General features: G+C 64.7%; 47 protein-coding genes, 2 tRNA genes, 3 rRNA genes and 2 pseudogenes (1 of these 54 only partly in view). 37 read left to right on the top strand and 17 right to left on the bottom strand.

Going from position 1 to position 56427, the window contains the following annotated elements; translation table 11 throughout:
• The first annotated feature begins 1526 nt into the window (after positions 1–1526).
• Together ACPTTC_RS39105 and ACPTTC_RS39100 are read left to right on the top strand one after the other, a co-directional pair.
• The gene (locus tag ACPTTC_RS39105) at positions 1527–1673 is read left to right on the top strand and encodes a hypothetical protein (RefSeq protein WP_423396552.1); all 147 of its coding nucleotides are present in this window, start codon (positions 1527–1529) and stop codon (positions 1671–1673) included.
• 929 nt (positions 1674–2602) lie between these two features.
• Complete coding sequence (locus tag ACPTTC_RS39100; RefSeq protein ID WP_175957345.1) at positions 2603–2911, top strand: DUF4148 domain-containing protein; 309 nt, start codon at positions 2603–2605, stop codon at positions 2909–2911.
• A gap of 180 nt (positions 2912–3091) precedes the next feature.
• Here the strand turns inward: ACPTTC_RS39100 and gcvA are convergent, their stop codons facing one another.
• Entirely contained in the window at positions 3092–3997 is a 906-nt protein-coding gene (gene gcvA / locus ACPTTC_RS39095; protein ID WP_423396551.1) for a transcriptional regulator GcvA, read from the bottom strand.
• A gap of 139 nt (positions 3998–4136) precedes the next feature.
• Here gcvA and ACPTTC_RS39090 point away from each other — a divergent pair, with 139 nt between their 5' ends.
• From ACPTTC_RS39090 to ACPTTC_RS39080, 3 genes are all read left to right on the top strand, one after another.
• Positions 4137–5435: an adenylosuccinate synthase gene (locus tag ACPTTC_RS39090; RefSeq protein WP_423396550.1), complete on the top strand. Its 1299-nt coding sequence runs from the start codon at positions 4137–4139 to the stop codon at positions 5433–5435.
• 297 nt (positions 5436–5732) lie between these two features.
• On the top strand, positions 5733–6674 hold the full coding sequence (locus ACPTTC_RS39085) for a LysR family transcriptional regulator (RefSeq protein WP_226201157.1): 942 nt from the start codon (positions 5733–5735) through the stop codon (positions 6672–6674).
• Positions 6675–6939: 265 nt separating this feature from the next.
• Positions 6940–7911, top strand: coding sequence for an aliphatic sulfonate ABC transporter substrate-binding protein (locus tag ACPTTC_RS39080; protein WP_423396549.1), 972 nt, complete (start codon positions 6940–6942; stop codon positions 7909–7911).
• Between the two features lie 12 nt (positions 7912–7923).
• Here ACPTTC_RS39080 and ACPTTC_RS39075 read toward each other — a convergent pair whose 3' ends face one another.
• Together ACPTTC_RS39075 and ACPTTC_RS39070 are read right to left on the bottom strand one after the other, a co-directional pair.
• On the bottom strand, positions 7924–8061 hold the full coding sequence (locus ACPTTC_RS39075; protein WP_423396548.1) for a hypothetical protein: 138 nt from the start codon (positions 8059–8061) through the stop codon (positions 7924–7926).
• Positions 8062–8238: 177 nt separating this feature from the next.
• The gene (locus ACPTTC_RS39070; protein ID WP_175957333.1) at positions 8239–8952 is read right to left on the bottom strand and encodes a dienelactone hydrolase family protein; all 714 of its coding nucleotides are present in this window, start codon (positions 8950–8952) and stop codon (positions 8239–8241) included.
• Here ACPTTC_RS39070 and ACPTTC_RS39065 point away from each other — a divergent pair.
• On the top strand, positions 8951–9214 hold the full coding sequence (locus ACPTTC_RS39065; RefSeq protein ID WP_423396547.1) for a hypothetical protein: 264 nt from the start codon (positions 8951–8953) through the stop codon (positions 9212–9214). The genes ACPTTC_RS39070 and ACPTTC_RS39065 overlap by 2 nt on opposite strands.
• Positions 9215–9274: 60 nt before the next feature.
• Here ACPTTC_RS39065 and ACPTTC_RS39060 read toward each other — a convergent pair whose 3' ends face one another.
• Positions 9275–9586 (bottom strand): DUF4148 domain-containing protein, encoded by a 312-nt coding sequence (locus tag ACPTTC_RS39060; RefSeq protein WP_226201162.1) that lies wholly within the window; start codon positions 9584–9586, stop codon positions 9275–9277.
• Between ACPTTC_RS39060 and ACPTTC_RS39055 the strand changes: the two genes are divergently transcribed.
• Positions 9573–9836 carry a hypothetical protein gene (locus tag ACPTTC_RS39055; RefSeq protein WP_423396546.1) on the top strand — a complete coding sequence of 88 codons (264 nt, stop codon included), beginning with the start codon at positions 9573–9575 and terminating at the stop codon, positions 9834–9836. The two genes, ACPTTC_RS39060 and ACPTTC_RS39055, sit on opposite strands and share 14 nt — an antisense overlap.
• A 69-nt stretch (positions 9837–9905) precedes the next feature.
• Here the strand turns inward: ACPTTC_RS39055 and ACPTTC_RS39050 are convergent.
• A pseudogene (locus tag ACPTTC_RS39050) lies at positions 9906–10178 on the bottom strand (helix-turn-helix domain-containing protein); the annotation flags it as partial.
• Here ACPTTC_RS39050 and ACPTTC_RS39045 point away from each other — a divergent pair.
• From ACPTTC_RS39045 to ACPTTC_RS39030, 4 genes are all read left to right on the top strand, one after another.
• Positions 10147–10740 carry an HD domain-containing protein gene (locus tag ACPTTC_RS39045; protein WP_423396545.1) on the top strand — a complete coding sequence of 198 codons (594 nt, stop codon included), beginning with the start codon at positions 10147–10149 and terminating at the stop codon, positions 10738–10740. The pseudogene ACPTTC_RS39050 and the gene ACPTTC_RS39045 overlap by 32 nt on opposite strands.
• Positions 10741–10932: 192 nt before the next feature.
• Positions 10933–11460, top strand: a complete 528-nt coding sequence (locus tag ACPTTC_RS39040; protein ID WP_423396544.1) for a catalase — start codon at positions 10933–10935, stop codon at positions 11458–11460.
• A gap of 251 nt (positions 11461–11711) precedes the next feature.
• Positions 11712–12167 carry a type II RES/Xre toxin-antitoxin system antitoxin gene (parS, locus tag ACPTTC_RS39035; protein ID WP_041492387.1) on the top strand — a complete coding sequence of 152 codons (456 nt, stop codon included), beginning with the start codon at positions 11712–11714 and terminating at the stop codon, positions 12165–12167.
• Positions 12164–12643 (top strand): RES family NAD+ phosphorylase, encoded by a 480-nt coding sequence (locus tag ACPTTC_RS39030; protein WP_423396543.1) that lies wholly within the window; start codon positions 12164–12166, stop codon positions 12641–12643. The genes parS and ACPTTC_RS39030 overlap by 4 nt, the downstream gene beginning before the upstream one ends.
• Positions 12644–12677: 34 nt before the next feature.
• Here the strand turns inward: ACPTTC_RS39030 and ACPTTC_RS39025 are convergent, their stop codons facing one another.
• The 3 genes and pseudogenes from ACPTTC_RS39025 to ACPTTC_RS39015 all read right to left on the bottom strand — a co-directional run bounded on the left by ACPTTC_RS39025 (position 12678) and on the right by ACPTTC_RS39015 (position 16276).
• Positions 12678–13616 (bottom strand): tyrosine-type recombinase/integrase, encoded by a 939-nt coding sequence (locus ACPTTC_RS39025; protein WP_423396542.1) that lies wholly within the window; start codon positions 13614–13616, stop codon positions 12678–12680.
• A 121-nt stretch (positions 13617–13737) separates the two neighbouring features.
• Positions 13738–15093: pseudogene (locus tag ACPTTC_RS39020) on the bottom strand (uracil-xanthine permease family protein).
• Positions 15094–15151: 58 nt separating this feature from the next.
• Positions 15152–16276, bottom strand: coding sequence for an aryl-sulfate sulfotransferase (locus ACPTTC_RS39015; RefSeq protein WP_423396541.1), 1125 nt, complete (start codon positions 16274–16276; stop codon positions 15152–15154).
• A 102-nt stretch (positions 16277–16378) separates the two neighbouring features.
• Here ACPTTC_RS39015 and ACPTTC_RS39010 point away from each other — a divergent pair, with 102 nt between their 5' ends.
• From ACPTTC_RS39010 to ACPTTC_RS38960, 11 genes are all read left to right on the top strand, one after another.
• A complete protein-coding gene (locus ACPTTC_RS39010) occupies positions 16379–17335 on the top strand; it encodes a LysR family transcriptional regulator (protein WP_423396540.1) in 957 nt (318 codons plus the stop codon).
• Positions 17336–17566: 231 nt separating this feature from the next.
• Positions 17567–19552 (top strand): gamma-glutamyltransferase family protein, encoded by a 1986-nt coding sequence (locus ACPTTC_RS39005; protein WP_226201169.1) that lies wholly within the window; start codon positions 17567–17569, stop codon positions 19550–19552.
• Between the two features lie 103 nt (positions 19553–19655).
• Positions 19656–20000, top strand: a complete 345-nt coding sequence (locus ACPTTC_RS39000) for a hypothetical protein (protein ID WP_423396539.1) — start codon at positions 19656–19658, stop codon at positions 19998–20000.
• A 292-nt stretch (positions 20001–20292) separates the two neighbouring features.
• Complete coding sequence (locus ACPTTC_RS38995) at positions 20293–20835, top strand: hypothetical protein (RefSeq protein WP_423396538.1); 543 nt, start codon at positions 20293–20295, stop codon at positions 20833–20835.
• A gap of 375 nt (positions 20836–21210) precedes the next feature.
• Positions 21211–21981 (top strand): hypothetical protein, encoded by a 771-nt coding sequence (locus tag ACPTTC_RS38990; protein ID WP_423396537.1) that lies wholly within the window; start codon positions 21211–21213, stop codon positions 21979–21981.
• A 124-nt stretch (positions 21982–22105) separates the two neighbouring features.
• Positions 22106–22714, top strand: coding sequence for a hypothetical protein (locus ACPTTC_RS38985; RefSeq protein WP_423396536.1), 609 nt, complete (start codon positions 22106–22108; stop codon positions 22712–22714).
• Positions 22715–22792: 78 nt separating this feature from the next.
• On the top strand, positions 22793–23335 hold the full coding sequence (locus ACPTTC_RS38980) for a CbrC family protein (RefSeq protein WP_423396535.1): 543 nt from the start codon (positions 22793–22795) through the stop codon (positions 23333–23335).
• A 64-nt stretch (positions 23336–23399) separates the two neighbouring features.
• Positions 23400–24650, top strand: coding sequence for a metallophosphoesterase family protein (locus ACPTTC_RS38975; RefSeq protein WP_423396534.1), 1251 nt, complete (start codon positions 23400–23402; stop codon positions 24648–24650).
• Between the two features lie 3 nt (positions 24651–24653).
• Complete coding sequence (locus ACPTTC_RS38970; protein ID WP_423396533.1) at positions 24654–28124, top strand: AAA family ATPase; 3471 nt, start codon at positions 24654–24656, stop codon at positions 28122–28124.
• 112 nt (positions 28125–28236) lie between these two features.
• Positions 28237–28761, top strand: a complete 525-nt coding sequence (locus ACPTTC_RS38965; RefSeq protein WP_423396532.1) for an HD domain-containing protein — start codon at positions 28237–28239, stop codon at positions 28759–28761.
• Positions 28762–28770: 9 nt separating this feature from the next.
• On the top strand, positions 28771–29457 hold the full coding sequence (locus ACPTTC_RS38960; protein ID WP_423396531.1) for a DUF429 domain-containing protein: 687 nt from the start codon (positions 28771–28773) through the stop codon (positions 29455–29457).
• A gap of 153 nt (positions 29458–29610) precedes the next feature.
• Here ACPTTC_RS38960 and ACPTTC_RS38955 read toward each other — a convergent pair whose 3' ends face one another.
• Positions 29611–30048 carry an ATPase gene (locus ACPTTC_RS38955; RefSeq protein ID WP_423396591.1) on the bottom strand — a complete coding sequence of 146 codons (438 nt, stop codon included), beginning with the start codon at positions 30046–30048 and terminating at the stop codon, positions 29611–29613.
• A gap of 643 nt (positions 30049–30691) precedes the next feature.
• Between ACPTTC_RS38955 and ACPTTC_RS38950 the strand changes: the two genes are divergently transcribed.
• The 5 genes from ACPTTC_RS38950 (at position 30692) to rrf (ending at position 35985) form a co-directional block, all read left to right on the top strand.
• Positions 30692–32224 (top strand): 16S ribosomal RNA (locus tag ACPTTC_RS38950).
• A 63-nt stretch (positions 32225–32287) separates the two neighbouring features.
• A tRNA-Ile gene (locus tag ACPTTC_RS38945) sits at positions 32288–32364 on the top strand.
• A 90-nt stretch (positions 32365–32454) separates the two neighbouring features.
• Positions 32455–32530, top strand: a tRNA-Ala gene (locus tag ACPTTC_RS38940).
• A gap of 280 nt (positions 32531–32810) precedes the next feature.
• A 23S ribosomal RNA gene (locus tag ACPTTC_RS38935) occupies positions 32811–35692 on the top strand.
• A gap of 180 nt (positions 35693–35872) precedes the next feature.
• A 5S ribosomal RNA gene (gene rrf / locus ACPTTC_RS38930) occupies positions 35873–35985 on the top strand.
• The 16S, 23S and 5S rRNA genes sit together here with 2 tRNA genes alongside, the layout of an rRNA operon.
• Positions 35986–36477: 492 nt before the next feature.
• Here the strand turns inward: rrf and ACPTTC_RS38925 are convergent.
• From ACPTTC_RS38925 to ACPTTC_RS38910, 4 genes are all read right to left on the bottom strand, one after another.
• Entirely contained in the window at positions 36478–37194 is a 717-nt protein-coding gene (locus ACPTTC_RS38925) for an O-methyltransferase (protein ID WP_423396530.1), read from the bottom strand.
• Positions 37195–37299: 105 nt separating this feature from the next.
• Positions 37300–37596: a 4Fe-4S dicluster domain-containing protein gene (locus ACPTTC_RS38920; RefSeq protein WP_423396529.1), complete on the bottom strand. Its 297-nt coding sequence runs from the start codon at positions 37594–37596 to the stop codon at positions 37300–37302.
• A 2-nt stretch (positions 37597–37598) separates the two neighbouring features.
• Positions 37599–37907: a hypothetical protein gene (locus ACPTTC_RS38915; RefSeq protein ID WP_423396528.1), complete on the bottom strand. Its 309-nt coding sequence runs from the start codon at positions 37905–37907 to the stop codon at positions 37599–37601.
• A gap of 12 nt (positions 37908–37919) precedes the next feature.
• Positions 37920–38504, bottom strand: a complete 585-nt coding sequence (locus ACPTTC_RS38910; RefSeq protein ID WP_423396527.1) for an RNA polymerase sigma factor — start codon at positions 38502–38504, stop codon at positions 37920–37922.
• A gap of 531 nt (positions 38505–39035) precedes the next feature.
• Here ACPTTC_RS38910 and ACPTTC_RS38905 point away from each other — a divergent pair.
• Positions 39036–40865 (top strand): methyl-accepting chemotaxis protein, encoded by a 1830-nt coding sequence (locus ACPTTC_RS38905; RefSeq protein ID WP_423396526.1) that lies wholly within the window; start codon positions 39036–39038, stop codon positions 40863–40865.
• 51 nt (positions 40866–40916) lie between these two features.
• On the opposite strand, the gene ACPTTC_RS38900 is transcribed toward ACPTTC_RS38905, so the two are convergent.
• The 3 genes from ACPTTC_RS38900 to ACPTTC_RS38890 all read right to left on the bottom strand — a co-directional run bounded on the left by ACPTTC_RS38900 (position 40917) and on the right by ACPTTC_RS38890 (position 43163).
• Positions 40917–41381 (bottom strand): GNAT family N-acetyltransferase, encoded by a 465-nt coding sequence (locus ACPTTC_RS38900; RefSeq protein ID WP_423396525.1) that lies wholly within the window; start codon positions 41379–41381, stop codon positions 40917–40919.
• Positions 41382–41490: 109 nt separating this feature from the next.
• Entirely contained in the window at positions 41491–41862 is a 372-nt protein-coding gene (locus ACPTTC_RS38895) for a nuclear transport factor 2 family protein (protein WP_423396590.1), read from the bottom strand.
• A gap of 290 nt (positions 41863–42152) precedes the next feature.
• Positions 42153–43163 (bottom strand): AraC family transcriptional regulator, encoded by a 1011-nt coding sequence (locus tag ACPTTC_RS38890; protein WP_423396524.1) that lies wholly within the window; start codon positions 43161–43163, stop codon positions 42153–42155.
• A gap of 144 nt (positions 43164–43307) precedes the next feature.
• Between ACPTTC_RS38890 and ACPTTC_RS38885 the strand changes: the two genes are divergently transcribed.
• The 3 genes from ACPTTC_RS38885 to ACPTTC_RS38875 are packed head-to-tail and all read left to right on the top strand — an operon-like array spanning position 43308 to position 46974.
• The gene (locus ACPTTC_RS38885; RefSeq protein ID WP_423396523.1) at positions 43308–44975 is read left to right on the top strand and encodes an acyl-CoA synthetase; all 1668 of its coding nucleotides are present in this window, start codon (positions 43308–43310) and stop codon (positions 44973–44975) included.
• Between the two features lie 22 nt (positions 44976–44997).
• Positions 44998–45765: a 3-hydroxyacyl-CoA dehydrogenase gene (locus ACPTTC_RS38880; protein WP_423396522.1), complete on the top strand. Its 768-nt coding sequence runs from the start codon at positions 44998–45000 to the stop codon at positions 45763–45765.
• Between the two features lie 18 nt (positions 45766–45783).
• Positions 45784–46974, top strand: coding sequence for an acetyl-CoA C-acetyltransferase (locus ACPTTC_RS38875; protein ID WP_226199572.1), 1191 nt, complete (start codon positions 45784–45786; stop codon positions 46972–46974).
• Positions 46975–47074: 100 nt separating this feature from the next.
• Here the strand turns inward: ACPTTC_RS38875 and ACPTTC_RS38870 are convergent, their stop codons facing one another.
• The gene (locus ACPTTC_RS38870) at positions 47075–47767 is read right to left on the bottom strand and encodes a TetR/AcrR family transcriptional regulator (RefSeq protein ID WP_175958337.1); all 693 of its coding nucleotides are present in this window, start codon (positions 47765–47767) and stop codon (positions 47075–47077) included.
• Between the two features lie 355 nt (positions 47768–48122).
• Between ACPTTC_RS38870 and ACPTTC_RS38865 the strand changes: the two genes are divergently transcribed.
• From ACPTTC_RS38865 to ACPTTC_RS38840, 6 genes are all read left to right on the top strand, one after another.
• Positions 48123–49403: a Zn-dependent hydrolase gene (locus ACPTTC_RS38865; protein ID WP_423396521.1), complete on the top strand. Its 1281-nt coding sequence runs from the start codon at positions 48123–48125 to the stop codon at positions 49401–49403.
• A gap of 127 nt (positions 49404–49530) precedes the next feature.
• Positions 49531–50868, top strand: a complete 1338-nt coding sequence (locus ACPTTC_RS38860; protein ID WP_423396520.1) for an NAD(P)-dependent oxidoreductase — start codon at positions 49531–49533, stop codon at positions 50866–50868.
• Positions 50869–50932: 64 nt separating this feature from the next.
• Entirely contained in the window at positions 50933–52246 is a 1314-nt protein-coding gene (preA, locus tag ACPTTC_RS38855; protein ID WP_423396519.1) for an NAD-dependent dihydropyrimidine dehydrogenase subunit PreA, read from the top strand.
• 102 nt (positions 52247–52348) lie between these two features.
• Positions 52349–53857, top strand: a complete 1509-nt coding sequence (locus ACPTTC_RS38850; protein WP_226199583.1) for an NCS1 family nucleobase:cation symporter-1 — start codon at positions 52349–52351, stop codon at positions 53855–53857.
• 65 nt (positions 53858–53922) lie between these two features.
• Positions 53923–55380: a dihydropyrimidinase gene (gene hydA / locus ACPTTC_RS38845; protein WP_423396518.1), complete on the top strand. Its 1458-nt coding sequence runs from the start codon at positions 53923–53925 to the stop codon at positions 55378–55380.
• A gap of 410 nt (positions 55381–55790) precedes the next feature.
• On the top strand, positions 55791–56427 hold the 5' portion of the coding sequence (locus ACPTTC_RS38840; protein WP_423396517.1) for a nucleoside-specific channel-forming protein Tsx. The gene runs 323 nt beyond the window's last position; 637 of the gene's 960 nt are visible here — the first part of the coding sequence; it begins with the start codon at positions 55791–55793; its stop codon lies beyond the right edge, outside the window.

Raw genomic sequence — 56427 nt, 5'->3', positions numbered from 1 at the left:
CGTAATGTCCGGATAAGGTGACCTTGGTGAGAGAGGACTTTATACCTTTTCACGTCGACGAGCAACGCCCTTGTTCCGGCTTTACTTGCACTATCGCTCATAACTTTATGATACGAAAAGAAAATTTACGATCAGACGATCTGTGCGGAGCCCCATATCCAGCAACCTTTCGTCAAAAATGCTTCCCACAAGCCGCTACCTTTCATGCCTGGACACGGAAACCCGGCATGAGATTTGCCCCGGCCAAGGTAACCATCCATGGGAAGCAAACGTGCGGATTCGAGATCGGTTCGCGAATTCGTGATGCTCTGCAGCACAGACCTGTTTTGTTCCCATAACTTGCTACCTTTGCCGATTCCCACAGGAGGGTACCTATCGACCCGCTTCGGTAGCGTTGACTGTGGTGATTTTGGCCTTGAAGGCAGACATCGCTACCATAAACGGCAACCTGTTGGTTTCCCCATAAAAGGTTACCTGTTGGTGCCATCGATCCTGTCCATGGGAACCAGCCATAGGGAATCGTGGTGGCACGCAACCGAGCTGACCCAAATGCTACCCATAACCAGCTACCTTTAAGGCGCCCCATAACCGGCTACCCGAGAAAAAACACTGTGCGACCCGGCGTCCACGGATCAAAAAAAGCGCCCCATAAAAGGCTACCTGCGGGCATTCCCATAGACGACTACCCAACGCGTTTCCGGGCCGATTTCCCATAACCGGGTACGCTTGCCCCATATCCACAACCCTGATTCCCCACAACGCGGTACCCCAAACCCCAAATCCACAGACCTCAACCCCCAGCCCCTTACACCTGTGCTCCCATAAATGGGTACCGAACACCCGTCAAACCCTTGTCAGATATGGCTGTGAGCCGTCTAAAAGTAGTTAAAGAAGTAAACGTGGTTAACAAAAGATGTAAACACACGTGCGCTTCCGCAGAAAGACGAACCCCATAAACCGCTACCAATGGGTAGCCGTCTGTGGTGTCCCAGACAACTCAAACCGTCGATTCAAGCCTGAAAACAATGACTTGGCTCCTCGATCGACACTGGCTCGAGGCCCGACAAGGCTTCCAGAAGAGGTGAGCACACACTCACATCGACTGAAACGTAGAAACCTATGGGAGAAAAACGGGAAGAAAGTGCCGTTTCCAGGCACAGGTTCCCATTTATGGGACCCAAAACCCGGCGCCGTAACCTCGCCAGCACCTGTTACCAACCGGCAAAGCAGATCAGCGTTCCGGAAACACGAATCTCTGTGGTTTCGTTCACAGCAGCTTGAAATCATCCGGGACGGCAGGCGAAGGGATTTTTGCACTCACGCTTCCCTGTCCATGGACAAGTTTTTCCGATTGCCCGCCCACGCATCTCGTCAAATTTAGCCTGTGGCCTGTACACAGAGGAAATCGACGCCATTCGATTTGCTGCCTCCGTGGTCTTCCAACTTTCTACCTTTGGAGCGACCAACCCAAGTTCAATGCTGTGCGTCCGTGTCACAAGGAGAGGCCCGGGAACGGCTTCCCGTAGATGGACCCGGTGGTCGTACTGGCGGCACGCATCGCCGGCGCTTGGGTCGATCCGGTGCACGCCGTGAACCAACGTGAAGATGCGGGCGACCGCGAAGCTCACCGCAATCGAATTCGAACGATGATCCCGAACATTCTCACCTTCTGACAGCTCCGGATCCCGAAAAAGCTCACCGACCAGACGAGGCCAAGGGAATCGGCATGCTGTGCGGGGAGCGACACTCGCCTGGATTCCGGAGACCCAAACCGCGGAATGAAAAACCTGTGATCCCCGCACGTTGCGAGATGCGTTCCTGAGCGGAATCGGACGGTTCACAAGCATTGCCACGACATCACGACCCAACGTGCCAAGATCGCCAGACGAGCGTGGCGACCTCGGTGCTGTACCGTCGGCGTAGCCGTGAAGTGATTCCCACCGAATTCTTCACCGCACGCAACGTGTCCACACCTTTCGTCATACGGGCCACAGGACCGCGCGGCGACGAGTGATACCGGCTCGGGTAACGCATGGCATCACAGCGCGGCGATTGGTTGCCGGAGCGACTGCTGGGCGCTGTGGCGATTCGATCGCGCATGCCCTGATTACCGGAAAACCGAATCGTGGTCGTTTATGGGAGGAACCGTCGCTTGAACCGCGGCGACTGGCAACGCGGTAGACAGTTCGACTGCTGATGCTGTGATCGTGATTGATCTGATAACGGTCACATCAAGCGTGAGCGTGCCGGCGGCACCGTTTATGAAACAGTCACGGGTAACGCGCATCACACTGCACCGCGCGGACATGGCCCATCCTCGGCACTGAAGCACGGGTGCACCGACCGTTTCCCGTCTCCGCCACCGCGCGCTCAGCACGCGTGCCGACACGCACGACACAGTTCATCCTGCCTGTGACAGTCAAGCGGCCCCCCACGTTTTCTCCCATACGTGTATCCCAATTGCGCTTGCACGTTGACGCCACATTTTTCGCGGCGCGGTTATGATGCACTGGTCCCGAACGCGGCATGACAACCGACCGGGTCAGGGGCGGTATCTCGATGGTCTTTCAATCCGTGATAAACCAGATAAGAGAGTTCAGCGATGCGAATCCAGATCAGAAAACTCACGCTGGCTGCTACTGCAGCCGCGTTCCTGTTCGGCTCGGCAGTTCCCGCGTTTGCGCAGACCGACGCCAGCGCGCCCGCGGCACAGGACGCGAAGGCAGCGAAGAGCCAGGCACGCAAGGCGGCCAGGGCCCAACGCAGGGCGGAGCACAAGGCTGCACGTGCGAAGAACACCGCCGAGCTGAAGAAACTCGAAGATGCCGGTTACAAGCCGGCGGCCAACGATCCTAACTATCCGCAGAACCTGCAGAACGCGGAGAAGAAAGCTGCCGGCGCTGGTCAGTAAGCGTCGGCCGGCGGCAAGCCACGGTTCGATCCGCGGCTTGCCGCGTGCGTCGTGATCTCACGGCGCACATCGAAAACCACATTCCCGGTATCGACGAGGGAAAACGCAATCGATACGCTTGCGTCATTTGATTCGCATTCCTGCGTGTCTTGGCGCACGCCCTCCCGCACACTGACCCAGTCAGTTCCCCCCGCCGGGCGCAGCCGCATTTCCCGTCATCTTCAGCCAGTCCTTGAACGCCCGCACCGCTTCGTCGTTCGCGCGTGCCGAAGCCACGTATGTGAAGTAGCGCCACGGCGGCAGCGCCGGTTCGCTGAACGGCTGCACGAGCCGACCTTCGGCGATGTCGTCCGCGACGAGCGCGATCGGCCCCATCGCGACGCCGAGCCCGTCGAGCGCCCCTTGCAGCGTCAGGTAGAAATGCTCGAGCGTGAGCGAGTGGCGCGGCACGAGATTCGGCTGTCCGGCTGCCGCGAGCCATTCGGGCCACATGCCGGGATAGGTGGCCGCGTGCAGCAACGTGAAGCCGGCGAGATCGGCCGGCGCATGCAACGGCCGCCCCTCCAGCAGCTTCGGCGCACACACCGGCAGCCGGATTTCCGACAGGAATTCCTCTGCAACGTATCCGTCGATGGCCTGCGGGCCGCCGCGAACGATCAGGTCGACCCTGTCGCGCAGCTTGTCGATCGGCTCGTTCGACGTCGACAGCCGCACCTCGATAGCCGGATGGGCGACCTGGAACGACGACAGCTTCGGCACCAGCCAGCGCAACGAAAACGTCGCGGGGGCGCTCACGCGCAGCACGCGTGGCTGCGCATGCCCGAAATGCTGCGCGGTGGCGAGCGCGATCCGGTCGAACGACGCCCCGACCTCGGCGAGATACGCACGGCCCGAATCGGTCAGCTCGACCCGCCGGTTGTGGCGTTCGAACAGCGGCCGCCCGAGCCATGTCTCCAGTTGCTGCACGTGACGGCTGATCGCGCCGTGCGTCACGCACAGTTCGTCGGCGGCCAGCGTGAAGCTGCCGAGGCGCGCGGCGGCTTCGAACGCACGCAGCGAATTCAGCGGAGGGAGTCGTCGGGCCATTGCATGGTTCGTGTGATATTTGCTCACACGAGGATTCAGGTTTTATCGTTTGATCGGGTGCTCAAGCTCCGCCAATATGGCATACAAACGGCCGGTTCGGCCGAACGATTGTCTGAATTTCTCACATGGAGTACGAAGCATGCCGAACGTGGTGGTCGTGGGCGCCCAATGGGGCGACGAAGGCAAGGGGCGCGTCGTGGACTGGCTGGCGGCACAGGCCGATCTCGTTGCACGCTACAACGGCGGCCACAACGCGGGTCATACGCTGGTCGTCGGCGGCAAGACGTACAAGCTCGCGCTGCTGCCGAGCGGCGTCGTGCGCGGCAAGCGCGGCGTGATCGGCAACGGCGTGGCGCTCGATCCGGAAGCGCTGCTCGCGGAAATCGGGCGGGTGGCCGAGCTCGGGCTGTCGGTGACGCCGGACAACCTGTCGATCGCCGAGAACGCGACGCTGGTGCTGCCGATACACCGCGCGATCGACCAGGCTCAGGAGCGTCTGCGTCGCGAGCCGATCGGCACCACGCTGCGCGGGATCGGGCCGGCCTACGAGGACAAGGTCGGGCGTCGCGGGCTGCGCGTCGGCGATCTCGCGGAACCGGGCCAGCTCGCCGCCAAACTGGATGTGCTCGTCGACCATCACAACGCGTGGTTCCGCGGTTTGGGGCTCGACGAGTATTCTCGCGACACGATGCTGGCGACGCTGGTCGACCTCGCGCCGCGGATCCTGCCGTTCGTGCGCCCCGTCTGGGCCGATCTCAACGACGCGACCGACCGCGGCGAGCGCATCCTGTTCGAAGGGTCTCAAGCCGTGATGCTGGACATCGACTGGGGCACGTACCCGTTCGTGACGTCGTCCGGTACCGTTGCATCGGCGGCGGCGGCCGGTACGGGGCTCGGTGCGTCGAAGCTCGGCCACGTGCTGGGCGTCACCAAGGCGTATGCGACCCGGGTCGGCGGCGGCCCGTTCCTCACCGAGCTGTCCGACGCGACCGGCGAAACGCTGCGTGCGCGCGGGCAGGAGTTCGGCGTGAATACCGGCCGGCCGCGCCGCTGCGGATGGCTCGATGCCGCGCAGTTGCGTCAGGCCGTCAGGATCTCGGGTATCGATTCGCTGGCGCTCACCAAGCTCGACGTGCTCGATGGTTTCGCGTCGATCGCGCTGTGCGTCGGCTACGAACTCGACGGCGTGCGGGTCGATCATCTGCCCGCGAGCCTCGATGCACAGTCGCGCGCGAAGCCCGTGTACGAGCGGTTCGACGGCTGGCGCGGCACCGTGAAAGGGGTACGTGAACGTGCGGCGCTGCCGCGCGCCGCACAGGATTTCATTGCGCGCATCGAAGCGGTCGCGGGCGCACCGGTATCGATGATCACGACCGGTGCGGAGCGCAACGACACGATCGTGTTGCGTAATCCGTTCGATGCCGCAGCCACGGCCTGAGGCGTCATACATGCGGTGAATCGCGGGGCGGCACCGTGGTCGTCGGGCAGTTTTTGCCGATTCGGTGCCGCTCGTGTGCCGGCGCGACCGGTCGCGTATCCGCTCGGGCCGTACATCGCACACGGCGGCTCGGCAATACGATTCGGCGTCCGGATCACGCCGCGTACGGCGAACTGGACACGTCTGCACTGCTGCTGTACTGTTCCGCACAATTCGCGCCAGACCGGCCTGCGCCGGAGCCTCCGGCACCATGGCCGCACGGTGGCGCGACGTGATCTCAATCCCGGGGACAGGTCGATGGACACGTTACAGATGATGCGCATTTTCGTCCGGGTTGCGGAGGAGGGCAGCTTCACGAGCGCGGCCCAGCGCCTGGACATCACGACGGCCTACGCATCGCGGTCGGTCGCGCAGCTCGAAACGCATCTGCGCACGCGCCTGCTCAACCGCAGCACACGCCGCATCGCGCTGACCGACGCCGGGCAGCGCTATCTCGACCGCTGCCAGCGTATCCTCGGTTATATCGAAGAAGCGGAATCCGAGGCGGCCGATGCACAGGCAAAGCCGTCCGGACGGCTGCATGTCCATGCGACGACGAGCTTCGGCCAGGCCTACGTGGTGCCCGCGGTCGTGCGATACCGGCAGCGCTATCCATCGGTCGCGGTCGAGCTGACGCTGTCGCAGCACGTGCCCGACATCATCGACGAAGGCTACGACGTGTCGCTGCAGTTGAGCGCGACGGAGTTGCCCGATTCAGGGCTCGTGTCGCAGCGGCTCGGCGAGGTGCACAGCGTGCTGTGCGCGTCGCCCGCGTATCTGAAGGAGCGCGGTACGCCGCGCACGGTGCGCGAGCTCGACGGTCATGCGTGCCTGCAGATCGTCACGCCGGTATTTCCGCGCGATCGCTGGCATCTCCACGGCCCTGACGGCCCCGAGACGTTCGACCTGCCGTCGCCGGATTTCCAGGTGAACATCGCCGACGCGCTCGGCGCCGCATTGCGCGCCGGCCTCGGCATCGGTTCGCTGCCGATGTCGTCGGCGCTGCCCGCGCTGGCGAGCGGCGCACTGGTGCGTGTGCTGCCCGACTACCGGTTGCAGAAGCTGACGGTCTACACACTGTACGCATCGCGCCAGTATCTCGATGCGAAGATCCGCACATTCGTTGATTTCCTGCGCGAATGCGTGCCCGAAATGCTGGCCACCGACGAGGCTGCGCTGCACGCTTCCTGCAAGTCCTGAGGTTGTACCGTCGGCGTGTGAGCACGAGGCGGTGCGTCAATCAAACAAGTAATACGCAGTCCTCTATTTGGCGGAGATATCGGCCATCCTCACGACCGATCCGGGCAATGACGCCCGGATAACGGCCCTGCCCTTATGAAAGCGCTTGCTTTAGATATCGAACATCGTTGGTTCGGTGCGTGGTGCCAACCCCCTAGAATCGGTTCGACCGGCTTCGTCGCATGCGTGCGCAAAGCTGCATCCTCTTCATCGAACCCGATACGACATGGCAGACCAACACTCCACAACCCGCCGCAGGTTCCTGCATGCCGGCCTGGCGATCGCGGCGGGCGCCGCCGCGCATCCGGGCTTTGCGCTGGCGAGCACGGCCGGCGCGCGTACGTTGCGCATCGGCTATCAGAAAGGGCCGCTCAGCCTGTTGAAGGCGCGCGGTACGCTGCAGAGCAAGCTCGCGACGCTCGGCGTGACCGTCACGTGGACCGAGTTTCCGTCTGGGCCGCCGCAGCTCGAGGCACTGAACGCGGGATCGATCGACTTCGGCGATGTCGGTGAGGCGCCGCCGATCTTCGCGCTCGCGGCCGGCGCGCCGCTCGTCTATTACGCGCAGACGCCGGCCGGCCCTTCGGCCGAGGCGTTGGTGGTCGCGAAGGATTCGCCGGTCAGGACCTTTGCGGACCTGCGCGGCAAGCGCATCGCGCTGGTGAAGGGATCGAACACGCACTTCCTGCTGGTTCGGCTGCTGCAGGCCGCGAAGCTCAACTATGCCGACATCTCGCCGGTCTGGCTGTCGCCGTCCGATGCGCGCGCCGCGTTCGAGAATCGTTCGGTCGATGCGTGGATCATCTGGGATCCGTTTCTCGCGGTGGTACAGCAGGCGTTCGGCGCGCGGATCGTCGCGGACGGCACTGGGCTCGTCGAGAATCGCGGCTACTACTTTGCGTCGCGCACGTATGTGCAACGCAATGCCGACGTGCTGGATGCGGCCGTGGCGGAATTGACGGCGGTCCAGCGATGGCTCGATGCGAACCGCGCGCAAGGTGCGGCCGAGTTCTCGAAGCTGTGGGGGATTCCGGAGCCGGCGGTTGCGCTCGCGTTTCGCCGCGCGCGCTTCGGTGTCGAGCCCGTCACGCGTGACACGCTCGCGTATCAGCAGCGTATCGCCGACGTGTTCTTCCAGGCCGGCGTCCTGCCGAAGCGCGTCGACGTCAGCCTGGCTGCACCACCCGCGCTCGCTTGACGGTGCTACCGGTCAACGGCGGAACGGCAGCACGGCATCGTCCGGAATCGGGCGCACATACGGCCGGCCGCCGCGCCGCTCGAGCAGTTCCGCCTTCGCCTGCGCGAGCGTATCCCGCGCTGCGAGCAGGTCGATCGCGGTCGCGGTCATTGCCGTTCGAGATCTCGCCCGAAAGCTGACGGGTAAGCAAGGCCAAGGGCAGGGGCAAGCCACGACCCCTGTTCGCGGAGGTTCCCCAACGCGAAAACGAAAACGCCACGGATGAAAATCCGTGGCGTTTCTTTTTACGCAGCCTGCGTAGCCGTTCGCGTTGGAAGCGGCGTTACGTTACCCCTGCTTTTCCCAAAGCGTGCGGCCGAAGAACGTCAGCGTGCGATCCCACGCCATTTGCGACCACACCGGATCGAACTGCGTGCCGGCGATGCGGCCGGGGCCGACGGCTGTTTCATTCGCGAACGCGTGATGCGCGAGATAGCGATGGAATTCGATATTGACCTTCGCATCGGTCAGCTTCTTCTCGAGCGCATCGACCTGGTCGATCGCGAAGAACGCGTCCTGCGTGCTCCAGTGGCCCATCAGCGGCACCTTGAGCTTCGCCGGATCGAGGTAGTCGAGCGGCGGGAAGCCGTACCACGTGACGCCCGCGTCCGCATCGGCGAATTGCAGCGACAGCAGCGTGAGTGCGCCGCCCATGCAGTAACCCGTCACCGCGACACGCGAGGCAAGCGTCTTCAGATGCGTCACGGCGCCCGGAATGTCCTGTGAAGCCGCGTCGCCGAAATCGAGCCCGGTCATCAGATGGTGCGCTTCCTCTTCCTCGACCGTCGATTTGCCGCGATACAGGTCGGGCACGAGCGCGAAGTAGCCGCAGCGCGCAAGGCGATCCGCGACGCCACGGATCTGGTCGTTCAGCCCCCACCATTCCTGGATGACGACGACCGCGGGCGCGCCTTCGGTCTTTGCCGGCGTGGCGAGATAGCCCTGCAGTTCCTGGCCGTCCGGGCGTCGAAACGTGATCATGGAACCGGATGTTTGAGACATGAAACCGCTCCTTTTCGAAAAATGCGATGAGTGCGGCATCGGGGCCGGCCTGCGGGCGCGGCGACGATCGGACAGGCCGGGCGTCGTGGTTCTGCTCGCGTTCGTTTCGGCCGGCACCGACCACGCGGCCATTCTATGCGCAAACACCGGCTGCCGGCGTGAACGGAGCCGCGTCGCACGCGATCCGCAAGATCGCATCGATCGAGGCGCGCAATCCGTTCCGGAAGCGGGCGACCGGAACGCAAACACCCCGCCCCGATGAACGGGAGCGGGGTGTTTCGTTTGCTGCGCGCGTATCGGAATACGCGGGCGCGTGTCCGGCTTACTGGCCGAAATACACGGAGTCGCGGCCGTCCTGCTTGACAGCGATCGCGCGGCCGGCGCGTACGCCAGCGGAGGCTTGCGCGCCGTAGCCGGTTTCATCGGCGTTCGTCACACGGGCCTGTGCCGTCTGCAGCGCGCGCGGGTAATACTGATCGGAGACCTCCGGCTTGTAGCCGGCCTGTTCGAGCTGGACGAGTTCCGCACGCACCTGGGCACGCGTCAACTGGCCCGACGGGTTCGATTGTGCCAATGCGCCGTACGAGGCGGACAGGGTAGTTGCGGCGACGACAGCGTAGATGAACGACTTCATGATGACCTCCGGTTTCATTGATTTCGCGCTTCGCTTGTTGCGTTCAGCGGTTGATTGCATCGTAGCGATCACGTTACCGGTCGGAAATACGCGTTCCAGCGAATCATTATTGCAACTGGGTAAACGATCCGGGGTGGCTGGCGTTTTGTCTGATGATGGCGAGGCTGTCCGGCGCGTGATAGGGACTGCGGAGAGAGCCGCGAGTGGGGCGATGTCGTCGATCGGCCGCGGCCACACGAAGATCAGTTAAATCGCATTCCGAAATATTTGAGCGAGGCCGTTGATATCGTTCATGCCGTATCGCAGGCACACCGCCGCGTCACTCGACCAGGACCGCCTGCCGTTTCCGGTATTCGGCAGGCGTGATCCCGACGTGCCGGGTGAACGACCGCCTGAGCGTATCGACATTCGCGAAGCCGCATTTCGCGGCGACCTGTTTCGGCGTGTCGTGGCCGTTCTCCAGCAAGTGGCGGGCGGCCGAAATGCGGGTCGCCTCGACCCATGCGGCGGGCGTCATGCCGACTTCCGCGCGGAACAGCCGTGCGAAGTGGCGCGGGCTCATGTCCGCATGCTTCGCCATTTCAGCCACCGAATCTCCGTTGCTGTTCCATCATTCCAGTCGAGTGTTCTATTTCGCGGCGCTCGCGGGTCAGCGGCGCGGGCTGGAATACGATCCTGAGCTGCTCTACTGCGGCTGCATGTTCCACGACATGGGGCTTACGCACGAACACAGCAGCGCGTGCGAGCGTTTCGAGGTGGACGGCGCCAACGCCGCCCGCGATTTCCTCAAGGGCAAGGGCATCTCGCAGCAGGAGATCGACGCCGTGTGGGCCTCGATCGCGCTGCATACCACGCCGGGCATCCCGCAGCACATGCATCCGGTGATCGCGCTCGTTACCGCCGGCGTCGAGATGGACGTGCTGGGCCTGACGTATCCGGAATACAGCGACGTCGAACGTGAGGCTGTCGTCCGTGCGCATCCGCGTACGCCGCACTTCAAGGAAGACATCATTCAGGCGTTCTACGACGGGATCAAGCACAAGCCCGACACGACGTTCGGCAACGTGAAGGCCGACGTTCTCGCAGACAAGGATCCGCATTTCCACGCGGGAAATTTGTGCAGCGTGATCCGGTCGTCTGCGTGGGCCGGTTGATTGCTGCGGGACGGTGCACGATTCCGGGTGCGGAGCGGAGATCGTGCGTGTGGCGTGAATCGTGGCTCATGGCATATTCAGGAGTGCGATCATGTATGGCAAATCGCACGATCGAACGCTTACCCACGCGAATGGCGCGATTGTGGGCGATAACGCTAGCATTCAGGCGGCCGGGCCGGGTGACCTCGCGCAGTGATCCCGGAGCAGCGCATGCATGCGAAAGGTGTTGGCGTGTACGGCACGTTTGCCGTGGCGGACGAGATCGGCCGATACATGAGGGCGGAACCCATCTCGGCAATCGGCAAGCAGACGCTGATCGCGGATGTTTGCGCGCTTCCCGACGGTCAGCGGCGGACGTGGTTCGGTCGACGTCGTTGGACAACAGCGCGCGTCGGATCGCCGGGGTGTCGAACGACATCCTTCACGTCAAGTGGACAACTGTGCGAAGCTCGGGCCGACTTGTGGTGCGGGCATCGCGGCGACACGGGCGCGGCTGGCGGCGGCGTCGAGTCGAGCGGGGCGGGTTGGTGTGGTAGCGTCCGCCGCGTCGCAGGCGAAAAGGTAGCCGTGTATGGGAGCGCGATTCATTACGCTGCCGGATTTTCTACCGATACGAGCGTTCCAATGGTTTCCACACTTTATGACATACCCGATATTCCCCGTGTCGGTGTGTGCTCGACCTTGTCCGGAAGGATGAACCGGCGAAATGGGAACAAATGAAGCCAGTTAAAAAGTTGTTACGTGACAACCGGATGATGCTTGCCGGGACTTTATATACTGAACGATTGCATCCCATCCCCCAGGCGAATCTTCGATTCGCGGTCACAGAAGCTTGTCTCCAGGCCGATGAGTCATGTCGCTCCCGCCTTCGCAGGCAGCCTGACGAGCACCACAGGTGCGCCCATCATCGGCCCTTCGCATGTCCCTGGCAAAACGCCTATAATGATTGGGCAAATTGCCGGGAGAGAGTCATGAGCACCATCGCTTTCCATCCTTCGGGTGTCGCGCATCCGCGCCAGGCCGAATTCACGATTCTCGAACAGCTGCTGGCGATCCGTGTCCGATCGGGGGCCGATCTTGCCGAACTGGCCAGCGCACGCGTCGACGTCTCGGTGATCGACCGTCTGTCCGAGCGCGGGCTGAAATCGGACGAACTGGCCTTCATCATTCCGCGTCGCACGCTGAGCCATCGTCGCCAGGCGCACGAACGCCTGTCGCAGGAGGAATCCGACAAGGCGATTCGTCTCGCGCGCATCGTCGCGCAGGCGACGGCCACGTTCGGCGACCAGGACAAGGCGATGGCATGGCTGCGCAACGGGCTCCAGCGTTTCGGCGGCCGCACGTCGCTCGACATGGCGAGCACCGAGCATGGCGCGCGGCTCGTCGAGGAAGTCCTCACGCAGATCGACGAGGGGTACTTCGCTTGACGACGCTGTGGCGGATCAGCAATTTCGCCGACCTGAAAGGCATCGGCGGGTTGCGTGCCGGCGGGCGCTGGCATTTTGCCGGGCAGCCCGTCGTGTATCTCGCCGAGCATCCGGCGCTCGCGCTGCTCGAGACGCTCGTTCATTTCGAAATCGCCACGGTCGCGCAATTGCCGAGCGGATACCAGTTGCTTCGCATCGAGGTGGCCGATTCGGTCGATATCGCCGAAATCGCGGAGGGCGATGCGCCGGACGACTGGCGAACCAACGTCGACTGGACCCGCAGCGCCGGTACCGAGTGGCTGCACACGCAGCCGAGTGCGCTGCTGCGCGTGCCAAGCGTCGTCGTGCCGCACGCGCACAATTTCCTGCTGAATCCGCTGCATCCGGCCGCTTCCGAGGCCCGTATCGCGGAAGTCATGCAATCGCCGTACGACACCCGGATTCTGCGGCTGATCCAGCCGCCGGCAGGCGAATAGGGAGCCCGACCGCACGCGCCGAGCGCGAGCGCAATCAGCGCTCGTGTGCGGCGCGGCCTGCTGCCGCATCGGGCGGCAGCGTCTGCCGGATGCGCGTGACCGTTCGCGTGCTGACGAGACCGAGCATCGAACTGACGTCGGCATGTGCGTGGCCTGCAAGCAACTGGCGGCGCGCATACGTATTGCGCAGCACGCGCGGGCTCATGTCCGCCGCGTGGAAGCCGATCGCGGTCAACGCGTCGCGCACCACGAGCAGCAGGAACATGTCGTTCATCGCGCCACCGCTGCGCGGCGCGGGAAACAGCAACCCCGACGCCGGTGCGTCTGCCGAGCACACGCGCCATGCGGCGAGCGGCGCCAGCGCAAATTCGGCGAGCGTGATTCGGCGCGCCGGCCGTGCCCGATCGCGCGGCAAGGATAGCGCGGGCGGCCGCGCGTCGAGATCGGGCGCGTCATAGGTCGTCGCGCGGATCTCGGCCGACGTGATGCCGCTCGCAAGCAGCAGCGCGATGATCGCGTGATTCCTGCAGTCGGCCGGCGTGTCGCCCGCTCGAGGCTGCACATGGCGCTGCAGCGCGGCGTCGGCATCGGGCGGCAGATAGCACGGCTCGGGCTCGCCGTCCGGCCATGCGAGATCGCGCGTCGTCCGGCCGGCCGGATGGATCGTGCGCAAGCCGGCTTCGACCAGATGCCGGCCCAGCCGGTCGATCAGCTTCGCGTAGCGCACGCGGGTCGACGTGCCGGGCGCGCAGGTGCGCTCGAGTTCCGCCAGGAAGGCTGCGACGTGGTCGGGCCCGAACGTGGCCAGCGACACGCGCCGTGCGATCAGATAACGCAGGAACCGTTCGAACATTGCGACGTGCTGCACGACCGATCGCGGCGCGAACGGTCGGCGATCGGCGCCGGTCGCGGTGGTTTCCTGCCACGTGCGAAAGGCGCCAACGGGGTCGTGAATCCAGCGATTCGTGTCCATGCACGATTTATAGCCGGACGCGATGACGCCGGCAATCGTCCCGATGACCCTCCGGCCGCCCGGCCCTCCGCAAGCGACGCGTCAGTGCGCGGGACGCGTGTCGCGCTGCCGGCCGTCACCGTCATGCGTCGCGCGAAGGCGCAGGTACCGCTCCCGTGCTCACCGGTCCGCTTATCCGCGCAAATGCAGCGAACGCCCGTTGCGTCGCGATGGCCGCGAGCGTGCCGGCCGCCATGCCGTTGCCGAGCACGATCTGCACCGGCGCACTGAAATGGCGATACAGGTTCGGCACCAGGATCGGTGCAAGGCCGACGACGAGCGCGGCCGCGAGCGTGTACTGGTTGGCGCGCGCATGCAGGTCGACGCCGGCGAGCAGCCGGATGCCCATCACGCCGATCATCGCGAACACGACCAGCGCGGTGCCGCCGACCACGGCGGCCGGAATCGCATACGCGAGCCGCGCGAGCGGCGCGAACAGCGCGATGACGATCAGGATCGCGCCGGCGGCAGCCGTCACGTAGCGCGAGCGTACGCCGGTCGTCTGCACGACACCGATATTCTCGGCGCTGGTCACGATCAGCGGCGTGCCGAACAGCGCGCCGGCCAGCGACGCCAGCGCATCGCCGCGTATCGTCTTCGGCACGTCGCGCGACAGCGAGATCGTCTTGCCGCACGTTTCGCCGACGGCGACCGTCTGCGCGGTGGCCTCGGCCATCGAGATCGCGGTGAAGATCAGCAGCGGCAGCGCGGCCAGCACGTCGAAGCGCGGCATCCCGAACGGCAGCCATACCGGATGGGTAAACAGCGGGCCGCGCTATACGTCGACGAGCGCGGGCATCGCATCGATCGCCCATCCGAGCGTCGCACCGGCCGTCAGGCCGATCAGCACCGCGAGCCGCCCGATCGTGCCGCGGAACGCACCGGCCGCGACGACGGTGGTGACGATCGTCGCCAGCGCGAGACCGAGCGCGCGCGGCTGAGCGAAGTCGGCCGAACCCGGCTGGCCGACGACGATCGTCGCGTAGATCCGGATCAGGTTGACCGACACGAGCAGCAGCATCGCGCCGACGACGATGCGCGGAAAGAGTCGCAGGCAGCGCGTGAAGACGGGCAGCAGCACCCAGTAGAACGCGCTGGCGAGTAGCGCCGCGCCGGCCGCCGTGGGCAGGCCCGATTGCGCGGCGATGCCGGCGAACAGCATCGTCGGTGCGCCGCCGGGCACCATCACGAACGGCATGCGTGCGCCGATCGGGCCGGCGCCGAGCGATTGGAGCAGCGTGCCGATCCCGCACGCGAAGAACGTCGCGCCGATCAGCTGGACCGTCAGCTCCGCCGGCAGCGCAAGCACTTTGGCGATCAGGAACACGGCGGTGATCGGGGACGCGGCCATCGACAACACGTGTTGCAGCCCGAACAGCACGAGCTGCCATGCGGGCAGCCGCGGGTCGACGGGCGTTGAGATCGGATCGTGCGACACGGCAGGCCCCTTCGAAGCGAACGGCGACGAGCGCCGGAAACCGGCGGTGAACGGAAGGTCAGCCCCGCAGCCAGGGCAGTTGCGCGGCGCTGTAGCGGAACGTCTGGAATACGCTGTTGAGCTGCCCTGGGCCGGTCTTGCGCGCGGCTTCGTCCGGGTATTCGGCGAACCACGGAATCACGTATTCCCAGACGACCTCGCCGGCGGGCGTCACTTCGAACAGCCGGCCCGTCGACGATTCGGTGACGTGCGTGTTGCCGTTCGGCAAGCGCTGCGCGTTGCCCATGAACGGCGTGTAGAACAGGTTCACGACGTCGTCCGCATACGACCACACGACACGCTGCGTCGCGGGATCGATCTCGACGACGCGCGAGAACACGACGTGCGCGCCGTGGCGGAAATTGCCGTTGTCGAACGCGAGGATGTTGCCGTTCGCGAGCGGTACCGGCGCATGCTGATGCGACACGACGTCGGGCCCGATCCGCAGGTCGACGCGGCCGGTTTCGCGATTCACGCCGATGATGCCCGACGTCGTGCGCAGGCTCATCAGCACGCGGCCGTTCGCATCGACCGCAAGGCCGTTGACGAGCGGCCAGTGATAGCGCCCGAAGCCGGCTGCGATCGGGAAATCCTCGGGCCGCAGATGTTCGCGCGCATGCCATTCCCAGACGATCTGCCCGGCCCGGTTGACTTCACGGATCACGTCCGCATACATCACCTCGTCGTCGCCGTGCGGCGTGCCGCCCGGCACGCGCCGCGCGAACGCGCCGTCGACCGGTTCGCACGCGGCGTAGAGCAGGTTGCCGTTCGGCAGCCACTGTGCGTCGTGGTGGTGCGCGGGATCCTCGTAGCGCCACACGGTTTCGCCTTGCGGCGTGACCTCGTAGAAGTCGCCGCCGTGCCACATCGACCACGGCGCATAACGTGATTCGGAGTGCGGATGGTTGCCGTTGTAGCCGAGGTTGCCGTTCGCGAGGATGACCGCATGGCGGCCCGGGCGCACGGGCATCTTCCACTGATGGGCGACTTCGCCGTCGATGCCGACGAGATAGACGTTGCCGTCGGCCGTCTGTGGCGCGATGAGCGTATAGCCGCCCGCGGACAGGGCGGGATCGTGGGCAATGAGGCCGACGCCACGGCGGCGCTGGGTAATCTGGTCGACGGTTGTCACTGCGGTCTCCATTCGAATCGGACACGGGGATGCAGCGGAATCTAGACGATCCGAACGGTCAGTAAAATCGGATTATTCTTGACACCCTGTTCGGAAAAATCTAACGGATCCTTCATGCGTTCGATATCGCAGGCATTCCGCTGTTTCGACGAAATCGCGAGACGCGGCTCGATCCGCAAGGCGGCCGACGCGCTGCACCTGACCGCTGCGGCGGTGCACCAGCAGATCCGCAATCTCGAGGAGCAGGTCGGCGTACCGCTGTTCGACCGGCTGCCGCGCGGCATGCAGCTGACGCTGGCCGGCGAGATCGTGATCGCGGCCGTGCGACGCGGCCAGCGCGATTTCGACAATGCGCTCACGCAGGTCGAGGATCTGCGCGCGCTGCGACGCGGGCATGTGAACCTGGCGGTGCCCGCATCCACCGCGGAAAAGCTCGTGCCCGACGCTATCCTCGCGGCGATGCAGCGCTACCCGGGCGTCACGTACAGCGTGCGCTCGGGAAACGGCGAGAGCATCGTGCGCTGGGTCGAGACGGGCGAGGCCGACATCGGCTATGCGCTGCGCCGGCGCACGTCGGCGGGCGTCGTCGAGGTGCGCGCGTTCGCTCAGCCGCTGGGCGTCGTCACGGCACCGGGCCATCCGCTCGCGGCGTCCGCCGGCAAGGTGCGGATGCGCGACTGCTTCGCGCATCCGCTGATCCTGATGACACCCGACACGGAACTGCGCGCGATGTTCGACCAGATCGATGCGCGACAGCCGCGCAACGTGCGGCCGCTGGTCGAGACGGGTTCGGTGCCGATGGTGCGGCGCCTCGCGGCCGAAGGCGCGGGCGTCGGCTTCCTGATTGCCGAGAACGTCGCGGACGACGTGGCCGCCGGCCGGCTCGCGTGGACGCCGCTTGCCGATGCGGGGGCACGCTCGTTCAGCTGCATCTACCAGCGGGCGGACATGAGCGCGACCGTCGCGATGACGATGTTCCTCGAGTTCTTCTCCGAGGCAATCGAGGCGATGGAGCACGGTTTTGCGCGCGACGGCCGGGTAGCCGGCAAGCGCCGTCGGGCAGTAAGGTAACGACGCAACGACATCAGCCGCGCAAGCGCATCGTACTGCGATGCAGTGCAACACGCGAACCCGCCGGCGAGGTCGGTGACGTTGCGTACGCAACGTCCGGTCGAATGGCGTCATTCCCTTGTTGCGGAAAAAATTTTGTTCATGGGACTATCGAACGCGTTGTCGGCGCACCGAGGGGGTCGCAGGCAGCGTGATGTCTATCGCAACGACGTAAAAGAACATCGGCAGACTATGAACAGAACAACGATTTTCCCGTATGCGTCCGCGTTGTTCGCGGCCGCCCTGTTGACGGCATGCGGCGGCGACGTCGAGAACGAAGCAGGCCGCACGCCGACACCTTCCACCGATGCGAGCTGCCTCGCGGTCGACAACAGCGGCGCGACGGTCGTGGTGGGCTCGAACCAGCCGGGCGACCCGTCACTGCCGGAAGCATCGTCGGGCTATCGCACCGGAATGAAGCCGGTGTATGCGAAGACCTATCTGGTGGCCACGTCGAATGCGTACGCGAGCGCGGCCGGTTGCGCGGTGCTGAAAAAAGGCGGCACGGCCGCCGACGCGGCGGTCGCGGTGCAGGCCGTGCTCGGCCTGACCGTGCCCGAAGCGACGGGCCTCGGCTCTGGCGGCGTGCTGCTTTACTACGATGCGCGCGGCAAGACGCTGCAGGCGTACGACGGCCGGGAAACCGCGCCGGCGGCCGCGACGGAGAACTATCTGCGCTACGTCGACGACGCAACCGACCAGTCCGCGCCGCTGCCGAACGCGCGGGCGAGCGGCCGTTCGATCGGCACGATCGGCGTGCCGAGGCTGATCGAGGCGCTGCAGCAGGATCACGGCCGGCTGCCGTGGCAGACCCTGTTCGGCGATGCGATCACGCTCGCGACCAACGGCTTCCCGATCGGCGGCCGGCTCGCCGACGCGATCGCGGCGAACGCCGCGAACCTGAAGCGAGACCCCGAGGCCGCCGCGTATTTCCTGAACGGCGACGGTTCGCCGAAGACGCTCGGCACCGTGTTGAAGAATCCGGCGTATGCGCGCACGCTGACGCTGATGGCGCAGTCGGGTGCGAACGCGCTGTACACGGGGCAGATCGCGCAGGACATCGTTGCGAAGATCGCCACGACAAAGGGCGCGGACGGCTCGACGCTCACGCCGGGCAAGACGACCTTAGCCGACTTGGCCGCGTACCAGGCGAAGCGCCGCGAGCCCGTGTGCACGACCTATCGCAGCTATTGGGTATGCGGGATGCCGCCGCCGTCGTCAGGCGGCATCGCGGTCGCGTCGGCGCTCGGCATTCTCGAGAATTACGACCTGAAGTCGCTGAAGCCGACGGCGATCGATCTCGAAGGCGGCAAGCCGACCGTCGCCGGCGTGCACCTCGTCACCGAGGCTGAACGGCTTGCGTATGCCGATCGCGACAAGTACGTGGCCGATACGGATTTCGTGCCGCTGCCGGGCGGTACGTGGAATACGCTGCTGAACAAGCCGTACCTGAAATCGCGTGCGGCGCTGATCGACCCGACCAAGAGCATGGGCACCGCACAGCCCGGCAATCTCGGCGCGGTGCCGCTTGGTGTCGACACGACACTGATCGAGCACGGCACGAACCAGTTCACGATCGTCGATGGTGACGGCAACGTGCTGAGCGCGACGACGACGGTCGAGTCGAGCATGGGCTCGTTCCACATGACCAACGGCTTCCTGCTGAACAACCAGTTGACCGATTTTTCCGCGAACCCAGTCGATAGCGCGGGCAATCCGGTGGCCAACCGCTTGCAGCCGGGCAAGCGGCCGCGCAGCTCGATGGCGCCGACGATCGTGTTCGGGCAGGCCGCGGACGGATCGCGCGGCGATTTCGTGATGGCGACCGGTTCGCCGGGAGGCGGCACGATTCCGCAATACGTGGTCAAGACGCTGGTCGGCGCGCTCGACTGGGGCCTCGATGCGCAGCAGTCCGCGGGGCTCGTCGATTTCGGCGCGAGCAACAGCCCGACGACCACGATTGGCGGCGAGCACCCGAACGTCAACACGGCGAACAACGGGGCGAACGATCCGCTGATCACGGGGCTGCTCGCGCTCGGGCACAAGGTGTCGACGTCCGCGCAGGCGAGCGGCGTCAATACGGTGATGCGCGTAACGGTCGGCCAGTCGCCCGCGTTGCAGGGCGGCACCGACCCGCGGCGTGAAGGTGTCGTGCTCGGCGATACATTCCGGCCGTGATCGGGCGGTACGCGCGCGGCCTCGATCTGCCCATATTCACCAACGGGCGGCCGGGGCCGCGCATCGTGAAGGAGTCGCAATGACGAACGCGTATCTGCTTGAAATGGACGTCATCCTGTCGGTGCCGGGCTTTTTCGATTTCCTCGGCGACCTGGATGGCGACCGCGCGCTGGACCGTCGCGATGCCGAGCCGTTCGATGCGCAGTGGATGGCGTCGTTCGACGAAATCGACGGTGATCCGGGTGCAGCGATCGACCGGGCCGCCGTGAGCGCGCTGAGGGAAAAGGCGTTCAAGCTCGCGTTCGGCGCATCGGGGAACGCCGGTGTGGCGGCATGCGTATCCGACGATATCGAGCTGATCGCGCGGAGCCGGTTGTCGGGCCGCGCCGACGGCTGGCCGACACACGTTCTTTGGAATGCTTATAGAAGCGGCCGGTTTCCCTGCTAGCCGTTCGCCTGCCTGGTTTCCCGATCCGTGGCGATCGGCCGTGTCGCCGTCGCGGCATGCTCCGCGCGGCACGCCTCAAGATTCTCCTCGTCCAATCCCGCCGCAAGCCCTCGATTGTCAAACAGTGTGAGTCAATCGTCAGCATTTGCAACGGAAGTAACAGTCCCCGCAATTCAATCGCTTTGCTCGTCCGCGCCGCTACATTAGCTCCACCTGCCGCACGTCGCGGCAAGGCATGCGACAGGCCGCACGAAGGCGGCCCGCAGCAACAACGTCTTTGGGGAGAATGACCATGAACAAGATTCGTACGATTCTGGTGGGTGCAGCACTGACGGCGATGGCGACTTCGGCTGCGTTCGCACAGACGGCCCAGACCGGTGCCCAGGGTTCCGCAGGTGTCGGCGCACAGGTTCAGACGCCGCTGCTCGGTGGCGGCGTGGGCGTGCAGGCTGGCACCGGCGCGAATGCGGCAGGCTCGGGTTCGGGCGCGGGCAACGTCGTTGGCGGCGCGCTGAACGGCGTCGGCAAGACGGTCGGCGGCGTGGGCTCGGCAGCCGGCAACGCGGTTGGCGGTGCGACGCATGCGGTCGGTTCGGCAGCGGGCACCGCGAAGGATGCCGCCGCATCGGCCGCCCACTCGACGAAATCGCACGTGAAGCACGTCGCAGGCACGGCAAAGAGCCACGCGCAAGGCGCGGTGTCGACGGCAGGCGACGTCGCAGGCGGCGCGAAGGCGAAGGCCGGCGAGGCGCTCGAAGGCGCAACGAACTCGGTGCAGGGTGGTGCATCGGTCGGCGTGAAGGGAGCGGCATCGGCACAAGGCGGCGCGCTGTAAGCGTCACGCTTTCCGACACGGCCCGGCCCGCTTCGATGCGGGCCGGGCTTTTTTATTGGCACGCGCGGCGCGCCGTTCATCCCGTCCTCGATACGGGAATGCGTCGGCGTTCGCTACCTATCCGGCGACGCGACACGCATCGGCGCCTTGGCGGATGCCCGCCGGCACGGACCGGCAACGGGCGGTGCACGCGCCCCCTGCCCATTGCCCGCCCGCCATGCTTAAATAGCGGGGCTCCCGGTTGCCGGGCCGCCGCAATCGCGGCGCCGGCCGATACGGGCCAGCATGTCCGATCGATATCGTGACGACAGACGACACCAATACGCCGTTCCGGCCAGCCCGGCGCGGCCCGATAACATTCCGAGGCCTCACGTCATGACCATGCTGTTCCGTCTTCTCGCGCTCGCCTGCGCGCTCTGGCTGGCTGCCTGCGCGGCGCCGCCCCCGCCGTCCGCGAGTTCCAGCGCGTCCGCCGCTGCACCGGATGCCAGTGAACGCCGCGGGCTGGGCACGGCATGGGGCGAGTCGGTGCGGTCCGAAACTCGCCAGGTCGAATTCGAACGCGCGGATCCGGCGAAGCCGACGGATCTCGCGTCGGTCTACTACAACGATGCGTTGCCCGGACACCCGCCCGCGTCCCAGGTTCGCCGGTTGCCGACCCGCGTCGCGCTTGCCAACGGCGACATCGCGCTGTCGTTTACGGACGAAAAGGGTGCGCCGCTGCGTCTGGCGCGCAGCGACGGCCGCTGGCACATGGCGGGCGTCGAAGGTTCACGCTACATGATCGTGCTGCATAACCAGGGGCGTCGTACGTTCGAGGTCGTGTCGAGTGTCGATGGGCTCGACGTGCTGTCCGGGCGGCCGGGCAGCTATACGAACGGCGGTTACGTGCTGTACCCGGGGCGCACGCTGACGATCGAGGGCTTCCGCAAGAGCCGCGACGAAGTCGCCGCGTTCCGCTTCGCGGCGGTGCCTGACAGCTATGTCGCGAATTCGAAGTATGGCGATGCGGCGAACGTCGGCGTGATCGGCGTCGCGGTGTTCGCGCAGAAGGAGAACGCCGAGGAAGCGCTGCGCCGCAACGCGAATCCGTTCCCGGGCAATGACAACGGCTATGCACCGCCGCCGGTGCCGCGCGCAGAGTGACGGCACGTCGCGGGTCGCCCGCGTGTGTCGTGACGAACGAGGTACGCCGGGCGACCCTGAAATGGAACTGCTCGCGCGGCATGCCGGCGCATACGGTGAATTTCACGACCATCCTGCGCGATTCATGTGGACACGGATCATCCCGACGAAATCGATTGCGTTGAAGCTCGCGGCACTGGCGTTGCTGGTCTCGACTGCCTCCGTCGCCATCGCCGAAACGGCGGCACCCGAATCGGTGCGGCTCGCCAACGGTCACGAAATCGAATGGGTGCGCCCGCGGTTGGTCGAGGTCGATGCAGGCCGCCACGAGAAATCGGCACTCATCGTGCCGGCCGCGCTCCGCCACGTATTGCGCGATGCATCGAGTGTCGCGTTCCCGTCGGACCATACGAAGCGGATCGACGGTAAAGACTATCTGCTGGTCGTCGTCAACCGCTCGTCGAACAGCCGCCCGACCGGATATTGCGGCGCGGGCGAAGAAGGGGCGCTGTACGTGCTGGAACTGCACGGCGCCCGTGCGGTGCCGCGTTTCTCGCTGCCGGTTCAAAGCTGCGTCGACTCCATTTCGCTCGAAACCGATGATGGAGCGCAATCGCCCTACCTGGCGATCGCGTGGCGCGACGGCCCGGTCGGCATCGACATCCGGTGGGAATATCTCGCGCACGGCGGTGCAACGCATCGCGTCTATCGTTTCGTGAACGGCACATTCGTCGAGGCTGAGGTTCCGCGGTAACGCGGCCGGGTTGCGGCACAATGGCCGTTCGAATTCGCATCGCGTGCGTCCCCACCATCCGGATCGACGGAGCGCCTCATGTCGTTACCCGCTTTCAGGTACCATCCCGACCCGCCGGCAACGGGCAGCGTGATCTGCTCGGACGCGCGCTGCGCGTGTTGCGGCGATGCGCGCGGTTGCGTGTACGCCGGCCCCGTGTATGCAGCGGGCGAGTATGAGCAATGCATTTGCCCGTGGTGCATCGCCGACGGCTCGGCGCACGCGCGGCTCGATGCCGTCTTTACCGACACGCGTGGCATGGGCGGCGGCGAATGGGACGAAGTGCCCGATGCGGTCGTCGGTGAAATCGCCTGCCACACGCCGGGCTTTCAGGGCTGGCAGCAGGCGCGGTGGTGGACGCATTGCGGCGATGGCGCAACGTTCATCGGTCGTGCGGGCGCAGGCGAACTGGGCACGCTCGGCCCGCAGGCGGTTGCGTCGATTCGTGAATCGACCGGACTCGACGAGGGCGCCGAGTGGGCGCGTTTCTTCGCCGCACTCGACAAGGACGGCTCACCGACAGCGTATATGTTTCGCCGTATCCATTGCGGCGAATTCGGCGGCTACCAGGATTGCGACTGATGGCCCGGCTGGCGGCATCGCACGGCGATCGCAGGCCCCATCGTCATGAAACAGAGGAATCTTCGTGAAGTTCATCCACGCGGCAGACATACACCTTGACAGCCCGTTGCACGGCCTGAGCGCGTACCCCGACGCGCCGGCCGCGCAGTTGCGCAACGCGTCGCGCGAGGCGCTGCGGCAGCTCGTGGATCGCGCGATCGAAGAGGAAGTTGCGTTCCTCGTGATCGCCGGCGACCTGTACGACGGCGACTGGAAGGATCACAACACGGGCATCTTCTTTGGCCAGCAGATGGGGCGCCTGCGCAAGGCCGGTATTCGCGCGTTCGTCCTCGGCGGCAACCACGATGCCGAAAGCGAGATGACGAAGAAGCTGACGCTGCCCGACAACGTCACGGTGTTCAGCCACCGCAAGGCGGAAACCCACACGCTGCCGGAATTCGACGTCGCGCTGCACGGGCAGAGCTTCAAGGACAAGGCTGTCGTCGACAATCTCGCGATCGGCTATCCGGACCCGGTGCCCGGCTACTACAACATCGGCGTGCTGCACACGGCGCTCGAAGGCCATGCGGCACACGCGAACTATGCGCCGTGCACGCTGGCCGAACTGCACGCGAAAGGCTACGACTACTGGGCGCTTGGCCACGTGCACGAATTCCAGCAATGGTCGGGGCCGTCCACGGTGGTGTTTCCCGGCAACCTGCAGGGGCGTCATATCCGCGAGACGGGGCGCCGCGGCGCGGTGCTCGTGACGGTCGAGCAAGGCCGCACACAGGTCGAGCGCCTGTATCTCGACGTGCTGCGCTGGGAAGCCGTGTCGGTCGACGCGTCCGATTGCCATACCGTTGCCGACCTGTCGAGAAAGATCGGCCAGTCGCTGGAAGCGCTGCTGACCGTCGACGGCCATGTGCCGCGCGCGGTGCGCGTGACCGTCACGGGGCGCACACGCGCGCATGGCCTCTTTTTCGGCCGCGCGCCGCAGTTGCGCGCGGAGGTGCTGAACCAGATCGGCATCATCGGCAACGAGCGGCTGTGGCTCGAGAAGGTCCGTCTCGAGACGTCCGCGGCCGATCACCAGCCGGGCGAAAGCGAGCAGCTTGAAGCGCTGGAGGACCTGAAGCAGATCCTGGCCGACGCCGCGCGCGATCCGGATTTCCTCGAACTGCTTGAACGCGACCTGAAGCCGTTCGTCGGCAAGGTGCGCAGCGACGTGAAGGAGGAGGTGCCGCTGTTGACGATGGCACGTGCGGGCGAGCTTACCGCACTCGTCGAGCAGGTCGGGCCTGCGTTGCTTGCGCGGCTGGCGAGGGGGGAGTAAGCGATGCGGATCAATCAGCTCGATCTGATCAAGTACGGCAAGTTCACCGACGAGACGTTGCGTTTCCCGTCGGCCGGCGAGGATTTCCATGTGATCGTGGGGCCGAACGAGGCCGGCAAGTCGACGATCCGCACGGCCGTGTCGGACCTGCTGTTCGGGATGAAGCTGCAGACGCCGCTGGATTTCCTGCACAGTACGCCCGAACTGCGGATCGGCGGCGTGCTGGAGAGCGGCACGGGCGAACTCGCGTTCCACCGTGCGCGCGGGCGCAGTCCGCTGCGCACGCCCGCTGACGACAAGTTGCCCGACGACTATCTGGCCGCCGTGCTCGACGGCGCCACGCGCGAATTTTTCGAACAGATGTTCGGGCTCGATCACGGGCGTCTGGTCGACGGCGGCCGGAGCATTCTCGACGCATCCGACAAGCTCGGCCAGGTGCTGTTCGAATCGGCTGCCGGTGTCGGCAGTCTCGGGCCGGTGCGCGAGGAGCTCGATGCGCGTGCGGTCGAACTCTGGGCGCCGCGCCGCAGCGGCAGCGCGTTTGCACTCGCGGAAGCGTCGTTCAACGAAGCCGTGACTGAACTGAAGACGGTTCAGGTGCGCACGCGCGACTGGGTCGAACGCAAGGACGCGCGTGAAGCGGTCGAACAGCAGATCGAGCAGGCGCGCGCGGAACAGCGTCGGCTCGAAGCGCTGCGTTCAAAGCTCGAACGCGTGCGACGGCTCGCGCCCTACCTGAAGGAACTGACGGTCAAGGACGCCGCGCTGGCGGAACTGGGCGCGGTCGTCGAGTTGCCGCCCACCGCGTATGCGGATCTGCTGAAGGCGCAGGGCGATCTCGCGGCCGAACAGAAGGTGCTCGAGGAACGGCGTGCTGATCTGCTCGCAAAACGGCAGGCGCGCGATGCGATCGACGCCGACGCCGACACACTGGCGCTCGAAACCGACATCGAAGCGCTCGATCGGTTGCGCGGCGCGTGCATGAATCACGCGCAGGATCTGCTGCTGCTCGGCGCGGATGTCGAGCGGCACCTGTCCGCCGCGTTCGCTGCGGCCGCCCAACTCGGCTGGCCGACCGACGAAGCGTCGCTGCGTGCGTCGCTGCCGACCGCGTTGTCGCTGAAGACCGTTGCAAACCTGTTGCGCGAATACGGTGCGCTGCACCAGGCGCTTGCCGGCGCGCGCGAATCGCTCGACGAACGCACGCGCGAGCTTGCCCAGGTAAAGGAACAACAGGCGCGCCTGTCGACCGTCGATGTGCCGGAGGCGCTGCGTGCGGCGCTGGCCGATGCGCAAGGCTTTCGCAATAGCGGCCAGCGCGAGCAGGCACTCGAACATGAGATCGCCGCTGCTGACCGCACGCTGTCCGGCGCACTCGATGCGCTCGGCCAGTGGCGCATGCCGGTCGACACGCTGCGTGCGCTCGACGTGCCGTCGGCGGCGCGGCTCGGCACGCTGCTGAAGGAAGACAGTGAACGTGCGAGCGCGGTCGCTGCTGCACGCGACGCGCGGGACGGCGCGCTCGAGGAGCTCGAGCGGCTCGAACTGCAGGAGAAACACTTCGCGGAGAACCACAAGGTCGTCACGACCGCCGACGTGCTGGCGGCGCGTGCGCGGCGCGACGGCGCGTGGGGCGATATCCGCAGCGGCGCGGTCGATCTCGCATCGGGCGCACCTGCGGTCGACGACGCGATTCGTCTTGCCGACGAACTCGTGGATGCACAGCTCGGCACGACGCAGGCGGCGGCGACGTTGCAGTCGCTGCGTCAGCAGGTCGAATCCGCACGCGCCGGTATGACGCGCAGGCAGGCCGCATTGGACGAGCGCGAGCGTGAGCTCACCGCGCATCGCGACGCATGGGTCGCGCTCGCGACGGCCGCCGCGGTGCCCGGCATGCCGCTGGCGACGATGGGCGACTGGCTTGCGAAGCGCGACATGGTGTTCGCCGCGCAGGCCGACCTCGACCGGCTGCGCCGCGAATTCGACACGATTCGCGCCGCACGGGCCGGTGCCGAAGCCGCGTTGCGCGCGGCGCTGCGCACCGTGTCGCGAGGTGGCGAGTCGGAGGGCCTGGCGGCGCTCGTCGCGATTGCCGAGACCTTCGTACAGTCGGCCGAGAAAGCGCTCGCGCAACAGGACAGCCTTGCAGATCGCGCGCGGGAAGCCGAACGTGGATGCGCGACGGCGCAGTCGCGCGTCGGCCACGCGCAGACGGCCTACGATGCGTGGCACGCGCAATGGCAAGACGCGCTGGCCGACGCAAAGCTGTCCGCGAGCGCGGCGACGCTGGCTGCGGCGGAAGGCGCGCTCGGGCTCGCCAGCGCGGTGATGGCCGAACTGGCCGATGCCGACGCGCCGCGCAACCGGATTGCCGCGATCCGCGCGGAGCTGGCCGCGCTCGAGGCTGGCGCAAGGCGGCTTGCCGAAGCGCTCGCGCCGGAATGGCTGACGAGCGGCGACTGGCCGGATGTCGCGCGCCGGCTGGCGATGCGCCTCGCCGCCGCCAGGGAAATCGCGCGTGCGATCGGTCGTGCCGACGAGGCCGTGCGGCAGGCCGACGGCAAGGTCGCGGATGCGGCTGCCGCGGTGGCCGGCGCCGATGCGCGCATCCAGCCGCTGCTGCAACTGGCCGGCGTAGCGTCGATCGACGCGGCGCTGCCGCTGGCGGAACGCTCGGATCGCCAGCGACAGCTTCGGCAGGCGGTCGATGCCGCGCACGAGGCACTGGTGCGCGATGGTGATGGCCTGTCCCGGTCAGCCGTCGAAGCGGAAGTCGCGGAGCAGGACATCGCCGACGTACCGGCGCAGCTCGAAGCCGTGAAGCAGTCGCTCGGCGATATCGGCAAGCGGCTGAACGAGCTTTCACGGCAACAGGTCGTGGCCGACCAGGCGTTCAACGCGATCGACGGCCAGGCGAACGCGGCCGTCGCCGAGTCGAAACGGCAGGAAGCGCTGGCGGCGATGGGCGATGCAGCCGAACAGTATCTGGAGGCGGCCACGGCGAGCCGGTTGCTGAAGTGGGCGACGGATCGCTATCGCGACCAGAAGCAGGGGCCGATGCTCAGGCGCGCGGGCGAGATCTTCGCCGGGCTCACGCTGGGCGAATTCGCGCGGTTGACCGTCGATACCGAACGGACGCCGCCTGCACTGTATGCACGGCGGACGAAGGGCGCATCGGTCGAGGTCGCCGGGTTGAGCGAAGGAACGCGTGACCAGTTGTTCCTCGCGCTGCGGATCGCGGCGCTGGAGCTGCAGCTCGGCAGCCGGACCGCGCTGCCGTTCGTGGCCGACGACCTGTTCATCAACTTCGACGATGCGCGCGCGAAGGCCAGCCTCGATGCGCTGCGCGATCTGTCGACGCGAACCCAGGTGCTGTTCCTGACGCACCACGACCACCTGCTGCCGCTCGTGAGGGACGTATTCGGCGCACGGGTCAACGTGGTCGAGTTGCAGCGCACGCCGGTGGGCGCGTGATGCAGGGATGCCGATGCACGGGCAGGGTCATCGCGTACAGGTAGTATGGGCGGTTCCGAAATGCACGCGGCCGGTTCTGCCGGTTGCGGGTCTGGCCACACGAGGGGTGAATATGAAAAAGCTGGTAGCCGCCATCGCGTTCGCGGCGGACAAGCATCGCAATCAGCGGCGCAAGGACGAAGCAGCGTCGCCGTACATCAATCATCCGATCGCGCTTGCCGACGTGCTGGCCAACGAGGCCGGCGTCGAGGACGAGCGCGTGATCGTCGCGGCCGTGCTGCACGACACGGTCGAGGATACCGAGACGACCGAGCAGGAATTACTGCGGCTGTTCGGCAAGGACGTGGCGGACATCGTGATGGAAGTCACCGACGACAAGTCGCTGCCGAAGGAGGAGCGCAAGCGCCTGCAGGTCGAGCATGCGGCGACCATCAGCCGGCGCGCGAAGCTCGTGAAGCTGGCCGACAAGATCTGCAACCTGCGCGACATCTCGCGGCATCCGCCCGCGGACTGGCCGCTCGAGCGCAAGCAGGCGTACTTCGACTGGGCGAAGTCGGTCGTTGATCCGATGCGCGGCGTGCATCCCGGTCTCGAGTCGATCTTCGACGCCGCCTACGACGCACGGCCGGTGGACTGAGGCGCTCGCATGCGATCGGCTCGATCCATCGAATCCGCCGCGCGTCGATTGCCGACCGTGGCGGGTGTCGATGTGGGCGGCGAAAAGAAGCAATGCGATCTCGTGATCCTGCGCGGCCCCACTGTCGTCTGCCGCGAGGAACGGATCGCACCCGAGGCGGTTCCGGCGCTGTGTCTCGCCCATGACGTCGTGGTCGTCGGTGTCGACGCACCGAGCCTGTGGTGGACGGGCAGCGGGCGCCGGGCGGCCGAACAGGCGCTCGCACGCGAACGGATCTCGTGCTTTCCGACGCCGTCGCGGGAGCAGGCGGTCGCGAGCACGTCAGGGTTCTTCGACTGGATTTTCATGGGAGAGCGTGTCTACCGCGCGCTCGCAGATGCCTATCCGCTGCTGACTGGCGCGCACTATGCGGGCGGACGCGCCAGCTTCGAAACCTATCCTTATGCGATCACCTGCGCGATGCTGGGCAAGCATGTTGCGTCGGCGAAGCAGAAACGCAACCAGCGCAGGCAATTGCTGGAGCGACTGGGGATCGACGTGTCGGCGCTGAAGTCCGTCGATGCGCGAGACGCGACCCTTTGCGCGGTGACGGCGCAATTCGTCATCGACGGGAATGCGCACGCGTATGGCGATACGGAGGGTGGATATATCCGCGTGCCGACCGTGAGCGAGGCGATCGTTCTCGATGCACCGTAGTAGCGTCGCGCGTCCTGGGCGAGAGGCGCAGAGAAAGGGTGAGCTTTTGCGGGAGGGGTGTGGCCTGTATGACGACCAAGGCGTGGCAAGCATCAGGATGGTTGGCGCACACGACATGACGCGGGTGCGCGACGCGATCCCGAGCGGCGCTCCTTAATCCTCGAGGATGGCTTTCGGCACGCTGGACAGGTCGCAGGCTTGCGCCTGTTCGAAGTAGCCTTCAGCATCGTCGATCATCACGACTGCGACGTCGATCAGTTCATCGAGTCGTTGCAGCAGCGATTCACGCCACTCGATGTCTTCGTCGCGTTCGGGCGTCTTGTCCAGCTGCTCGATGATCGAATCGGCCGTCTGCAGGAAAGGAATCGCCTGCTGATAGTTTTCGATCGAGACCATCGCTGCGTTGCGCGCGCCGACGAGTCGCTCGCGGTGCTCGTCCGCCAGTTCGGATTCGCCGCTGATCCGCGGCAATACATCCGAGATGCGTTGCAGAAGCGGCGGAGCCTGTTCTTCCAGGATGATGGCGCGCTCGCGCAGCGCTGCATATTCGTCGCGAAGGTCGGCGTCGCCGGATTGAGTGGTGCTGTTCATCGTGGATAGGAGAGGAGTGCGTGGTTCGGTCGCGGCATGATACTCGACCGCACCCGATTCCTTGCCCGTTCCGCGCCCTCCCATATAGGCGGCGAGAGACATACTTCACATCAATAGGGGGTGCCGTGTTGCGATGGGCGGTCCGTCGAGCCCCGAGCCCCCGTGCGCGGCAGCGCACGGGGGTTTTTTCAAAATATTTTCACAAAGGGGCTTGCGTGGTTGGGGGCGGGTGCTTAGAATCACGCCTCTTTCGCGCTAACGGAAACGCGGCGCGGAAGAGGGAAGCAGGGTCGGTGGTGTGCGGCAGTCTGGCGCGTACAACTGGCCTGGAAGTTGAGCCCCGCGGTCGCAACGCTGATGTTAAAAAATTGTTGACGAGCTGCGAAACACGGTTCATAATCTCGCTTCTCTGCTGCTGAAAACGCAGCGCTGCCGGGAAACACGAAGTTCCTCGCAGAATGCTCTTTAAAAATTAACAGCCGATAAGTGTGGGCGCTTGATGGAAGCGAGCTGATCCTCGGATCAGATGGCAAAAGTATCAAGAGTCTCACACTAAAGTAAGTCAGGTTTATGAAGTGATTCATATTCCTGTCAGCTTTGAGTGAGCGACCGGTTCGAAAGAACCGAAAACAGTAACAGGTTTAAACTGAAGAGTTTGATCCTGGCTCAGATTGAACGCTGGCGGCATGCCTTACACATGCAAGTCGAACGGCAGCACGGGTGCTTGCACCTGGTGGCGAGTGGCGAACGGGTGAGTAATACATCGGAACATGTCCTGTAGTGGGGGATAGCCCGGCGAAAGCCGGATTAATACCGCATACGATCTACGGATGAAAGCGGGGGACCTTCGGGCCTCGCGCTATAGGGTTGGCCGATGGCTGATTAGCTAGTTGGTGGGGTAAAGGCCTACCAAGGCGACGATCAGTAGCTGGTCTGAGAGGACGACCAGCCACACTGGGACTGAGACACGGCCCAGACTCCTACGGGAGGCAGCAGTGGGGAATTTTGGACAATGGGCGAAAGCCTGATCCAGCAATGCCGCGTGTGTGAAGAAGGCCTTCGGGTTGTAAAGCACTTTTGTCCGGAAAGAAATCCTTGGCTCTAATACAGTCGGGGGATGACGGTACCGGAAGAATAAGCACCGGCTAACTACGTGCCAGCAGCCGCGGTAATACGTAGGGTGCAAGCGTTAATCGGAATTACTGGGCGTAAAGCGTGCGCAGGCGGTTTGCTAAGACCGATGTGAAATCCCCGGGCTCAACCTGGGAACTGCATTGGTGACTGGCAGGCTAGAGTATGGCAGAGGGGGGTAGAATTCCACGTGTAGCAGTGAAATGCGTAGAGATGTGGAGGAATACCGATGGCGAAGGCAGCCCCCTGGGCCAATACTGACGCTCATGCACGAAAGCGTGGGGAGCAAACAGGATTAGATACCCTGGTAGTCCACGCCCTAAACGATGTCAACTAGTTGTTGGGGATTCATTTCCTTAGTAACGTAGCTAACGCGTGAAGTTGACCGCCTGGGGAGTACGGTCGCAAGATTAAAACTCAAAGGAATTGACGGGGACCCGCACAAGCGGTGGATGATGTGGATTAATTCGATGCAACGCGAAAAACCTTACCTACCCTTGACATGGTCGGAATCCCGCTGAGAGGTGGGAGTGCTCGAAAGAGAACCGGCGCACAGGTGCTGCATGGCTGTCGTCAGCTCGTGTCGTGAGATGTTGGGTTAAGTCCCGCAACGAGCGCAACCCTTGTCCTTAGTTGCTACGCAAGAGCACTCTAAGGAGACTGCCGGTGACAAACCGGAGGAAGGTGGGGATGACGTCAAGTCCTCATGGCCCTTATGGGTAGGGCTTCACACGTCATACAATGGTCGGAACAGAGGGTTGCCAACCCGCGAGGGGGAGCTAATCCCAGAAAACCGATCGTAGTCCGGATTGCACTCTGCAACTCGAGTGCATGAAGCTGGAATCGCTAGTAATCGCGGATCAGCATGCCGCGGTGAATACGTTCCCGGGTCTTGTACACACCGCCCGTCACACCATGGGAGTGGGTTTTACCAGAAGTGGCTAGTCTAACCGCAAGGAGGACGGTCACCACGGTAGGATTCATGACTGGGGTGAAGTCGTAACAAGGTAGCCGTATCGGAAGGTGCGGCTGGATCACCTCCTTTCCAGAGCTTCTCGCAAAGTTGAGCGCTCACGCTTATCGGCTGTAAATTTAAAGACAGACTCAGGGGTCTGTAGCTCAGTCGGTTAGAGCACCGTCTTGATAAGGCGGGGGTCGTTGGTTCGAATCCAACCAGACCCACCATTGTCTGACGTGTCGGTGATCGTTAGCGCTTTAGCGCTTACGAGTACCCCAAGCCGACAGGCTCAGGCACCTGAGGCAATCTGTACTCATGGGGGCATAGCTCAGCTGGGAGAGCACCTGCTTTGCAAGCAGGGGGTCGTCGGTTCGATCCCGTCTGCCTCCACCAATCACCAACGCTAAGGGCTTGGTTCAGACACTGAACCGAGAATTTTGCATTGGCGATTGAGCCAGTCAGAGTGATACGTCTTACGTATCGGCTGTCGTTCTTTAACAATCTGGAAGAAGTAAGTAATTTGGATAGCGGAAGCGTCTTGAGATGGACGTGAAAGTTATCCGGGTTGTGATTGTATCGATGTATCTCAAGATGATTCGAACTCTATGTTTGACTCAATTGGAATACGGCACAACGCGAGAACTCAACCTGTAACGAGACAGACTCGTTATAGGGTCAAGCGAACAAGTGCATGTGGTGGATGCCTTGGCGATCACAGGCGATGAAGGACGCGGTAGCCTGCGAAAAGCTACGGGGAGCTGGCAAACGAGCTTTGATCCGTAGATGTCCGAATGGGGAAACCCACTCCTTTTGGAGTATCCATGGCTGAATACATAGGCCATGTGAAGCGAACGCGGTGAACTGAAACATCTAAGTAACCGCAGGAAAAGAAATCAACCGAGATTCCCAAAGTAGTGGCGAGCGAAATGGGATGAGCCTTGCACTCTTTATTTGTATTGTTAGCCGAACGCTCTGGAAAGTGCGGCCATAGCAGGTGATAGCCCTGTAGGCGAAAACAGTATGAAAGAACTAGGTGTGCGACAAGTAGGGCGGGACACGTGAAATCCTGTCTGAAGATGGGGGGACCATCCTCCAAGGCTAAATACTCGTGATCGACCGATAGTGAACCAGTACCGTGAGGGAAAGGCGAAAAGAACCCCGGGAGGGGAGTGAAATAGATCCTGAAACCGCATGCATACAAACAGTCGGAGCCTCGTAAGGGGTGACGGCGTACCTTTTGTATAATGGGTCAGCGACTTACGTTCAGTAGCAAGCTTAACCGTATAGGGCAGGCGTAGCGAAAGCGAGTCCGAATAGGGCGTTCAGTTGCTGGGCGTAGACCCGAAACCAAGTGATCTATCCATGGCCAGGATGAAGGTGCGGTAACACGTACTGGAGGTCCGAACCCACTAACGTTGAAAAGTTAGGGGATGAGCTGTGGATAGGGGTGAAAGGCTAAACAAACTTGGAAATAGCTGGTTCTCTCCGAAAACTATTTAGGTAGTGCCTCGTGTCTCACCTTCGGGGGTAGAGCACTGTCATGGTTGGGGGGTCTATTGCAGATTACCCCGCCATAGCAAACTCCGAATACCGAAGAGTGCAATCACGGGAGACAGACATCGGGTGCTAACGTCCGGTGTCAAGAGGGAAACAACCCAGACCGCCAGCTAAGGTCCCCAAATATAGCTAAGTGGGAAACGAAGTGGGAAGGCTAAAACAGTCAGGAGGTTGGCTTAGAAGCAGCCACCCTTTAAAGAAAGCGTAATAGCTCACTGATCGAGTCGTCCTGCGCGGAAGATGTAACGGGGCTAAGCTATATACCGAAGCTGCGGATGCGAGCTTTGCTCGCATGGTAGGAGAGCGTTCCGTAAGCCTGCGAAGGTGCGTTGAAAAGCGTGCTGGAGGTATCGGAAGTGCGAATGCTGACATGAGTAGCGATAAAGGGGGTGAAAGGCCCCCTCGCCGTAAGCCCAAGGTTTCCTACGCAACGTTCATCGGCGTAGGGTGAGTCGGCCCCTAAGGCGAGGCAGAAATGCGTAGCTGATGGGAAGCAGGTCAATATTCCTGCACCATTGTTAGATGCGATGGGGGGACGGATCGCGGAAGGTTGTCCGGGTGTTGGAAGTCCCGGTCGCTGCATTGGAGAAGGCGCTTAGGCAAATCCGGGCGCAGGATTCAAGGGTGTGGCGCGAGCTCCCTAGGGAGCGAAGCAATTGGAAGTGGTTCCAAGAAAAGCCTCTAAGCTTCAGTCTAACGATGACCGTACCGCAAACCGACACAGGTGGGCGAGATGAGTATTCTAAGGCGCTTGAGAGAACTCGGGAGAAGGAACTCGGCAAATTGGTACCGTAACTTCGGGATAAGGTACGCCCTTGTAGCTTGATGCGCCTGCGCGCAAAGGGTGAAGGGGTTGCAATAAACTGGTGGCTGCGACTGTTTAATAAAAACACAGCACTCTGCAAACACGAAAGTGGACGTATAGGGTGTGACGCCTGCCCGGTGCCGGAAGATTAAATGATGGGGTGCAAGCTCTTGATTGAAGTCCCGGTAAACGGCGGCCGTAACTATAACGGTCCTAAGGTAGCGAAATTCCTTGTCGGGTAAGTTCCGACCTGCACGAATGGCGTAACGATGGCCACACTGTCTCCTCCCGAGACTCAGCGAAGTTGAAGTGTTTGTGATGATGCAATCTACCCGCGGCTAGACGGAAAGACCCCATGAACCTTTACTGTAGCTTTGCATTGGACTTTGAACCGATCTGTGTAGGATAGGTGGGAGGCTATGAAACCGGAACGCTAGTTTCGGTGGAGCCGTCCTTGAAATACCACCCTGGTTTGTTTGAGGTTCTAACCTTGGCCCGTGATCCGGGTCGGGGACAGTGCATGGTAGGCAGTTTGACTGGGGCGGTCTCCTCCCAAAGCGTAACGGAGGAGTACGAAGGTACGCTAGGTACGGTCGGAAATCGTGCTGATAGTGCAATGGCATAAGCGTGCTTAACTGCGAGACCGACAAGTCGAGCAGGTGCGAAAGCAGGTCATAGTGATCCGGTGGTTCTGTATGGAAGGGCCATCGCTCAACGGATAAAAGGTACTCTGGGGATAACAGGCTGATACCGCCCAAGAGTTCATATCGACGGCGGTGTTTGGCACCTCGATGTCGGCTCATCTCATCCTGGGGCTGTAGCCGGTCCCAAGGGTATGGCTGTTCGCCATTTAAAGAGGTACGTGAGCTGGGTTTAAAACGTCGTGAGACAGTTTGGTCCCTATCTGCCGTGGGCGTTGGATATTTGAAGGGGGCTGCTCCTAGTACGAGAGGACCGGAGTGGACGAACCTCTGGTGTACCGGTTGTCACGCCAGTGGCATCGCCGGGTAGCTATGTTCGGAAGAGATAACCGCTGAAAGCATCTAAGCGGGAAACTCGCCTTAAGATGAGATATCCCTGGGGACTAGATCCCCTTGAAGGGTCGTTCGAGACCAGGACGTTGATAGGTCAGGTGTGTAAGCGCAGTAATGCGTTCAGCTAACTGATACTAATTGCCCGTAAGGCTTGATCCTATAACAAGTCTGTTTCGACAGTCGTTAGCGCTTTACGAATGTCGAACGTCGAGTGTGAAGCACTCGACGTACTGCGGTTGAACTACCGCGTATGTGTGAGATACAACCTCACAACCCAACGAAATTACTGCTTCTTCCCAGATTGGTTGTGCTGCAAAGCCAGCACAACAACCCTCTTTGCCTGATGACCATAGCGAGTCGGTCCCACCCCTTCCCATCCCGAACAGGACCGTGAAACGACTCTACGCCGATGATAGTGCGGATTCCCGTGTGAAAGTAGGTAATCGTCAGGCTCCCTAAGCCAAGAACCCCCGCCCGAAAGGCGGGGGTTTTTGCATTTGAGCGGCGGAAATGCACGGCGATCGGGATAGACGGCCTGGCTGGAGCTGAAACGACGAACGCGCTGATTGAGGCGCCTCCCGTTCTCGAGCAATCCGCAGTGCTACGTGCCCGGAACCCGGTGCGTTCCCCTGCGCGTCACATCAATCCACGTCCAGCGGGCTCCCTGTCGTACCGTCTTTAGGCGCCATATCGCGCGCAATATGCCATAAGGCATTGACGCGCCAATGGTCCGTGCGACCACTCGCTCCTGATTGGGACGCGCGCTCAATCACTGGGATCCGCGAATGGCAATAGCGCGGCAACGGACAGGCACCCGGCATCCGGTCTTCGCGATGTGTCGGGTGCGCGATGTTCTTGATTTCCTTCGCGTCGTAACTTCGGTCGCCGGCGGTGTTCCTTTAGGCCGAGATCCCGTAGAAGGAGCGCTTCGACGGCGTCCCCACTCAAGAAACGACGACCGTAAATTCGACCCCCGATTCAAAGTCCAGGGTCGTGGTCGAAAACCGCGGGTCGTTGGCGAGGTAGTGCTTGTACGGTCGAACGGCGTCCTCGGCTGTGTACATGTTGTCGGCCAGTACGACCGATCCTGGGTGCAGCAGGCGCTCGATCTGCTTGAACAGCTTCAAATAGGCGTCGGCCCATACATCGATAAACACCATGTCGAAAGCACCGTCGAGTTCGGCAACGGTCTCGAATACGTCGCCCTCCCGCACGTCGACATAGGCGTCCAGGCCCGCTGTTCTGACGTGAGTGCGCAGTTGTGCGCACTTGAGCGCATCGCGTTCGGTCGCGACGATCACGCCACGGCCCAGCATGCGCAGTGCGTCGGCGAAATACAGCGTCGACACGCCGCATGAACTGCCGAGTTCGAGGATTCTGGCCGGCCGTTGCGAGAGCGCCATGTTGCGTAAAAATCCCCCTGTTTCCGGCGACACGGCCAACGACAGCCGACTGCCTTCCGGGGACTCGAAGTCGTCGCTGGACAGCCCGAACGTTTCGAGAAACCGCCCTCGCAGACGAGGGGCGATCGCGTCGTATTCCTCGGCTAACGACAGAAAATCCTCGTTCGATCCCTGGAACTGCGCGCGGGCGCGGGCGATGATTTCGGTTCGGCTCTCCTCATGGAGCCGTTGCAGAAGAGCGATGGTGGGTGAAGCCATATTTGTTCCTTGACGAGATTGATCCGGTCGACGCTGTATCCAGCGACAGCCTCTCCCGTCAGGGTCGCTGCGCTGTCGCTCGATATCGGTGACACACGGATGTTGCTATGCCGTTCGGGCGAGCGTGATGGCGCGTTCGGGGCACGCCGTCACACACAGTCCGCATGAACGGCAGGCATCCGCGTTTGGCGTGTAGGCGACTTTCATTCCATGCACGCGCAGCTTCAGGCGATGCATCAGGGCAAGGCCGAGGTAATCGGCCTGGTCGATGCGCCGAATCTCGAACACGTTCTCGGGACACACCGCGACGCAAGCGCCCTTGCCTTCACAACGTTTCAGATCGACGACCGGCGCTATCACGCCCGGTTGCTGTTTGCAGTCGCCCGTTGATTTTTCGCGCACGTTCACTCTCCCGTGGGCCGGTTGCTGCCGGATCGCCACGCGGTCCGGAAAAGCTCGCGTTCTTCGGGTGTCATGGATTCCCACTTGCGCCAGTGGCGCCGTCCGCGCCAGCCGTGGTGTCCGCGGAATCCGCCGAACAGGATGCGGCTCAGCATGAGCAGGCCCAGCGCATGGGCGAAGTCGATCGTACGGGCGCCGACGAATAGCGCCGGAATCACCCAGTTCCATAACATCATGACGACCCATCCGAGCACGCCAATCGCGATCAACACGAGCAGCGCCTTGCCTGCACATCTGGTTCGGAAATTCATCTGTCGATTCCTTTAGGTGTTATCCAGTTCGTCATAAATGGGCTGCAGTCGGGCACGCAAATGCAAGACCGCATAGCGTTTGCGAGCGAGCAGCGTGTTGAGCGCGACACCGCTGTGCGCGGCCATCTCCTTGAAGGACTGGCCCTCCAGCTCGTGCGCGATAAATACCTCACGCTGGTTCGCCGGCAACTCGTCGAGTGCATCCTGCAAGGCCTTGAGCACTAGCGTGCGAGCGTAGAGTGCTTCGGGGCCGGCATCATGCGCCGGTAGCGCGAGGTCCAGCCGATACTCGCTGTTTGCGTCATCGTCGACCTCGGACAGGTCGGCCAGCGGTTGCTCCTTCTTCTTGCGAAAGCGGTCAACGATGCGGTTGCGCGCGGCACGGAAAAGCCATGCACTCACCTGTTCAATTGGCGCAGGAAGCCGATAGGCTTGGACGAATTCGTGAAACACATCCTGCAGGATGTCCTCGGCATCGTCCGGATCGCGTATCCGGCGCCGGATAAAATTCACTAGCCTCGTTCGTTCACGCATCACGGTCGCAGTGATGTCGCGGTCTGGGTCGGTCATCGTGTGCGAAGTGGGTGGCGATTCCATGCGCTTGAAGACGTTTCAGGCGCGCGAATATTGTGACGAGCGTAAAAATCTGCAGCTGAACACGCCGGCTTTGCGGGCATGCCATTTATCGCTGATCCAGCCAGTGGAACATGAATCGTAGGCACCCCGTCGAACACGCCTGCCAGGGAAAGGGATGGGTATCTCATCCCGTCTGTTTGCTTCGATACGTTGAACCGGATGCCATCCTGCAACTGCCCATGAGGGGACCACCGGATCGCGGCAGACAGATCCTCAGCCCTTCGTCGAACCGACGCATGACAACCTTCCGAGTATCCGGACGATCGTGGCCAGTTCATCCAGGCTCCCCGCTACGCGCCCAGTCAGTCGGGGCGGTATCCGATCTTGCCGGATCAGCCCGTCCGTCCCCCAATCCGCGGATCTGCCGATCCGTTGCCCGCACTGGTCTGGCCAGTCAGGCCTTAAGTTCCCGCGATCGCAGTCGTTAAACAGGACGTTGCCTGTTTTCGGCAACCCTATTCATACAACGCGGTAACGGAGATCGAAGTCATCATGTTGTCCTCGATTCGTGCTCGGATACTTGCGACTTGCGTCGCCATCGTGGTCACGGCGCTGGCCGTTACAGGCGGCCTAGTCTATTACGTGGTCAAGCAACACAACGACGAGGCAATCGACCAGAATCACAAGTCGATCCTCGCCGGGCACGCGCTTGCGATCAATGAATGGGTGGCCAGCCGGGGCCGGGAAACCCAGGCACTCGCGGATACGATCGCGATCGGCGAGGGCGATCCGCTGCCGGCGCTGAAGTTGCTCGGCAAGTCGGGCGGCTTCGAGGTGTTGACGCTCGGCCTGCCGGACAAGACCGCGTTCTCGAACGTGCCGCTCGCGCCCGGCTACGACCCGACAGCACGTCCATGGTATAAGCAGGCCGTCGGCGCGGGCCACCTGGTCGTGACGGCCCTCTACCGGGATGCGACGAGCGGCAAGCCGGCTGTTGCGTTCGCGGTGCCCGTGGTGCGCGACGGCACGGTGAAGGGCGTGCTGGCCGCCAGCCTGTTCATGGAGAGCGTGAGTTCGATCGTGACCTCGGTCCACCCGACACCCGCGAGCTTCGCATTCCTGGTGGACAAGAGCGGGCGCGTGATTGCGTCGGCCAAGACCGACCTGATCATGAAGCCCGCAACCGGTCTTTCGCCCGCACTCGACGCCGACCACCTCGGCGCGCTGCAAACCGCGTCCGAGCCCGTCGCCGTCGACATCGACGGGGCAACCAAGCTGATGCGCGCCCAGCCGATCGCCGGTACCGATTGGTCCCTCGTGCTCGCGCTCGACAAGGCGGACGTGACGGCCGGCATGCGCGCGGTCGCGACGACGACGCTGGCGGCGATCCTGATCGTCGCCATCATCGCCGCGGCGCTCGTCGGTGCGATGACGAACGCGGCCTTCAAGCGCATCCTGCTGGTCCGCGACGCGCTCACGGATGTCTCGAGCGGCAGCGGTGACCTGACGAAACGCCTGCCCGCCGACGGCGTGGATGAAGCCGCGCAGATCGCGCATGCGTTCAACCTGTTCGCCGGAAAGATCAGTACGATCCTGCTGCAGATTCGCGAATTCAGCGAATCCGTCAACCTCGCGAGCGCCGAGATCGCGCAGGGCAACCAGGATCTGTCGGGCCGGACCGAACATGCCGCATCGAGCTTGCAGGAAACCGCCGCAGCACTCGAGGAGATCGCCGGCACGGCCCGCAACTCGGCCGATGCCGCGAGCCAGGTGAGCCGTCTGGCGGAATCGGCGTCGGACGTCGCGGTGCGCGGCGGCACGGTCGTCGGCGAGGTCGTCTCGACGATGAACGAGATCACGCAAGCGTCGAGCGAAATCGCCAACATCGTCGGCGTGATCGACGGCATCGCGTTCCAGACCAACATTCTCGCGTTGAACGCAGCCGTCGAGGCCGCACGTGCAAACGAGCACGGCCGGGGCTTCGCGGTCGTCGCGGGCGAGGTGCGCGCGCTCGCGCAGCGCAGCGCGCAGGCCGCCAAGGAAATCAAGCAATTGATTCACTCGTCGGTCGAGAAGATCGAGGGTGGCTCAGGACTCGTCCAGACGGCTGGTGCGACGATGAACGAAATCGTCGAGGGCGTGCGCAGCATCACGAGCGTCATTGCGGAAATTACCGTCGCCGCGAAGGAGCAGAGCACCGGGCTCGAGCAGGTCAATCAGGCGGTGTCGCATCTCGACAATGCGACACAGCAGAATGCGGCACTCGTCGAGCAGTCGGCGGCGGCCGCGACGTTGCTGCGCGAGCAGGCCGCGAAGCTCGCGCAGACGGTCGGCGAGTTCAAGCTCGAGGACAGTCGTGCGAGGACGTTGCAGCCAGCCTGAGAAGGGGCGACGCGGGGTATGTCTGGTTGCAGCGCCCGATAGGCGTTGCGATCAGATCGTGATCCGCAGGATCGGGAAGAACCGGCCCGGGACGACGCCCGATTCCTTTTCGCCGATTTTTTCAGCCCCGAGCGCCAGATAGAACGGAACCGCATTGGGATCCGCTTCGATCACGAAGCTTGTGATCCCTCTCGCGGCGCTTTCCCGGCGGACTGCTTCCCACAGTGCCCGGGCGACACCGCGGCCCATGTGGTCGGGACGAACGAACAGCCATCCGGGCGTCGGTCGATCCGATTCCGAAGACGCCCTGACCCAGAATCCGATGATGGCCTCTCCGGATTCCGCGACGTAACCGATCGATCCGTCGATCGTCTCCGGCGCAATCGTGAGATCGCGCTGCCACAAGTCGAGCCAGTCCTTCGGATAGCCCCAGTGTGCTTTCGAAATGCGAGCCAGTCGCGTGAGTTCGTTCGCGTCCGCGGTACGGGCAGCACGTAGGGTGAATGATTGGTGCATGTCGTCTCCTGTCATGGACGATACCTTCTTCGAGGTATCGTCCGGCTCGCATCCACTCCACTCCGGATTCGCGGCTTGCCGGCTCGAAGGGCGTGCGAGCTCGACGCGGCTACATGACCTGCGACGCATGCCCGGCGACGACGCGCCAGCCGGCGCTCGATCGACGCCATAGCCGAGTATAGGCAAACACGCCGTCGAACGCCTCGCCGTCGAAATGGCCGGCGAGTATCGCCTTCGTCGTGGTCAGGATCATCTCGCCGATCGCGCATGCGCGCGTTTCCTGCACATCGAGTTTGTCGAGACGCAGCAGCTTCGCGCGATGTGCGGCGAGGTCGTCTTCTTTCGAGATGATCTGGCCGGTCGGAACGGTGAACACGAGATCGTCGTCCAGCAACGCATCGAGCGCTTCGACATCGTTGGTCAGCATCGCGGCACGAAGCGCGGCTTCGCTGGGTTCGATGGCTGTACGGATTGCATCCATTTCAGGGCCTCGCATCGTCTCTGAAGGTTGGTGGTGCTCATATCGGCGAGCAACGGCAGCAACGAACATACCGCACCGACGGATACTGTCTACCGCGCGTTCGGCAGCGATTGACGCCGGATGAGCATCACCCCGCAGATGTCGATCGACGCGATGACGTTGACGGCCGGGTAGAACGCGGCCGCGATGCTCCGAACGGCAGTCGGCAGATCGCATCGTATCAGCGTCGCGCGAGCGTTTCCGTGTCCGCCGCGCAACTCCCGTCGACGACGGCCTGCCGCATCATCCGCTCACCCCCCCGGCTCGCCCTCCGCCACATGCACGTCCCGCCGGAACGCGCCGGGGCTCGTCCCCGTCCATTTCCGGAACGCGCGATGAAACGCGCTCGGCTCGGTGAAGCCGAGCTCGGCCGCAATCTCCGCGACGCTGAGCGCATGCCCGCGCAGCAATGACTGGGCCAGCGCGCCGCGCAGCTCGTCCTTGATTGCCGCGAAGCTTTGCCCTTCGCTGCGCAGACGCCGTCGCAGCGTCGCGGGCGTCGTGCCGAGGCGCACGGCCAGCGTATCGAAGTCGGGCCACTCCGCGGCAGGTAGCGTTTTCAGCTGCGCGCGCGTCTTCGCGACCCAGCCCGTGTCGTGCCGGTAGCGGACGAGCAGGTTGCCGGGCGCGCCGCGCAGAAAGGTCTTCAACGCTTGTTCGGAGCGGATCGTCGGCAGCGCGAGGTACGCGGCATTGAACGCGAGCCGGCTGTCGGGACGGTCGAAATGCACGGGCACGCCGAAGAACTGGTGATAGTCGCTGCGCTGGTCGGGGCTCGGGCACGCGAAGTCGATGCGCTGCAGCGGGATGCGCCGGCCGATCAGCCAGCACGCGACGCCCAGGAGGATCAGCCAGAACGTCCGGTACGCGAACGCCGGGTAGGGCGCGCCCGTTTGAGTCAGCACGATCTGGGCCTGTCCGTCGGCCACGACGAGTTCGCCATGCGGCTCGTCCAGCACCACGCGCAGGAACTGCAGCGCGCGCCGCAGCGCCTTGTCGAGGGTGCCGGCGTGCAGCACCGCATGGCACAGCAGCGTGAAGCTGCCACGCCGCATCGGGCGCGCGGCGAGGCCGAAGAATTCGTCGTCGAGCGTACCGGCGATCGCGAGCCACAGCCTGCCGTACTGCTGCGGCGTGACGGGCTCGCATAGGGCGGCCGGCAGGCCGGCGGCGCGCAGCACGGGCTCCGTCGGAAGGCCTTGCCGGCGCAGGCACGCGAGCGCGTCGTCGACGAAATCCGGTGAAATCATCTGCGGCCCCATTTTCCTGCATCCTCCCGACATGGCAAAAGCGATCACGATTCTAGATTCCGTTTGTCATTGATTGCAATGTACGGGCTGTCTACTATCGAACTATCCCCGTCGCGCCCCTGGCTCGCCGGCGGCCATAACGCACAGGAGACACGCATGTCTGATGGAGCTACCGCCCAAGCGGTGCCGGCCTACGCCGACGCCGTGGCCCGGTTCAGTATCGAGACCGCCGCGCAGCAACTGCACGGCGACCTGGCGCACGGCCTGAACGCATGCGTGGAATGCTGCGACCGGCACGCATCGGCGAACGCGATCGCGCTCGACTGGATCGACGCCGGCGGGCAGCACCACAGCTACACGTTTGCGCAGATGAAGGCGCTGTCGGCACGCGTCGCGAACCTGCTGGTCGCGCAGGGCGTGAAGCCGGGCGACGTGGTGGCGGGCCTGTTGCCGCGCACGCCGGAACTCGTCGCGACGATTCTCGGCACATGGCGCGCGGGCGCCGTCTATCAGCCGCTGTTCACCGCATTCGGCCCGAAAGCAATCGAGCACCGGCTGCGCATGAGCGACGCACGCCTGATCGTGACCAACGTCGCGAATCGCGCGAAGCTCGACGAGATCGCCGGTTGCCCGCCCGTTGCGACGGTGCGCGAGCCGGGCGAAACGCTGCCGGAACGCGACATCGATTTCCGCGCGGCGCTCGACGCGCAGCCCGACACGTTCGAACCGGTGCTGCGCACGGGCACGGACCTGTTCATGATGATGTCGACGTCGGGCACGACGGGCTTGCCGAAGGGCGTGCCGGTGCCGCTGCGCGCGCTGCTTGCATTCGGCGCGTACATGCGCGACGCGGTGGACCTGCGAGCCGGCGACCGGTTCTGGAACATCGCCGATCCGGGCTGGGCGTACGGCCTCTATTACGCGATCACGGGCCCGTTGCTGCTCGGCCACGCGACGACGCTCTACGAAGGCAGTTTCACGGTCGACAGTACGTACGACGTGATCGAGCGGCTCGGGATCACGAGCCTTGCCGGTTCGCCGACGGCCTTCCGGATGCTGATGGCGGCCGGGACGGAAGCGGCGGCGCGACTGAAGGGCAAGCTGCGCGTGGTCAGCAGCGCGGGCGAACCGCTGAATCCGGAAGTCGTGCGCTGGTTCGACGCGGCGCTCGGCGCGCCGATCTACGATCACTACGGCCAGACCGAGCTCGGGATGGTCGTGAACAACCACCACGGCCTCGCGCATGCCGTCCACGCGGGTTCGGCAGGCTTGGCGATGCCCGGGTACCGCGTCGCGGTGCTTGACGAGGCGAGCCGCGAGCTCGGCCCGGGCGAGCCCGGCAACCTGGCGATCGACATCGCGCGCTCGCCGCTGCTGTGGTTCCACGGCTACTGGCAGCAGGATACGCCGGCGATCGCGGGCGGCTATTACCGGACCGGCGACAACGTCGAGCTGGAGCCGGACGGCACCGTGAGCTTCATCGGCCGCGCGGACGACGTGATCACGTCGTCCGGCTACCGGATCGGCCCGTTCGACGTGGAAAGCGCGCTGATCGAGCATCCGGCCGTGAGCGAGGCCGCCGTCATCGGCGTGCCCGACGCGGAGCGCACGGAGATCGTCAAGGCGTTCGTCGTGCTGTCGAAAGGCCAGGACGGCACGCCGGCGCTGGCCGAGGAACTGAGCCTGCACGTGAAGCGGCGGCTGTCCGCTCACGCCTATCCGCGCGCGATCGACTTTGTCGACGCGCTGCCGAAAACCCCGAGCGGCAAGATCCAGCGCTTCGTATTGCGCAAGATGGAAGCCGAGAAGGCCGCTCAACCCTGAACACATACTGTACGGACTGCGAATGGATATCAAGGATCGCGTTTTTCTGATTACGGGCGCCGGCTCGGGCCTCGGCGCCGCGGTGGCGCGCATGGTGGTCGCGGAAGATGGCAAGGCCGTGCTGCTGGACGTCAACGAAGAGGCAGGTGCGGGCCTCGCACAAGAACTCGGTGCGGCCGCATGCTTCGTGAAGACGGACGTGACGAGCGAAGCCGACGGTCAGGCTGCCGTCGCCGCGGCGCGTGACGCGTTCGGCCGCATCGACGCGCTCGTCAACTGCGCGGGCGTCGCGCCGGGCGAGAAGGTGGTGGGCCGCGACGGCCCGCATTCGCTCGACCGCTTCGCGCGCGCGGTGTCGATCAACCTGGTCGGCACGTTCAACATGATCCGGCTGGCCGCCGAGGCGATGTCGAAGCAGGACGCCGATGCGGAGGGCGAGCGCGGCGTGATCGTCAACACCGCGTCGGTCGCGGCGTTCGACGGGCAGATCGGGCAGGCCGCGTATGCGGCGTCGAAGAGCGGCGTGGTGGGCATGACGCTGCCGATCGCGCGCGAGCTCGCGCGGTTCGGCATCCGCGTGGTGACGGTCGCGCCGGGTATCTTCGCGACGCCGATGATGGCCGGCATGCCGCAGGACGTGCAGGACGCGCTCGGCAAGAGCGTGCCGTTCCCGCCGCGGCTCGGCCGGCCGGAAGAATTTGCGGCGCTGGTGCGCCACATCGCCGGGAACACGATGCTGAACGGCGAAGTCATCCGTCTCGATGGCGCGTTGCGCATGGCACCGCGCTGACACTGGAGGAAGCGAATCATGACGACTCAGGATCCGATCGTAATCGTTGGCACGGCGCGTACGCCGATGGGTGGTTTTCAGGGCGACCTGGCGGCAGCCAGCGCGAGCGACCTCGGCGCGGTAGCGATTCGCGCGGCGCTCGAGCGCGCGAACGTGCCGGCCGAGCGCATCGATGAAATCGTGTTCGGCTGCGTGTTGCCGGCGGGCCAGGGCCAGGCGCCGGCGCGGCAGGCCGCGCTGAAGGCCGGGCTGCCGCTCGCGGCGGGCGCGACCACGGTCAACAAGATGTGCGGCTCGGGGATGAAGGCCGCGATGTTCGCGCACGATCTGCTGCTGGCAGGTTCGGCAGGCGTGGCCGTCGCGGGCGGGATGGAGAGCATGACGAATGCACCGTACCTGCTGCCGAAGGCGCGCGCGGGGATGCGCATGGGTCACGGGCAGGTGCTCGATCACATGTTCCTCGACGGGCTCGAGGACGCGTACGAGAAAGGCCGCCTGATGGGCACGTTCGCCGAGGATTGCGCGCAGGCGTACCAGTTCACGCGCGAGGCACAGGATGCGTTCGCGATCGCATCGCTGACGCGCGCGCAACGTGCGATCGCCGACGGGCATTTCGTGTCGGAGATCGCGCCGGTGACCGTGAAGGCCGGCAAGACCGAAACGGTCGTGTCGATCGACGAACAGCCGGGCAAGGCGAAGCTCGACAAGATCCCGACGCTGAAGCCGGCCTTCCGCGAAGGCGGCACGGTGACGGCCGCCAATGCGTCGTCGATCTCGGACGGCGCGGCCGCGCTCGTGATGATGCGCCGCTCGGAAGCCGAGCGCCTGGGGCTCACGCCGAAGGCCGTGATCGTCGGGCATTCGACCTACGCAGACAAGCCGGGCCTGTTCGCGACCGCGCCGATCGGCGCGCTGCGCAAGCTGTCGGAGAAAACCGGCTGGAACCTGCGCGACGTCGACCTGTTCGAGATCAACGAAGCGTTCGCGGTGGTGCCGATGGCCGCGATGCGCGATCTCGACCTGCCGCACGAGAAGGTCAACGTGCATGGCGGCGCGTGCGCGCTTGGGCATCCGATCGGCGCATCGGGCGCGCGCGTAATGGTGACGCTGCTGGCCGCGCTCGAAACGTATGGGATGAAGCGCGGCGTCGCTTCGCTGTGCATCGGCGGCGGCGAGGCGACGGCGATCGCGATCGAGCGCATCGTGTAACGCATCGCGCGTAGTCCGCCTGCGGCGACACGTACGACGGGTATCGCACGGGAAACACCGGTGCGATACCCGTTCCGCTTTGGGGGATCGCGTTGTCGCGCTACGCCTTCGCGTGCGGCGAAACCGCCCCGCATGCGCGGATCACGAGCTGCACGACCTGTTCGGTCCTCTCGTCGAACGCCTTCTGCGTGAGCGCCCGCTTGCCGCTCAGCGCGCGGATCTGCGCATCGAAATCCGCGTAGTGCTGCGTGGTTGCCCAGATCAGGTACATCAGCGCATGCGCGTCGATCGGCGCAAGCAGCCCGCGCGCGATCCAGCCTTCGATGACCTTCACGCGCGTATCGAACCACGGCTTCACGCGTTCCGACAGGATGTCCTGCATGTGCTCCGCGCCGTGGATGATCTCGTTGGCCCAGACCTTCGAGCCGAGCGGACGCCGCCGCGACAACGCCATCTTCGCGCGCACGTAGGCGCCGATCGCTTCGACGGGATCGTCGTCGGCCTCGAACGAGCCGGCCGCACGATGCCAGTCCTCGAACAGGTCGTCGAGCACGCGTCGGTACAACGCAAGCTTCGTCGGGAAGTAGTAATGCAGGTTCGCTTTCGGCAGGCCGGCGCGCTCCGCGATCATCGCGGTGCTCGCGCCGTCGAGCCCGCGTTCCGCGAACACGGCTTCCGCACAGGCGAGCAGATGCGCTTCGTTGGACTCGCGGATGTGCGCCTTGCGTCGCCGCAAAGGCGCGGACGTCTCGTCGCTGTCGGTGGCTTCGGTCGCCGCCTCGTCATGTCTCATCGTTGCCCTCGCGCGGCAGGCGTGCCGCGTTGGGCTTCATTCTAGCCGCTGATCCGCATCGAACGCACGTGTGCAGATTTCGCGCCTGCGTTGCGATGCTGCGTTGCGGTGGCACGTTTCTCGCTCTCTACGTTCACGCAAGAAAGAGATTGATTTGGTCATTTTGATCGTCTAAAACCTGTCCAATCGGACAGGATTCGACGAGCGGCGGAAACCTTCCAGCCCGATTCGCCGGACGATCTTCGCGAACGACCGGGGCATGCACCGCGCTTGGGCGGCGTTGCCCCGAAACAGGCATGACACGCACCGGCACGGACCGGCTGACGACATCACCGACCCCACAGGAGCGATACGAATGAACGCGGTATCGGAAACAGTGAAGCGGGCAGCTTTCGACACGTCGATCAAGGTCGACGGCAAGCGGTTGTGGGACAGCCTGATGGAAGTCGCGAAGATCGGGGCGACGCCGAAGGGCGGCGTGTGCCGTCTCGCGCTGACCGATCTCGACAAGGCCGGCCGCGACCTGATCGTCGGCTGGGCAAAGGCCGCCGGCTGCACGGTGACGGTCGATACGATGGGCAACGTATTCATGCGCCGCGCCGGCCGCGCGGCCGATGCGGCGCCGGTCGTCACGGGCTCGCACGCGGATTCGCAGCCGACGGGCGGCCGCTTCGACGGCATCTACGGCGTGCTCGGCGGCCTCGAGGTGATTCGCAGTCTCAACGATCACGGCATCGAGACCGAGCATCCGGTCGAGGTCGTGATCTGGACCAATGAGGAAGGCTCGCGCTTCGCGCCCGCGATGGTTGCGTCGGGTGTGTTCGCGGGCGTGTTCTCGCTCGAATACGGGCTGTCGCGCAAGGATGTGGACGGCAAGACGATCGGCGAGGAACTGGCGCGCATCGGCTACGCGGGTGACGTGCCGTGCGGCGGACGCAAGCTGCACGCGGCATTCGAACTGCATATCGAGCAGGGGCCGATTCTCGAAGCGGAATGCAAGACGATCGGCGTCGTGACCGACGCGCAGGGGCAGCGGTGGTACGAGATCACGTTCACCGGCCAGGAAGCGCACGCGGGGCCGACGCCGATGCCGCGTCGCCGCGATGCGCTGCTCGGCGCGTCGCGCGTGGTCGATCTCGTCAACCGGATCGGCCTCGATCATGCGCCGTTCGGCTGCGCGACGGTCGGCATGATGCAGGTCTACCCGAACTCGCGCAACGTGATTCCGGGGCGCGTGTTCTTCACCGTCGATTTCCGTCATCCGGACGACGCGGTGCTCGCGAAGATGGATGCTGCATTGCGCGACGGCGTGGCGCGCATCGCAGCCGACATCGGGCTCGAGACCGAACTCGAGCAGATCTTCTATTACAAGCCGGTCGCGTTCGATCCTGCCTGTGTGGAAGCCGTGCGCAGTGCGGCCGACCGCTTCGGTTTCTCGCATCGCGACATCGTGTCGGGCGCCGGCCACGATGCGTGCTACCTCGCGCAGGTCGCGCCGACGTCGATGGTGTTCGTGCCGTGTGTCGACGGCATCAGCCACAACGAGATCGAGGATGCGACGCCCGCCTGGATCGAGGCCGGCGCGAACGTGCTGCTGCACGCGATGCTGTCGCGTGCATGCGAGCCGGCTTCATGACGCAGAGATCGTAGCAGCCGGCAGGCTGCTGATCGCCTGACCGTAGCATTCCTAATAAAGACCGCCCCGATCGCGCATTCGCGGCCGGCGGGGACGGCTTTGTCTCCACCCAGTCGAAGGAACGCGTATGACCACCAAGCCTACCGGCGATATCGCCGCGCATCGCCTGTCGTCCACGCAACTCTCGTGCGAATTCGCCGATATCGCGCCGCTGCTCGATCCGACTGCCGCGGCGGCGGCCGCCAGCCGCTGTCACTACTGTTACGACGCGCCGTGCGTGCAAGCGTGCCCCACGCAGATCGACATCCCGAGCTTCATCCGCAAGATCGGCAACGGCAACCTGAAGGGCGCCGCGACCGACATCCTGTCGGCGAATCCGCTCGGCGGGATGTGCGCCCGCGTGTGTCCGACCGAGATCCTGTGCGAAGGCGCATGCGTGCGCAATCACCAGGATGCGCAGCCCGTCGCGATCGGCGCGCTGCAACGGCATGCGACCGACTGGGCGATGGAGACCGGTGCGGTGCGCTTCACGCGTGCGCCCGACACGGGCCGCCATGTCGCGGTGGTCGGCGCGGGGCCGGCCGGGCTCGCATGCGCGCACCGGCTCGCGCTCGCCGGGCACCGCGTCACGCTGTTCGACGCGCGCCCGAAGGCCGGCGGCCTCAACGAATACGGGATCGCTGCCTACAAGACCGTCGACGCGTTCGCGCAGCGTGAAGTCGAGTGGCTGCTGTCGGTGGGCGGGATCACGTTGGAAACCGGCGTCGCGCTGGGGCGCGACATCACGCTCGACGTGCTACGCGAGCAGCACGACGCGGTGTTTCTCGCGATGGGCCTCGGCGGCGTGCGTGCGCTCTCGATCGACGGCGAGCAACTGGCCGGCGTGATGAACGCGGTCGACTTCATCGAGCAGGTGCGGCAGGCCGACGCGCTGGAGAACGTGCCGGTCGGGCGGCGCGTCGTCGTGATCGGCGGCGGCAATACGGCCATCGATGCGGCGGTGCAGAGCCGCAAGCTTGGCGCCGAGCGCGTGACGATGGTGTACCGGCGCGGCGTGGACGCGATGAGCGCGACATGGGCCGAGCGCGAGTTCGCGCAGAAGAGCGGCGTCACGCTCGTCACGCACGCGAAGCCGGTGCGCATGGCGGGTGCGGACGGGCAGGTGACGGGTGTCGAGTTCGAGTCGGCGTCGGGCGAGCGCTTCACCGTCGATGCGGACATGGTGCTGAAGGCGATCGGCCAGACGCTGACACCGGACGGCGTCGACGCCGCGCTGCTGACGGCGGACGGTGCGCGCATCGCAGTGGACGCGGACGGGCGCACCGCATGGCCCGACGTGTGGGCCGGCGGCGACTGCGCGGCGACGGGCGGCATCGACCTCACGGTGCAGGCCGTGCAGGACGGCAAGCGCGCGGCCGCGTCGATCGACGCGGCGCTCGCGCAACGCGACGCGAAGGCCGCGTGACCGCCCGACGCGCGTCACACGCCACGAGCACAACGAACACGATCCCACTCTCACGGAGCCGACCATGGCCGACCTTCGCTGCACCATCGCGGGCATCACTTCGCCGAATCCCTTCTGGCTCGCGTCCGCGCCGCCGACCGACAAGGCCTACAACGTAAACCGCGCGTTCGAGGCGGGCTGGGGCGGGGTCGTCTGGAAGACGCTCGGGCTCGATCCGCACGTCGTCAACGTCAGTTCGCGCTACGGCGCCGTGCAGTGGAACGGTCAGCGCATGGCGGGGCTGAACAACATCGAGCTGATCACCGACCGTCCGCTCGACGTGAACCTGAGAGAGATCGCGCAGGTGAAGCGCGACTGGCCGGATCGCGCGCTGATCGTGTCGCTGATGGTGCCGTGCAACGAGCGCGACTGGAAATGGATCCTGCCGCTCGTCGAGGATACGGGCGCCGACGCGGTCGAGCTGAACTTCGGCTGTCCGCACGGGATGAGCGAGCGCGGGATGGGCGCGGCGGTCGGACAGGTACCCGAATATGTGGAGATGGTCACGCGCTGGGTGAAGGAAGGCACGAAGCTGCCGTGCCTCGTGAAGCTCACGCCGAACATCAGCGACATCCGGATGGGGTCGCGCGCCGCATACAAGGGCGGCGCGGACGGCGTGTCGCTGATCAACACGATCAACTCGATCGTCGCGGTCGACCTCGATCACATGGCGCCGATGCCGATGGTTGACGGCAAGGGCACGCACGGCGGCTATTGCGGCCCGGCGGTCAAGCCGATCGCGTTGAACATGGTCGCGGAGATCGCGCGCGATCCGGAAACGCCGAACCTGCCGATCTCGGGCATTGGCGGCATCTCGACCTGGCGCGACGCGGCCGAGTTCATGGTGCTCGGCGCCGGTAGCGTGCAGGTATGCACCGCCGCGATGCACTACGGCTTCCGGATCGTGTCGGACCTGGCCGACGGGTTGTCGAATTGGATGGACGAGAAGGGCTACGCGACGCTCGACGACATCCGCGGCCGCGCGGTGCCGAACGTGACCGACTGGAAATACCTGAACCTGAAGTACGACATCAAGGCGCGCATCGACCAGGATCGCTGCATCCAGTGCGGGCTGTGCCATATTGCGTGCGAGGACACGTCGCACCAGGCGATCACGGCGACGAAGGACGGCGTGCGGCACTTCGAAGTGGTCGATTCGGAATGCGTCGGGTGCAATCTTTGCATGCATGTGTGTCCGGTCGAGCAGTGCATCACGATGGAGCGTGTCGATTCGGGCGACTACGCGAACTGGACCACGCATCCGAACAACCCGGCGAGCGCGAGCGCGGGTGCAGGCGCGGCGGCGGCGCCCGACAAGCATGCGAAGCAGGCTGCCTGACCGGCGTCCGGCGGCACGGGCCATCCCGCACCGCCGCTTTGGGTTCCACCCGGGCCGGCATCGCACGATGCCGGCGCCGACGTTTTTCGTGGAGTGCGTTCGATGAATCACGCAGCGAATCCCGCCGATCCCGACAGCGCCGCGGCGCAGGGCGGCAGCCTGTACAACGACGACCTCGCGCCGACGACGCCGGCGCAGCGCACGTGGAAGTGGTATCACTTCGCCGCGCTATGGGTCGGGATGGTGATGAACATCGCGTCGTACATGCTCGCGGCCGGGCTGATCCAGGAAGGCATGTCGCCGTGGCAGGCGGTGATGACCGTGTTGCTCGGCAACCTGATCGTGCTCGTGCCGATGCTGCTGATCGGCCATGCGGGCGCGAAGCACGGGATTCCGTACGCGGTGCTCGTGCGCGCGTCGTTCGGCACGCAGGGCGCGAAGCTGCCGGCGCTGCTGCGCGCGATCGTCGCGTGCGGCTGGTACGGGATCCAGACCTGGCTCGGCGGCAGCGCGATCTACACGCTGCTGAACATCCTGACCGGCAACGCGCTGCACGGTGCCGCGCTGCCGGTCGTCGGCATCGGGGTCGGGCAGCTCGCGTGCTTCCTCGTGTTCTGGGCGCTGCAGATCTACTTCATCTGGCACGGCACCGATTCGATCCGCTGGCTCGAGAGCTGGTCCGCGCCGATCAAGGTCGTGATGTGCGTGGCGCTCGTATGGTGGGCGACATCGAAGGCGGGCGGCTTCGGCACGATGCTGTCGGCGCCGTCGCAGTTCGCGGCGGGCGGCAAGAAGGCCGGGCTGTTCTGGGCGACCTTCTGGCCGGGCCTGACCGCGATGGTCGGCTTCTGGGCGACGCTCGCGCTGAACATTCCCGACTTCACGCGCTTCGCGCATTCGCAGCGCGACCAGATGATCGGACAATCGATCGGGCTGCCGCTGCCGATGGCGTTGCTGTCGGTGGTATCGGTCGTCGTGACGTCGGCGACCGTCGTGATCTACGGCAACGCGATCTGGGATCCGATCGACCTGACGAGCCGGATGACGGGCATCGGCGTGGGCATCGCGCTCGTGATCCTCACGCTCGACACGATGTGCTGCAACCTCGCCGCGAATCTCGTCGGCCCGGCCTACGACTTTTCGAGCCTGTGGCCGAAGGCGATCTCGTACCGCACCGGCGGGATGATCACCGCGACGATCGCGATCGTGATGATGCCGTGGAAGATCCTCGCGACGACGGACGGCTATATCTTCACCTGGCTCGTCGGCTATTCGGCGCTGCTTGGGCCCGTGGCGGGGATCCTGATGGTCGACTACTTCCTGATCCGCGGCACGCGGCTCGACACGCGCGCGCTGTTCGACGAGCGCGGCGGCTTCAGCTACGCGCGCGGCTGGAATCCGGCCGCGCTGGCCGCGCTCGCGATCGGCGTGCTGCCGAACCTGCCCGGCTTCCTGCACACGGCTTTTCCGGCGTCGTTCCCGAACGTGCCGGCATTCTTCAACACGCTTTACACGTACGCGTGGTTCGTCGGCCTCGTGCTGGCGTCGTGCGTGTATGGCACCTGGATGAAGTGGCGCGCCGGCGCGCGCGCGCAGATCGCGAGCGCATGACGCGCACGGCGCTTGTGATCCGAGCGCGGCATGCGGTACCCGACAGTCAACGAGGAGGCAACCCAATGGCAATCCTGATTCGCGGCGGCACCGTGGTCGATGCGGACCGCTCCTATCGCGCGGACGTGCTCTGCGCAGCCCCGGAGGACGGCGGCACGATCCTGCAGATCGCCGAGCAGATCGATGCGCCGGCCGGCGCGACCGTCGTCGATGCGCACGACCAGTACGTGATGCCGGGCGGCATCGACCCGCATACGCACATGGAACTGCCGTTCATGGGCACGACCGCGAGCGACGATTTCTACTCGGGTACGGCCGCCGGGCTCGCGGGCGGCACGACGAGCATCATCGACTTCGTGATTCCGAGCCCGAAGCAGCCGCTGATGGACGCGTTCCACGCATGGCGCGGCTGGGCCGAGAAGGCGGCGGCCGATTACGGTTTCCACGTTGCCGTGACATGGTGGGACGAGAGCGTGCATCGCGACATGGGCACGCTCGTGCGCGAACACGGCGTGTCGAGTTTCAAGCACTTCATGGCGTACAAGAACGCGATCATGGCCGACGACGAGGTGCTCGTGAACAGCTTCGCGCGCTCGCTCGAACTCGGTGCGCTGCCGACCGTGCATGCGGAGAACGGCGAGCTCGTGTTCCAGCTGCAGAAGGCGCTGCTCGCGCGCGGGATGACGGGGCCGGAGGCGCATCCGCTGTCGCGGCCGCCGGAGGTCGAGGGCGAGGCCGCGAACCGCGCGATCCGCATCGCGCAGGTGCTCGGCGTGCCCGTGTATATCGTGCATGTGTCCGCGAAGGATGCGGTCGATGCGATCGCGCGTGCGCGCAGCGAAGGGCTGCGCGTGTTCGGCGAGGTGCTGCCGGGCCATCTGGTGATCGACGAGGCCGTCTATCGCGATCCGGACTGGACGCGCGCGGCCGCGCACGTGATGAGCCCGCCGTTCCGCTCGGCCGAGCATCGCGAGGCACTGTGGCGCGGGCTGCAGGCGGGGCAACTGCATACGACGGCGACCGATCACTGCGTGTTCTGCGCATCGCAGAAGGCGATGGGCCGGGACGATTTCACGAAGATCCCGAACGGCTGCGGCGGCGTCGAGGATCGCATGTCGGTGTTGTGGCATCACGGCGTGAATCGCGGCCGCATCACGCCGAACGAGTTCGTGCGGATCACGTCGACGAACGCCGCGCAGATCTTCAACCTGTATCCGCGCAAGGGCGCCGTGCAGGCGGGCGCCGATGCCGACCTCGTCGTATGGGACCCGGCCGCGACGAAGACGATCTCGGTGAAGACCCATCATCAGCAGGTCGACTTCAACGTGTTCGAAGGAATGACGGTGCAGGGTGTCGCGACGCACACGCTCACGCGCGGCGCGCTCGCATGGGCCGACGGCGAGCTGCGCGCGGTGCGCGGCGCGGGCCGCTACCTGAAGCGCCCGCCGGCGGCCAGTTACTACGAAGCCGCACGCATTGCGAACCGGCTGCGCGAGCCGCATCCGGTCGAACGCGGCGGCTGAGCGGAACGTGTCGCGGGGCGTGTTCGTTCGCGCGCCGCGCCCCGCGCGCGTTTGGACGTCCCGTTGCGCTCACGCCGACGGCCGGCCGGCGCGGGACGGCTTGTCACGCAGGTGGCGGCCGTTCCCCGCTTCCGCATCTTTCTCGCATCCTGTCCGTCCGGTCAATATATGGCACGGCTTGTGCTTTATCCCCTCGGGTTTATCCGCGAAACGGTCCGAATGCTGACTGAACGGTCAAGTTCGGAGCGCACGCGCACTTGAAGCAGGCGGCGCGCCCGAATCTGGGGCAGCGGCCAACCGCGGAGATCCGGGCCCGACGCACGGCATCGGGATATCGACAAGAGCAACGATCGGAAGGCGGGGTCAAGAGCATGCATATAGAAGAACTGAGAAAATTGTCAAGGAGTGCGATGAAACAGATGAATGCGGCGGTGCGCACGGGCGCCATGCTGCTTGCGCTGTCGGTGGGGATGCCGGCGGCCGCAATCGCGCAGGAGGCGGGCACCGTCGCGCAGGCGGGTGCGACGCAGCTTGCCGAGAGCGGCACGGTCACGCCGAACGCGCCGCCGGCACCCGCGCCGTCGCCGTATCTGTCGAGCTGGTTTCACCAGAGCCTCGGCGTGATCGGGTCGAAGGACATCCGCTTCGGGCCGCACACGACCAACGACGTGTACCTCGAATACGAATACTTCGGCCGCAAGGGGCCGTTCGATCTGTACGGCTATGTCGACCTGCCGCGCGCGATCGGCGTCGGCAACGGCTACGACTCGGGCTATACGAACAAGGGCTCGCCGCTGTTCAGCGAGCAGGAGCCGCGCGTGTCGATCGACGATCTCGTCGGCCGGCATCTCGGATTCGGGCCGTTCAAGGAATGGTATGTCGCGTTCGACTGGATCTACGACCAGGGGCACAACACGGCCGGGCGGCAGAACACGCTGTATGCGGGCCTCGGCACCGACATCGACACGCATACGAAGCTGATGCTGTCCGCGAACCTGTACCTGCGCCGGCAATGGGAGAACTACGGCGCGGCCAACCAGAACACGT

Source organism: Burkholderia mycopellens, from assembly GCF_964265025.1.
Taxonomy (GTDB): Bacteria; Pseudomonadota; Gammaproteobacteria; order Burkholderiales; family Burkholderiaceae; genus Burkholderia.
Note: the sequence above shows the minus strand (reverse complement) of the source record. Positions and strands in the feature narration are given on the sequence as shown.

Excerpts from the sequence above, each read along its gene's own strand:
- ACPTTC_RS39105 (WP_423396552.1), top strand. The coding sequence starts at position 1,527 with ATGGACCCGGTGGTCGTACTGGCGGCACGCATCGCCGGCGCTTGGGTC.
- ACPTTC_RS39100 (WP_175957345.1), top strand. The coding sequence starts at position 2,603 with ATGCGAATCCAGATCAGAAAACTCACGCTGGCTGCTACTGCAGCCGCG.
- gcvA (WP_423396551.1), bottom strand. The coding sequence starts at position 3,997 with ATGGCCCGACGACTCCCTCCGCTGAATTCGCTGCGTGCGTTCGAAGCC.
- ACPTTC_RS39090 (WP_423396550.1), top strand. The coding sequence starts at position 4,137 with ATGCCGAACGTGGTGGTCGTGGGCGCCCAATGGGGCGACGAAGGCAAG.
- ACPTTC_RS39085 (WP_226201157.1), top strand. The coding sequence starts at position 5,733 with ATGGACACGTTACAGATGATGCGCATTTTCGTCCGGGTTGCGGAGGAG.
- ACPTTC_RS39080 (WP_423396549.1), top strand. The coding sequence starts at position 6,940 with ATGGCAGACCAACACTCCACAACCCGCCGCAGGTTCCTGCATGCCGGC.
- ACPTTC_RS39075 (WP_423396548.1), bottom strand. The coding sequence starts at position 8,061 with ATGACCGCGACCGCGATCGACCTGCTCGCAGCGCGGGATACGCTCGCG.
- ACPTTC_RS39065 (WP_423396547.1), top strand. The coding sequence starts at position 8,951 with ATGAAACCGCTCCTTTTCGAAAAATGCGATGAGTGCGGCATCGGGGCC.
- ACPTTC_RS39070 (WP_175957333.1), bottom strand. The coding sequence starts at position 8,952 with ATGTCTCAAACATCCGGTTCCATGATCACGTTTCGACGCCCGGACGGC.
- ACPTTC_RS39055 (WP_423396546.1), top strand. The coding sequence starts at position 9,573 with ATGAACGACTTCATGATGACCTCCGGTTTCATTGATTTCGCGCTTCGC.
- ACPTTC_RS39060 (WP_226201162.1), bottom strand. The coding sequence starts at position 9,586 with ATGAAGTCGTTCATCTACGCTGTCGTCGCCGCAACTACCCTGTCCGCC.
- ACPTTC_RS39045 (WP_423396545.1), top strand. The coding sequence starts at position 10,147 with ATGTCCGCATGCTTCGCCATTTCAGCCACCGAATCTCCGTTGCTGTTC.
- parS (WP_041492387.1), top strand. The coding sequence starts at position 11,712 with ATGAGCACCATCGCTTTCCATCCTTCGGGTGTCGCGCATCCGCGCCAG.
- ACPTTC_RS39025 (WP_423396542.1), bottom strand. The coding sequence starts at position 13,616 with ATGGACACGAATCGCTGGATTCACGACCCCGTTGGCGCCTTTCGCACG.
- ACPTTC_RS39015 (WP_423396541.1), bottom strand. The coding sequence starts at position 16,276 with ATGGAGACCGCAGTGACAACCGTCGACCAGATTACCCAGCGCCGCCGT.
- ACPTTC_RS39010 (WP_423396540.1), top strand. The coding sequence starts at position 16,379 with ATGCGTTCGATATCGCAGGCATTCCGCTGTTTCGACGAAATCGCGAGA.
- ACPTTC_RS39005 (WP_226201169.1), top strand. The coding sequence starts at position 17,567 with ATGAACAGAACAACGATTTTCCCGTATGCGTCCGCGTTGTTCGCGGCC.
- ACPTTC_RS39000 (WP_423396539.1), top strand. The coding sequence starts at position 19,656 with ATGGACGTCATCCTGTCGGTGCCGGGCTTTTTCGATTTCCTCGGCGAC.
- ACPTTC_RS38995 (WP_423396538.1), top strand. The coding sequence starts at position 20,293 with ATGAACAAGATTCGTACGATTCTGGTGGGTGCAGCACTGACGGCGATG.
- ACPTTC_RS38990 (WP_423396537.1), top strand. The coding sequence starts at position 21,211 with ATGACCATGCTGTTCCGTCTTCTCGCGCTCGCCTGCGCGCTCTGGCTG.
- ACPTTC_RS38985 (WP_423396536.1), top strand. The coding sequence starts at position 22,106 with ATGTGGACACGGATCATCCCGACGAAATCGATTGCGTTGAAGCTCGCG.
- ACPTTC_RS38980 (WP_423396535.1), top strand. The coding sequence starts at position 22,793 with ATGTCGTTACCCGCTTTCAGGTACCATCCCGACCCGCCGGCAACGGGC.
- ACPTTC_RS38970 (WP_423396533.1), top strand. The coding sequence starts at position 24,654 with ATGCGGATCAATCAGCTCGATCTGATCAAGTACGGCAAGTTCACCGAC.
- ACPTTC_RS38965 (WP_423396532.1), top strand. The coding sequence starts at position 28,237 with ATGAAAAAGCTGGTAGCCGCCATCGCGTTCGCGGCGGACAAGCATCGC.
- ACPTTC_RS38960 (WP_423396531.1), top strand. The coding sequence starts at position 28,771 with ATGCGATCGGCTCGATCCATCGAATCCGCCGCGCGTCGATTGCCGACC.
- ACPTTC_RS38955 (WP_423396591.1), bottom strand. The coding sequence starts at position 30,048 with ATGAACAGCACCACTCAATCCGGCGACGCCGACCTTCGCGACGAATAT.
- ACPTTC_RS38925 (WP_423396530.1), bottom strand. The coding sequence starts at position 37,194 with ATGGCTTCACCCACCATCGCTCTTCTGCAACGGCTCCATGAGGAGAGC.
- ACPTTC_RS38915 (WP_423396528.1), bottom strand. The coding sequence starts at position 37,907 with ATGAATTTCCGAACCAGATGTGCAGGCAAGGCGCTGCTCGTGTTGATC.
- ACPTTC_RS38910 (WP_423396527.1), bottom strand. The coding sequence starts at position 38,504 with ATGGAATCGCCACCCACTTCGCACACGATGACCGACCCAGACCGCGAC.
- ACPTTC_RS38905 (WP_423396526.1), top strand. The coding sequence starts at position 39,036 with ATGTTGTCCTCGATTCGTGCTCGGATACTTGCGACTTGCGTCGCCATC.
- ACPTTC_RS38900 (WP_423396525.1), bottom strand. The coding sequence starts at position 41,381 with ATGCACCAATCATTCACCCTACGTGCTGCCCGTACCGCGGACGCGAAC.
- ACPTTC_RS38895 (WP_423396590.1), bottom strand. The coding sequence starts at position 41,862 with ATGGATGCAATCCGTACAGCCATCGAACCCAGCGAAGCCGCGCTTCGT.
- ACPTTC_RS38890 (WP_423396524.1), bottom strand. The coding sequence starts at position 43,163 with ATGGGGCCGCAGATGATTTCACCGGATTTCGTCGACGACGCGCTCGCG.
- ACPTTC_RS38885 (WP_423396523.1), top strand. The coding sequence starts at position 43,308 with ATGTCTGATGGAGCTACCGCCCAAGCGGTGCCGGCCTACGCCGACGCC.
- ACPTTC_RS38880 (WP_423396522.1), top strand. The coding sequence starts at position 44,998 with ATGGATATCAAGGATCGCGTTTTTCTGATTACGGGCGCCGGCTCGGGC.
- ACPTTC_RS38875 (WP_226199572.1), top strand. The coding sequence starts at position 45,784 with ATGACGACTCAGGATCCGATCGTAATCGTTGGCACGGCGCGTACGCCG.
- ACPTTC_RS38870 (WP_175958337.1), bottom strand. The coding sequence starts at position 47,767 with ATGAGACATGACGAGGCGGCGACCGAAGCCACCGACAGCGACGAGACG.
- ACPTTC_RS38865 (WP_423396521.1), top strand. The coding sequence starts at position 48,123 with ATGAACGCGGTATCGGAAACAGTGAAGCGGGCAGCTTTCGACACGTCG.
- ACPTTC_RS38860 (WP_423396520.1), top strand. The coding sequence starts at position 49,531 with ATGACCACCAAGCCTACCGGCGATATCGCCGCGCATCGCCTGTCGTCC.
- preA (WP_423396519.1), top strand. The coding sequence starts at position 50,933 with ATGGCCGACCTTCGCTGCACCATCGCGGGCATCACTTCGCCGAATCCC.
- ACPTTC_RS38850 (WP_226199583.1), top strand. The coding sequence starts at position 52,349 with ATGAATCACGCAGCGAATCCCGCCGATCCCGACAGCGCCGCGGCGCAG.
- hydA (WP_423396518.1), top strand. The coding sequence starts at position 53,923 with ATGGCAATCCTGATTCGCGGCGGCACCGTGGTCGATGCGGACCGCTCC.